The following is a 49,421-nucleotide window of genomic DNA, read 5'->3' as shown; positions in this document are numbered from 1 at the left end:
GTTGCACTTCGAGCAGAGCATCTGTATGATGCGGCGATTCCATCGTTTGATCGGTATCCGCGGGAGAGCAGACGCGCTTTAAAGGCAGCTGCCTTCTTATACCGTGGTATTCTCGATGCGGCACGGGATAATCATTACGACGTCTTTACGAAGCGGGCGTACGTCAGCCGTTGGCAAAAGATGAAGTTGCTCGCAACGATTTAATACAAGACCATAGAAAAAAGACCTTGGCGGGGACCAAGGTCTTTTTTCTATGGTCTGAGACCGGGGAGTCTCAGATTACTTCTACACCAGAGCGAACATCTGGACTACGAGATAGGTCTGTTTCGACCACGGGGATGGTCTTTTCTTTATCGAGCTATCTGTGGACCATTCGGATGAGACGATCTAAGGGGGAACGTCGTAAGTCATGCGAATGGACACACGATGAGTCACGTGATGAAATGGGTGGGTCCCATTTGATTTCGCTGGTTAGAAAAAGTAAGTTCTTCAACGCTCTTGACTCGGGGAAGTCACCTTGCGCTTGATTGAGGATGTGGGGTCAATCACTACCTCTTGAACTCGAAGTAATCGTATCAAATCTTAGTTGTCCGTACAAGTGATTGATATGCAATTCACATAACGTTCACAGGGTAGCGGCGACAGCAGAGACGATTCGTTCACTTGCTAGTTTTCCTGAAAGCGTAACCATTGGACTACCACCACCAGGATGCGTTGATCCACCGGCAAAAAACAAATTGTGAACATTCTTTGAACGGTTGCTCGGACGGAGGAAAGACGACCGGATGCCATTGGATGACAAGCCATACAACGAGCCGTGATAAGCAAAGAAGGTTTGTTCGATATCCTGTGGTGTGACCCGTTGTTCGTAGACGACATCTGATGAAATATCAATTCCAAACGACTGCAACCGTTGATTGATCAGTTGATCATACGTATCAAAATCAATCGCATGTCCAGTATCTGTCGCAGGCGCGTTGACGAGTACAAACAGATTGTCACCCGCTTGTCCCATTTCTGGGGCTGTGACGGAAGAATTGGAGATATAGATCGTCGGTTCCTCCGCATAACGTTTTTCATCAAAAAGTGCTTTGAACTCTGCTTCGTAATCTGAAGAGAAGAAGACGTTATGATGAGCCAGTCCTTCGATTCGCCGTGAGAGACCGATGCAACGGACATAGGCAGAAATGGACGGTTCGACTTGAGCAGGCGTCGGATTTTTAAAATCAGGTCGTGCGGTTTCTGAGATCAGACGTGGATATTGTGTCAATAAATCACCGTTCATGACGACGAAGTCGACGGGTAGATACTCTAAATGATTCAATTCGATTTCCGTTGCTTGTCCGTCGACGACTTCGATCTGGGTCACCTCATCTCCAAGCCGGAAGACGACACCGAGTTCTTTTGCACGTCGAGCGAATCCTTCTGCGATTGCTGTATTGCCGCCATTCGTGAAGTAGACGCCGTCATTTAGTTCTAAATGAGCGATTAAACTGAAGGTAGCAGGTGTTTGATACGGACTGCTCCCGATATATGTTGCATAACGATCAAGTGCCTGAATTAACTCTTTATCCTTAAAGTAGTGTTTATGCAGTCCATGGAGACTTTGAAAGGGATGCACTTTTAGCATGTCACGCCAAAGGGAAGGGCGGACATATGAATCGATATTTGTGAAAAATTGTCGTTTGGCGATCGTATGCAACTTCGCGACTTCCTCTTGGTAACCGGTAATATCGTTTTTCGCCAACTGACCGTTCGTGAAACGATCTACTTCTGTTCGCATCGCTTCTCGCCCAGACGAAAAGGTTAACGTGCGTCCGTCTGAAAAGTGATTGATCGTATGGCGCTCGAGTTTCGTAAATGTAAAGTATTCATCGGGATCTGCTCCGGACTCGAGAATGACAGACTGAAAGACTTCCGGCATTGTGATCGTATTCGGTCCGAAGTCGAAGCGATGTCCTTCTGTGACGATCGGCATCATCTTGCCGCCAATATGTGCATTACGCTCGACGACAGTGACACGAAACCCTTTTGCCGCTAATGAAATGGCGGCGCTGAGTCCACCAAGACCGGCTCCGATGACAGCTATATGTTTCATACTATTGATTCCTCCTTATGAATAGGTTCGACCCTTCCATGTGATTTCCCGTTTCCTAAAGCTTCGAATCATCGCACTGGCTAGCAAGATGACATAAAGGAGTACCGCCAGTGGATGAAGCCACCAAACATGTCGGATTTGTGCCGCACGATCGATTCGGAATCTTGCTGAGTAAAGAAGAATCAGTGCGCCACCCATCTGCCAGGATGGGTGAAGGATGAGATAAGGTAGGACACTTGCTTGAATCAAGTAAAAGAGTAGAAAGTATGATCCGACGACGTAGGAATCGTTCATCCCACGAAAGACATTCTTTAGAAAACCTTGCCAGACCTCTTCATTCGTGGCGTACATGTCGCAAGAAACAACTGGGGCGACTTCGACAAGTGTCGTTGTCCATCCATGTCGTTTAAATGTACGACAAAGCTCTAGGTCGTCTACAAGGGCCGTTCGAATGCTGTCATGTCCACCGACTTGTTCGTAAGCATGTCGTTCGACGAGGACGACCATTCCGTTCGCAGCGGCAAAAGCCGGATGTTTCACCTTGCGAAACGGAATCGGAAGATGCTGTGCGATAAGAACATGTTGTATCGGAATCAAACATTTCCCGAGAAACGTCGGTACAGGAAATGACGGAAAACCAGAAAGGAAAACGGCTCGTTCTGTTCGTAACGTTCCGTATAAGCGACAAATTGCATCAGGTGTCAGTGTCACATCAGCATCGAGAAATAATAGATAGTCCTCTGTCGTTCGTCTCGCGAGTTGATGACACGCATGGACCTTTCCTGCCCAGCCTACTGGTAAGGGAAGACCATCAATCACCGTAAAACGATTGTCTTGACCAATCCGATCGAGCAATAACTCACGCGTCCGATCGGTCGAACGATCTTCATATAAGTAGACGTGCATACCTGATGTCAAAGCGGGTTCCAGTGCGTCTAATAATTTTCGTACATTGCGCTCCTCGTTACGTAACGGGATGCAGATTGCTAGACTATCTGGTTGAACGGCATCCGTTAATCGAGGTAAAAAAGCTAAATTGACCCATGTGTAGAGACAGACAGCTAGAGCGAGGAAAAAAAAGAACCAACTCATGACCGAAGTGCCCGTAACCAGCGCTCCGTTCGCGCAGGGAGTGGTTCCCTTCGTTTTGAGATACAGCGATACAAATCAACACGCTCTGCCATCGCATCTGCTCGTATGTCGTCATATAATGCTGTTAGCTCTACTGTCAGACGTTTTACTTGGAAACTGGATCGTTCGTCAGACAATGGATAAAAGCGACGCGTCCTTACATAGACATCCGGTTGCTGTTCATGTCCGTACGAATAGTAGAAGGCGACGAGAGACACGGTATTCGCATGACGCATTAATTGCGTTGCTCCACTTGCTAAGTGCATCGGTCGTTCTTCTTGATGCCGTTCCTCCCCTTGAGGAAACATCCAGACGCTGCTGCCGTTTTGGAGTCGTGCTTTTGCATATTGAAGGCTTGTCTTGATATCAGAGAACGATGTCCGGTCGACAGAGAAAGCTCCGAGACGGGAGAAGAATGGAAAACGGGCGAGTCCTGCCTGGTCAATCATGACATAGGGATCATGACGGAAACAGGTTTGATCTAAATGAAAGAGAATCATGCCATCCCACCAAGAACTATGCGTAGCAAGCATGAGTCCTGGGACGGGTAAATCGTCTGCGCGGTATAAAACACGGTGAAAATGACGCTGAATCAAAGCATGATCGACATACGTATGAAATACGGATTCAGCTAATTTGCTTTTGTTTGCTTCTTTCAACGATAACCCCTCGTTTCACAATGAAATAGACGATGAACGCACTTAAGCTGACCAAAGTGACGCCATAGAGACCAGCAACTCCTGCTGTTACACCGAATAAAGTGTGCAACATCAAAAAGAGATACTGATTGTTTTGTTCGAGTGCGGCATCCGTCGCTTTGACTTGATAGCGATTGATGAAAAAGGAAAAGACGAGCGCCGTTCCATACCACCCGAAGAAATTCTGTGTCGGAATATCGTAATACCAGCCACCGTCTTGCCAAAGCCAATACGATTTCACGTTAGCAGCAACAGGATCGATCGCTAAATCGAGCCAAACGGCAAACAATGGAACGAGAATCAGTGTACTATAGCGAAATGAGAACAAACGGGAGAAAGCGAGACTCGCACCCATGACCGACAACCATGCAGCCCCAATCGTAATCGGCACACCTAATAACTGGACACCGAAATCCGACTCGTAACGATATGTTCCGAACGGCCAACCGGTATGGACCCCAATCGACTCAATGATGATCGAACCAAAAAAGATGAAGGGGATGACAAGACGTCCCTTCGGTAAGACATGCCAAAAATAGAGAGCTGCGTATAAGCCGGAAGCGAATAAAAAGACGGCATTGGCCCACTCGAGCCAAGGGGGAAGTAACGAAAAACCGACTAAGATCAAGCCAATGGCGAACCAAATCGAAAAGAAAATCCAAAGACGTTTATGAAACTGCTCCATGCGTGACATTCCTCCATTTCCAAAATAGCTTCTGTCATAAGTATACCCATATATCTTGAAAACGAGCGAGGGAGAAGCGGTCTTATAAAAAAAGTGGTCCGGCTTCTCGCAAGAGAAACCGAACCACTTCCTATCATCATCCGTTTGAATGTTGTTTTTGCTTCTTCTTTTTGATAAATGAGAAAAGGAGAAACGCGATATACAACGGAACAGCAACGAACCAAAACGTCGACCACTCATTGCTACGCGCAATCATGACATACGTCACGTACAGCAACGTAAAGGTGATGACGAACGTATGGCGCGGAACGGGAATGTCTTTAAAGCTTGGAATCTTGACACGACTGACCATCAAGAAGGCAAGACCTGTGAAGACAAGTGGGACCATCAAGTCGTTCATTCGTCCGCTAAACAACGTGACGACAGCCAAAATACCACCTGCCGCTGTAATCGGTACACCTGAAAAATAAGCAGATGCTACATTCGTTGCCGATAAATTAAACCGGGCAAGACGGAATGCGCCGAACAACGGGAACAGAGCAGAGATTAGTAAACCAACTTCTCCGAATTCATAGAAATACGTATAGTAGGCCATCATTGCAGGTGCGACACCGAATGTCACGATATCTGCTAATGAGTCCAGTTCTTTTCCGAAGTCGCCTGCTACACCAAGCATCCGAGCAAGACGTCCGTCCAGACTATCAAGCATCATCGCGATGACGATTAGTAAGGTGGCATTTTGAAAATCACCTTTTGCTGCCATGACGATGGCTAAAAAACCACAATACAGATTTCCGAACGTAAATAGGTTGGGTATTGAATTACGAACACGATCTTTCCACAAAATGATTCCTCCTGCCACTTCATCGATACTACTCATCATACCATAATTAGGAGATGGAATTCAGCCGTTCGTAAAGAGAATCCCCTGAGTGAAAGATAAAAAATCATGAGGATTCAATCGAACTTGATGTCCACGTTTTCCAGCGGATATGATGATGAATGGTTCATGGATAGCACGATCCGATAAAAGAACCGGAAAATTCTTCTTAGCACCGATGGCAGAGACACCACCTCGAATATAGCCAGTCAGGAATTCTAACTCCTTCATCGGAACAAGCGCGACTTTTTTCGAATGCAATGCTTTAGCCGCTGCCTTTAGAGAGAGTTCTTCTTCCCCCGAAATGACGACGAAGACATATTTATTTTCGACCATTTTCAAAACAAGGGTTTTAAAAATGGTCGAAAGGGGGTAATTAATCTTTCTAGCGACGGCTTCAGCAGATAAATCATCAAGATCAACAGGATAAGTGAGGGATTCAAAGTCAATCTTAGACTGCTTCAGAAGCCTCTCGACGTTCGTTTTGCTCATGTGTTTCTCCTTTGACGAGTGAGTATTGGACCCATTTCCGTCCGTGCCAACGTTTCATGGCGAAAATGCCACGGAACCATTCGTCAGCAGAGAAGGCAATCCAGATTCCAAGTAAACCGAGACCGAAACCAAGACCAAGCGTATAACTTAGGACGACCGCGATTCCCCACATCGATAGAATACCGATGGCGACAGGGAAACGAACATCTCCTGCCGATTTAAGAGTTCCCATGAGCACGATGTTCATCGCGCGACCTGGTTCAAGAATGACGCTTGCCCAGAGTAGTGGGATACCGATTGCAATGATTTCGGGACTCGATGTGAACGCTGATAGAATCGATGAACCGAATGAAGCAAGAGCGACAGCTGAGATGAAGCTTGCGAAAACAGCGATCTTCAATGTTTTCACAGCACGTCCGTATGCTTGTTCAAATTGTTGAGCACCAACTTGGCGTGCGACGAGTAATTGAGTTCCTTGAGCGATGGCAAGCGTAAATAGGAAACAAAGCATCGTGATGTTTGATACATAAACACGAGCAGACAACGCTGCTTCACCAATCGTTGCGATGAATCCTGTGATGATGAGTTGTGAGAATTGATACGAGATCCCTTCACCAGCAGATGGGATTCCGATGTTCATGATTCGTTTCACATCCTCACGATTGAAATGAATCAAGTCTTTTACTGTAAAACGTAAAGAAAGTTTGCGGTAAACGACAAAGAACAACACAAGGACAGCGATTGTCCGGGCGATGACGATCGACCAAGCGACACCAGCAACACCGAGAACGGGAATGCCGAAGAGTCCAAGAACAGCGATGACGTTACCAAAAGCACTAACGAAATTCATGAGTAGCGTGACGTACATAGCATTTTTAGTGAATCCATGACTCCGAAGAATCGCACCCAGTGTCAGTGAGATGGCTTCTAAGAAAAGGAACAAACCAACGATCTTAATGAACGTTTCGCCATAAACGAGGGTCTCTCCTTCTAATGAGAAAAATCCAAGAAGTTGTCTTCCGAACAAGACGACGGTCAGAGAAACGATGAGACCGGTATACAAGTTAATTGCAAAAGCGGATCGAGCAGTTTGGCGAGCATTTTGTGTCTTTCTTGCACCAAGATACTGACCAATGATGATCGTTGCACCAACCGATGTGATATTGAATAAAATGATGAAGATATTCAAAATTTGATTGGATACGCCGACTGCCGCAGCAGCGCTATCCGAGTAATAACTTAAAATCAACGTTGCAATGATTCCGAGACTCATATGCAGTGCGATTTCAATGAATAATGGCCACGTAATGTGGAATAAGCTTGGTTGCTTGACTGTTTTCATAAAATAAATCCCCTTTGTTTCATAAAACGAATAGTGTTTCTTTATCTTTTTGAAACTATACGCCTTCAATTTTCATAATGAAAGAGGGTTTTTTGTCTTTCATCGAAAAAATAGAGATTTAAAAGGATTTTCATAAAATATCACGAATACATCATAATGAACAATCATTCATTTTTAAAAGGTAGGGGAATCCGATGAAACGAGAACTGAATTATGTCGTCAAGGATCAGATTGCGACGTTAACGCTCGCTCGACCGAAACAATTGAATGCATTAACCTCGAATTTATTAGAAGAACTCGCAGACGCTTTAGAAGAAGCAAATCAAGATGAAGAAGTACGAGTCATCGTCTTGACTGGTGAAGGACGCGGTTTTTGCGCAGGACAAGATTTAAAAACTGTCTCTCCTGAGCTCGACCATGGTGAATATCTAAAGCAGTATTACCATCCTGTCGTTCGGGCAATCGCTAAATCGAAAAAACCGACGATTGCTGCTATCAATGGTGTAGCAGCAGGTGCCGGTTTATCAATGACACTCGCCTGCGATTTTCGGCTTGTCCACGCGGAAGCGAAATTGTCACTCGGATTCATTAATATCGGTCTTGTTCCGGATGCGGGTGCCCCGTATTTCTTACCTCGACTGATCGGTGCAGCAAAAGCAACGGAGCTTGCGTTACTCGGTGATACGATTTCAGCAGACGAAGCCGTTACGCTCAACCTTGCGACGCGAAGCATTGAATCAGAGAAATTTGGAGAAGAGGTCACAGCTTTTGCTCGTCAGCTAGCGAATCGTCCGACGAAAGTGATCGGGTACATTAAGCAGCTGCAAGCAGCGAGTTATGAAAATAATTTGGAGGAAATGCTCGCTCAAGAAATCATCTACCAGTCATGTGCTGGAAAAACAGAAGATCACCGTCACGCGGTTGAGTCCTTCATCGAAAAAAAACGCCCTGTTTTTGTCGGACGATGAATCGAGGTTATCTATAGAAGAAAGACGTCGGAAACGCACTATGCGCCGACGTCTTTTTTATTTCAATTTCTTTTTGATTTTTCGTGCAGTCGCATGTGTACGGTTCGTCAATCCTGTAGAGATACGGAATAGTAAAATTCCAAGAAAAGCAGAAACAAAAATGTATATCCCAGTCAATGTCACGAATGCACCACTAGCGAGCGTGATGAAAAGTATCGAAAATTCACCACGTGGACCAAGACAGAAGCCAGATTCGATCGCATGATAATTCGATAAACCAAAGGACCTTCCGCCGAGGTAACCGACTAAGAATTTAGAGACGACTCCCCAAATGACAAGAGCGAAGAAAAATAGATCAATCGGTAATCCGTCAGTCAACTCGAATGACATTCCGAACGTGATAAAGAACAATGGTAATAATAAGTCTTGAAACGGAGTGACTAGTCGTCTAAGATAACGCGTCTCATCCAGTTCGGTTAACAGAATACCGATGATAAAGGCGCCAAGTACTTCTGACAATCCGAATAAAATACCGATACCGGAAAATAACAAGATTAACCCGATGATTCCGATGCCGGCATCAGGATGACGGTAGAGTGAATCGACGAGACGTTTCCGTCTTCGGATGAATAACGTCATGATGATTAAAGCAATGAAGAAGAAGGCGAACCCTAAAAAGATGATGCTGATTTTGGCAACCGAGAACGTCTCAGTCCCTAAAACGAACGGGGCCGTCGTCAGTAGGATCGGTGCCATCAAATCTTCGAAGACGAGTAAGGACAGCACGAAGCGATTCACATCCTGATGTTTATCCGGTTCCCGATCGAGCAGTCGAGCTGAAATCGAAGAACTCGTCGCATACAAGACACAGCCGATCAAAAACGATTCGGCGATGGAAAAACCGAACGATAAAGTCAACAGGATTGTTCCACCAAACGAAAGTAGAATATCGATGACTCCTGCTTTCCAAATGGAACGGAGCTGAATCAGCAAGTCCGCCACTGAAAATTTTAGGCCGAGTAAAAAGAACAGGACGATGATGCCCGCTTCTCCTCCGAGTTTCAGTTCTTCAGGAGGATCGTAATAAAATCCAAGGACGATTCCAATCAAGATGAAGGCCAGAATACTCGGGACGTGGAATCGTTCACTCAAGTAACTGATCGTAAACAAGCCAATGAGGATGAGACCGGCGTAAAAGAAAATTTCCATGGAGGATGTTCTCCTTTCTGTACCCTATACCCTAATTCGATGGCATTCATTAACTTGTTTTTATCTTGGAGAACGGATACAGAAAAAAGCCTGTACACAAAACTTCTTTTTAGAAGGTGGGTGTACAGGCTTTTAGGTGGTTATAAGACTTGAACGATCGTTCCAGAATACGCGGGGAGAGAAACATCAAGTGTCTGCTGGTGCGTGTTCGTCAATAAATCAAGTCCTCGACCAGCTTGTGGAGCGGTCAGCGAAACAGGAACATCTGAATTGTTGAAGTAGATATAATACAATCCTTCCGGGCTCATGCGACGCATGATGATCGTATTCGTCTCATCATTCGCATGAACGAAAGAAATGTGACCTTGGTTCGCAAGCGTCTTATGCTGCTTTCGAAGCTGTAACAAGTGTCGCGTATAGGCGAATAACTCCTGATCCTGCTCCTCTGGATCCCATGGCATGCATTTCCGACAGCCTGGATCTTGATCGCCATCGAGACCGATTTCATCACCATAATAGATGACGGGACTACCCGAGAACGTCAACATCGATAACAAGAGAAGACGAAGCTTTTGTTTGTTATTGCCAGCACGCGTCAACGCACGTGGTGTATCGTGTGAACCGATTAAATTAAAGGTCACTTCATTGACATTCATCGTGTTTGAGAACAATACATGCGACATATCGTTCGCATACGAAGTTGCTTTAGTCTTATCTAAAGCAAAGAAATTCAAAGCGGCATTCGTAAATGGATAGTTCATGACGGCGTCAAACTGGTCACCGAGCAACCATTCCTGTGAGTCATGCCAAATTTCACCAAGGATATACGTGTCAGGGTTGACTTCCTTGACGACTTGACGGAAATCACGCCAAAATGCGTGATCGACCTCGTTGGCGACGTCGAGTCGCCAGCCATCGATTCCGAATTCCTCGACCCAATAGCGGGCGACATGGAGTAAGTATGACTTTACTTCATCGTTCTCGGTATTGAATTTCGGCATCTCAGGTACGAAAGCAAATGTATCGTAGTTCGGTAGCGGTTCGGTCACGAGTGGGAAATCGCGCAAGTGGAACCATTCCTTATATGTCGAATGACTACCATGTTCACGGATATCAGCAAAGGCTTTATGGTGGAAGCCAGCGTGATTAAAGACGGCATCTAGCATGATGCGAATACCATGTGCATGTAACAAATCAACCATTTCCTTGAATTTTTCTTTAGTGCCGAACTGTGGATCAATTTCTAAGTAATCAATCGTATCGTATTTATGATTCGATTTCGCCAAGAAGATCGGACAGAAGTAAATGCCAGTAATACCGAGCTCAACAAGGTAGTCGATATGATCGATGACACCCTGGAAATCTCCACCGAAGAGATTCGTCGTCGTTGGTGCCGTGCTGTTCCATGGAAGTGTACCAGCCGGATCGTTCGTCGTATCGCCATTTGCAAAGCGGTCTGGGAAGATTTGATACCAAACCGTATCCTGGACCCAATCTGGTGCAGTGAATACGTCGACTGCATTAAGGAAAGGAACGCAGAAATAATATCCAGTGTCATCAAGTGGTTTTTCATCGAACCATCCACGTTCTGTAAAGACTTGACTTGTCGCACCGTCATGGAGACGGAAACCATATCGTAGACGACGGAAGGGTGGAACGACATCAATGAACCAATAATCATATAGTTCATCAGAGCCACTACGCTTCATCGGCGTTTCGAATGTATTCCAGTAGTTTGATTTCGAGGGATCGAAGTTCCAGTCGGCGGCATCTGGGTTTTCAGTATGCCAATCATACGGATCGCCCCAAATCAAATCGACGCGATCAACGTCATTTTTTTTTGTTTGTAAACGGATGTGGATCGTTCGCTCGTCATACTTATAGACGAAGGGAGACATCGCACGGTGAAACACAGCTTCTTTGAACATGGCAGTCACTCCTTAACGCAATCGCTTGCATCGTATTGATTATGTCTTCGACCTAAGAATAGTAAAGCGCTTTCTTAAAGTCAATTGCAATCCCATGAAATCAAGGATTCCTGATAAAAGTCGAGAGTATAATGCAATCGTTTGCATCATGTTGTGCAAACGCTAAAAATGAAAACGTTTTCTTTTTGTTTGCTTATCCAACCTAGCATTTGATTCAAATAATGAAATCAGAAATAAAAAGTTTTTGAAATGTAAGAAAATAATTGATTAAAAGGTCTTGTCAAAAGGATTTTAGATTGTATAATAAAAATGTAAAGGTGATGCAAACGTTTTCATAAAACGCTTACAACCATTTGGTTGTTATCATGGAAAAATGGTTGTGCCTTTATGCAAACGTTGTGCATTAAAACGTATCATTCATAAGTTAACTTGGGGAGGAAATTTCAATCATGGAAATGAAAAAATTCGTAGCAGGTCTTTCTGTATCTGTCATGGCAATGGGTGCACTTGCAGCATGTGGCGGTGGATCAGATTCTGATTCTTCATCTTCAGAATCAGGCAGTAAAAAACCATCTAAAATCGTCGTCTGGGAAGATACAGACAAAGCTGAAACGACAAAAGCGGCAGCTAAAGCGTTCGAAGAAAAAGAAGGCGTGAAAGTCGAAGTCAAAGAAGTCAAAATGACGGATCAGCAAAAGAAAGTAGCACTTGATGGACCAGCAGGTAAAGGACCAGACATCATGCTTCTTCCTCACGATCAAATTGGTACAGTCGTTGATCAAGGGTTGATTGCTGAACTTAAAGACGGAGAAAAAGCACTTGAGCCGTTCCTCGATACTGCAAAATCAGCAGTAACGTTTGACGGGAAAGTCTACGGATATCCGAAAGCCATTGAAACACCAATCCTCCTTTTCAATAAAGATGAACTAAAAGAAGCACCAACTTCGATGGATGACTTATACAAACTGTCTACTGAAAAGAAAAAAGATGGTAAGTACGGATTCCTTGCTCTGTGGGACAACTTCTACTTCGCATACGGTCCAATCGGTGGATACGGTGGTTATGTCTTTAAAGACAATGGTGGCAAATTGGATCCAGCAGATATCGGCTTGAACAATAAAGGTGCCGTCGAAGGAATGGATTACATCGGTAAATGGTATAAAGAGGGTCTCTTCCCGAAAGGTCTCATCGGTGGTGGCGGTGGTCAAGCCATGGACCAACTCTTCGGTGATAAAAAAGCTGCAGCTGTCATGAACGGACCATGGGCTGTTGCAAGTTATAAGGAAAAAGGTATCAACCTTGGAGCTTCGGAACTTCCAAAACTTCCAAACGGTGAACCGATCAAAACTTTCGTTGGTGTAAAAACATACGCAATTTCAGCATACTCAGAAAATGCTGAGTGGGCTGAAAAGTTCTTGGCTTCTCTCACTGGTAAAGATAACGCGAAAGCAATGTTCGAGAAATACAACGAGATCCCACCAGTCACTGAACTTCAAGAAGATGCAACAATCAAGGACAATGAAGTCGCAGCAGCAGTCTTCGCGCAAGCGAAAAACGGTGTACCTATGCCGAACATCGCTGAAATGGGTCAAGTTTGGGAGCCGATGGCAGCAGCACTTCAACTTGTTGCAACGAACAAACAAGACGCACAAAAATCAGCAGATGATGCTGTCAAACAAATCAAGCAACAAATCGAAGCAAACAATCAATAAGCGTAAGTGGAACGCATGAATCCATGACAAAGAGATAAAGAGAGGGGGATCTTGGATTCCCCCTCATCTTTATGGTTGGAAGAGAAGCCTGAGGTCAGACATGACCTTTGGAAAGGAGAACGGACGATGGCTGCGATTGCAACACCACACCCGACGAATCCAACGCCTGAAAAAAAGACGAACCACCGCAAGATTGCGGCGCTGATGTCGATCATTCCAGGAGTAGGACAACTATACAATAAACAATTCCTTAAAGGCGCGACATTTTTTATTGTCGTACTTTCATATTTCCTCGTTAACTTTGAACTGTTCTTCAAAGGAGCCGGAAATGGTCCTGGCGATCGCGGAGCGATCTGGGGCTTGATTACACTCGGTGAGGTACCAGGCGTAAGGGGGGATCACTCGATCTTTCTAATGGTCGAGGGCATCATTGCCTTGATTTTACTTGTCTTTGGTATCGCCATTTACGTCTGGAACTTTATCGATGCGTATCGAATCGGTAAGTTACGTGACATGAACCTCGAAGTACCTTCTTTGAAGATGCAACTACGGAACTTCCGCGATAACGGGTTCCCGTACGCGATGTTGATTCCTTCACTAGTACTTTTAGTGTTCACGGTCGTCTTACCGTTGATCTTTACATTCTTGATTGCGTTTACGAACTACAAATTCAACAACTCACCACCAGCAAAGCTGGTCGACTGGATCGGCATCCAAAACTTCCTGAACATTTTCACCGTCGATATTTTCCGTGATACGTTCGTGAGCGTTCTTGGTTGGACGCTTGTCTGGACCGTCGCTTCGACGACAGGGGTCATCGCAATTGGAATTGGCCTTGCAGTCTTGCTGAATCAAAAAGGACTCAAAGGAAAACGTTTCTTCCGTTCGATCTTGATTCTTTCATGGGCAGTACCAGCGTTCATCACGATTTTGATCTTCCGCTCGATGTTCAATGAAACTTTCGGTGTCTTCAATACGACATTGTTACCAGCGATCGGTCTTGAGAATGGTCTCGACTGGATGACGGATCCGACGTATACGAAGCTTGCCTTGATTGGTATTCAGTGGTGGTTAGGATTCCCATACATCATGACGCTGACGACAGGAATCTTACAGTCGATTCCTGAAGATCTTTATGAAGCGGCGACGATTGATGGAGCAACAGCAGGCGAGAAATTCCGCCTAATCACGTTACCGATGATTCTATTTGCAACGGCACCAATCTTAATCACGCAGTATACGTTCAACTTCAATAACTTCAATATCATTTATCTCTTCAACAATGGTGGACCGGCAGTACCGGGACAATCAGCAGGTGGAACGGATATCTTGATTTCATGGATTTACAAATTATCGCTCGGCTCAAATCCGCAGTACGGATTCGCAGCAGCCATCACGCTTGTGTTGTCGTTCTTCATCATGACGATTGCCGTCATTCAGTTCAAGCGTTCAAAATCATTCAAAGATGAGGATATGATCTAATATGAGAAAACAAAACCGAATTAATATGGCGTTGTCATATCTCATTTTGACGATCGCCTCCATCATTATCGTCTATCCACTTCTTTGGGTCGTGGGTACCTCACTGAACCCAGGGAAAAGCATTACATCGGATATTTTCCCAAGTAATCCGACATTGATTCACTATTTCGATTTGTTTGATCCAGCAAAAACGGATTACGGCATGTGGTACTTGAATACGATTAAGATCGCCGTCATCACGATGGTCGTCTCTGTCGCTTTGATTACGTTAACAGGATATATTTTTTCACGTTATCGCTTTGTCGGTCGGAAAAATTCACTAATCCTATTCCTCGTGTTGCAGATGGTACCGCAATTCGTTGCAATCATTGCGATTTATGTCCTGCTTAATATGTTAGAATTATTTGATACGCATCTGGCGCTTATCTTACTCTATTCAGGTGGCGCGATTCCAATGAATACGTATCTTGCCAAAGGATATTTTGATACGATTCCAAAAGAACTTGATGAGGCGGCACGGATGGATGGTGCCGGTCACTTACGAATCTTCTGGCAAATCATCTTACCGCTCGCAAAGCCGATGGTCGCCGTCATCGCGTTGTTCAACTTCATGGCTCCATTTAACGATTTCATCTTAGCATCGCTTGTGCTGCGTTCTCCTGAGAAACAGACGCTTGCGGTCGGGTTGTATAACATGGTGTCAGAGCAGTTCGACAACAACTTTACGTTATTCGCGGCAGGTGCCGTATTATCAGCAGTTCCAATCGTTCTTCTTTTCTTCGCATTCCAGCGTTTCTTCGTTTCTGGTTTGACAGCTGGTGGAACGAAAGGATAATCATAAGGGGGAAATCAGCGGCATGAGACGAGGCATAATGCTTCTCCTCTTGCCGCTTCTCTTGTCTATCGGACTTCAACCGATGATCGGGGAAGCAGCAAGTTGGGAAAAAGAACGGATGTATTTCATCATGGTTGATCGGTTCGAGAACGGAGACCCGAGTAATGACCGAGAGGCGGATCCTGAGAATCCAAAAGCCTTCCAAGGTGGAGATTTAGCAGGGGTGACGAAACGTCTTGATTACATCAAGAAAAAAGGCTTCACATCAATTTGGTTAACACCAATCTTTAAGAACCGTCCAAATGGGTATCATGGATACTGGACGGATGATTATTACGAGATTGATCCGCATTTTGGAACAAAAGAAGAGTTCAAGCGTCTCGTCAAGGAAGCGCATGACCGAGATATCAAGGTCGTTCTCGATCTTGTCGTCAATCACTTAGGACCGAATCACCCAATGGTCAAAGAAAAACCGGACTGGTTCCATAAAAATCAACCCATCATGAACTGGAATAACCCATCGGAAGTCGAAAATAATTGGTTATTTGATTTACCAGACTTCAATACTGAAAATCCTGAAGTTGTGAATTACTTAATTGATGTTGCGAACTACTGGGTCGATGAAACGGGTATAGACGGTTATCGACTGGATACGGTTCGCCATGTGCCAGCCGCATTTTGGAAAACATTCATTCCTGCAGTAAAGGAAAAGCATCCAAACTTATTCTTACTGGCTGAAGTGTTTGACGGAGATCCGCGAAAAATTGCCTCCTATTCAAAATTAGGCTTTGATTCCGTCACGAATTTCCCGTTTTATTATGGGGTTAAGGACCAGTTTGCCCGCAAAAATGGTTCAGCGGAAGAACTCGATTCAGTTTATAATCGAGATACTACGTTTAATCCGAATGCTAAAGGACTTGCAACTTTCATTGACAATCATGATGTCAAACGTTTCATCACGGAAGCGAAGATTAGTGGCGCAAAAGAAGAGGAGCGTCAACTTCGATTAGCGCTGTTTGCACTCTATGCTGCTCCAGGTATGCCAATCGTCTACCAAGGAACAGAGGTAGCGATGCCAGGCGGTGAGGATCCCGGAAACCGGATGATGATGACATTTGATCAAAACAAGAAGATGCAACAGTACGTAAAAACGTTGAATGAGATGCGCGAGGACTACCCAGCGTTTGCCACAGGGAAGCAACGCTTGATCGCAAAAACGGATCATATGGCGGTCTACTCACGGGAAACCAAACAACAACAAGTCGTTTATGCGATTAATCTTGGGGAGAAAAAAACGAGCTTACGTGTATCTGCGAAGGAAATCGGTAATGATCAGCGTTTGAGAGGTCTTTTATTCTCAGACTTGGTGCGTCAAGATGGTGACGCGTATGAAATCACGCTCGATGCAAGTAGCGCAAATAGCTACGTCATCGAAAAATCACAAGTCAATTGGTGGTCGATCGTCGCAATCGGTGCAATCGCTCCAATTTTAGCGCTCATACTTCTTCTCGTTCACCGTAAACGGATGCAACGTCAAACGAAATAAAATACTTAAGTAGGGGAAATGTGAGGTGAAGGGGATGCAGGTAACAATCAAGGATGTAGCACGGGAGGCAAATGTCGCACCCTCGACGGTGTCACGCGTCATCGCGAACAGTTCGCGTATCAGTCAAAAGACGAAAGAACGGGTACGACAGGCGATGGATGAACTCGGATACTATCCGAACGTTCATGCGCGCAGTCTAGCGAATCGGACGACACAAGCGATTGGTCTCGTCATGCCGAGTGCCGCAACAAAAACGCTTCAAAATCCATTCTTTTCGGAAGTCATTCGAGGGATTAGTACAAAAGCGCATCAAAATGGATATTCGCTTTATATGACGACAGGTGTCTCGGAAGAAGAGGTGTACGAAGGTGTCGTCTCGATGGTTCAGGGTCGCCGCGTCGATGGTGTCGTCGTTCTTTATTCCCGAACGGATGATAAAGTCGTTCAATTTTTGCAAGACTCGAAGTTCCCGTTCGTTGTCGTCGGGAAACCATTCAGTGATTCGTCGCACGTCACGTATGTCGATACGGATAATTATCTGGCAGGTCGAGAGGTAACGAAGTATTTACATCAACTCGGACACGAGTGCATCGCATTCGTAGGTGGCGCACAGGACTTAGCCGTGACGCAAGAGCGTGTCGGCGGATACAAGACGGCTCTCATGGAAGAGGGCATTCCAATTCAAGAGTCTTATATTGTCAGCGCACCATTTATGACGACAGGAGGGGCTGAAGCAGTCAAACGACTAATGTCACTTGAACACCCACCGACCGCTGTCGTTGTCAGTGACGACATGATGGCACTTGGTGTCATGAGTACGCTCAATGAGATGGGCATCAGTGTACCAGATCAAATGGCTGTCGTCAGTTTCAATAACTTGTTCATCGCAGAATTCTCAAGTCCACCGTTGACTTCTGTCGAAATCAATATCTTTGGACTTGGCTTTGAAGCAACGAATTGTCTGATTGAACAAATCAATGAAGATGCGACGCCTTATGGGAAACGCGTCATTGTCCCACACTATCTTGTCGTCCGTCAGTCTTGTGGCGGAAAATCCGAAGCATGAAACGAAAGTCTATGTTTAAACCGACGGGTTTAATCATAGACTTTTTTTGATGCAAGAGACATCTATTCCTAGTAAAAGGAAGCGGTTGCAGAAAAAGAAATTTATTTTCGTGCAAACGATTGCATTGAAGCTTTTTATGTGTACAATAAAGAATGTAGAGTACAGATGAAACGCTTACATGATCAGGCTAGCTGACATGTTTAGCATAAAAGGAGCGACTTGACGATGAAACGACTTTTTGAGGTCAATGAGTGGAAAATTACAGAGCTTGGTTTTCATCCAGAAGATAATCGACTAGCAGAATCGATGACATCGATCGGAAACGGTCATATGGGAATGCGCGGTACATTTGAAGAAGAGTACACAGGTGACACACATCAAGGCATGTATGTCGCAGGTGTTTATTATCCAGATAAGACACGTGTTGGTTGGTGGAAAAATGGTTATCCGGAATACTTCGCGAAAGTACTCAATGCTGTCAATATCATGGGCTTAAAAGTATCCGTTAATGGAAAAGCAGTTGATTTGAACACGTGGGAAGTCGTCGACTTCAAACGCGAACTCGATATGCAACACGGTGTGTTGTCACGGACGATGCTGTTGAAACATGGGGAAGAGGAAATAAAAGTTGAATCCAAACGTTTCTTCTCGATTGTCGATAAAGAAATCGCAGCCTTGCAATATACGGTAACACCTGTCAATTTCGAAGCAGAGATCATCATTGAATCGTATCTCGATGCGGATGTTGAGAATGAAGACTCAAACTATGATGAGAAGTTCTGGCTTCCCGTTGAACACGGAATCGAAGAGCGTTTTGGTTACGTCACGTCGAAGACGAAAAAGCTTGATTGGCATGTGACAGCAGCTATGATCACGGATGTCGAAGGCGCACGTTGTGAAGTCGTTGACGGCAATACGCAGTATGTCGCGAATCGTTTTACGAAACAAGCAGTAGTCGGAGAAGGTGTCACTGTCGAGAAATTCGTTGCGCTCGTAACGAATCGTGACTATGACATCGACGCATTACTGGAACAAGCGATGAAACGGGTTCATACCGCTTTCGAATCCGGATTTGATACATTACTTGCGACACATGAAGCAGCGTGGTTGCATCACTGGGAAGAAGCAGACGTGAAGATTGAAGGAGATGTCGAAGCACAACAAGGGATTCGATTTAATATCTTCCATATGTTCCAGACATACACAGGCGAAGATTCACGCCTTAACATTGGACCGAAAGGATTCACGGGCGAAAAGTATGGCGGTGCGACGTATTGGGATACAGAAGCGTACTGCTTGAACTTCTACCTCGCGACGTCGAAGCCGGAAGTGGCTTGGAACCTACTCAAATATCGGCATAATCAATTACCGCAAGCAAAAGAAAACGCGGATAAGAATGTCGGGATGAAGGGTGCGCTTTATCCAATGGTGACGATGAATGGAGAAGAGTGCCACAACGAGTGGGAAATTACGCATGAGGAGATTCACAGGAACGGCGCGATCGCGCATGCGATTTATAATTACACGAACTACACGGGTGACACGTCGTATCTCGGACAATACGGATTTGAAGTGTTAGTCGAGATTGCTCGTTATTGGGCAAGCCGTGTCAATTATGTGGCGCATAAGGATGTCTACATGATTCTTGGGGTGACGGGACCAAATGAATACGAGAACAACGTGAACAACAACTGGTATACGAATCTGATCGCAGCATGGTGTCTCGAATATACACAGACCGTTCACCGTCATCTAGCACAAGAAAAACCAGAACGTTTGCAAGAACTCATGCATCAATTAGCGTTGACGGATGAGGAACTGGCGAAGTGGGCAGATATCGACGCGAAGATGTATTATCCAAAAGATGAAGCAGCTCCTGGTATCTTCATGCAACAGGATGGCTTCATGGATAAGGAACAAATTTTGGTCGCTGAACTCGATCCAAAACATCTTCCGCTGAACCAGAATTGGTCTTGGGACCGGATCCTTCGCTCTGTATTCATTAAACAGGCAGATGTCCTGCAAGGTCTCTACTTCTTGACGGATCGCTTCAGTCTAGAAGAGAAGAAAGCGAACTTCGATTTCTATGAACCACGTACGGTTCACGAATCATCATTATCTCCATGTATCTACTCGATCATTGCAGCGGAAGTCGGCTATGAGGAAAAGGCAGTTGAATTGTACCAACGTTCGGCACGACTTGATCTCGATAACTACAACAATGATACAGAAGACGGATTACACATCACGTCGATGGTTGGATCTTGGATGTCGATCGTCCATGGATTCGCTGGATTACGGGTAGCGAACGATACGTTGTCCTTTAAGCCGATGTTGCCAAAAGGCTGGACGAGCTATGCGTTCCGGATGCAGTGGCGCGGTCATCATATCCATGTCCATGTTCAGCCAAACGCCGTCGAAATCACTCAGACGGAAGGCGAAGCATTCAGCTTAAACGTTCATGGAACGACTGTAGAAGTTCCGGCAGGAGGAAATATTACGGTGCCTGCTTCGATGACAGTATAAATACGATGAAAAAGAACTGATGCCAAGTCGGTTCTTTTTTTGTGTAACACGAATTAGAGGACACCTTTGTCACAAATGAAAACGCCATCATGAAAAAGAACATCAATCTTTGGAAATCTTGACTATCCGACGACATTTGAATGTGCTAAAGTGTTTCAAGATAGTTATGAATGAGAGGAGAACGGCATGTGACAGCAGTAGTAAAGGAAAGTATGTTAAAAGTGATCGTGGCTACGATCGGAGGATTCGTCATTGCCGTTGCCATGAACTGGTTTTTGATTCCAAGTGGTGTTTATTCGACTGGATTTACTGGACTTGCCCAAATCTTGACGCAAGTCCTTCAAAATACAGCGTTTGCGTTTGGTGAAAACGTTTGGTTCTTAGCGCTGAACTTACCTTTGATCGTGCTTGCATGGATCATGTTAGGTCGGAGTTTTACAATCGTCACGTTGATTTCGGTTCTGGCAACGACAATTTTTATTGGTCTTATTCCTCAATATGCTGTCATACCAGGTGATCAGACACTGAATGCAGTGTTTGGAGGGGTCTTGCTTGCGATTGGTACCGGTATCACGATTAAATTCGGTGCTTCAACGGGTGGGTTTGATATCGTCGCCCTCATCTTTGCCCGTTTCTCCGATCGCAGTGTCGGCTTATATCTGTTCGTGTTGAACTTTTTGATCGCATTATTGGCAGGTGCGTTGTTCGGCTGGTCGACTGCCTTATATACGATCGTCTTCATCTACGTGACTTCTAAGGTCGTCGATGAGATTCATACAAGTAACCAACGCTTGACGATTTTTATTGTCACGAATCATGCGGATGACATCACGACGGCTCTGCATCAGCACATCATTCGTGGAATCACGCAGATTCCTTCGATCGGTACGTATTCACGAGCTGAGAAAGCGACGTTGATGATGGTCATTGAGCGTCACGAATTGCGGGATATCGAACGGATTTGTCGGGAAGCGGACGAGACAGTATTCATCAACGTCGTCGCGACGGACTCGGTCGTTGGATACTTCCGAAAAGGATAATGAAAAGGCACTTGCTCTGCGATATGCAGCAAGTGCCTTTTCGTATCTCTTCATGCGAGTCCTAAGACATGTTTTAAATAGTACGCGATACCATCGTCCTCGTTTCGCTTCGTCGTGCCATTTGCCAGGTGTTTTAAGGCAGGGATGGCGTTTCCCATTGCAACACCATGACCAGCATACTCGATCATTTCCAAATCATTTTCCTCATCACCAAACGCGACGATCTGTCGGGAATCAATCCCGAGATGATGCGCGATGTGAGCAAGACCGATCGCCTTACTTGTACCTTTTCGCATCACTTCGACCATGAATTCAGGTTTCACCCATTGACGATTAAGTACTGTCTCAGCATGGACATCGGATAGTTCGGAACGAATCTCATCGACATGTTCTCCTTTCGCATGAATCAAAAGTGACGTTGGTTCATGCATAAGCACCTTTCGTAAATCTCCCGTTGTGACCGACAAGGCGTGATCGGTATAAAATTCATAGATACCGACAGGATCATATTGAAAATAGACATGATCCGTGACTTCACAAACGATATTTTGTGTTTTTGTTTCAGCGACGGATTCCAAAATATGTTGGACGGTCTTGAGTGGAATCGGATGGTGCTGGACTTCAAAATGAACATTCTGCGGGTGATGGACGAGACCACCGTTAAAATTAACGATCGGTGTCGTTAATCCAAGCTGTTCGTAATATTTTCGAGCGTGACGGAAGGGTCGTCCTGTCGCAATGACGACTTCGTGACCGTTTGCACGTGCACGTTGAAGCGCAGCGATGTTCGCCACACTGATCGTTTTATCATCCTTTAAAAGGGTGCCGTCGAGATCGACAGCAATTAAGTGACGAGTCATGATGAAATCCTCCGCTTTCTTTTCGTTAGTTCTACTGTAGCATACGAAGTGACAGTCGCCTGTATGAATTGATGAAGTTTTTCAAGGAAAAGAAAGCGTTTGAAAAAAACGGAGAAAGGCTGTTGCTTAGATTAAAAAATGGTATACTACAAATCGTAGGACAACACTATAGTACGTTATGGAAACGGAGGGGAAATCATGCGTTTTCTCGTTACATTCTTTTGGTCATTCTTACTCGTGAACACAGCCGTGTTCATCGTATCAGCGGTTGATGCAGTATCGTATAGCTTTGGATTCGCGACAGCGATGTCTGTCGTCACTTCACTTGTCGTCTTCGCACTCGATGCCGTCAATGAAGATTTAGGTCTTGGTCAAGGGACTAAGGCAGAATAAGGAAAAGCGAGATATCGTCACTTGGACGATAGGCTCGCTTTTTGTCTTAAGGAGGAATGAGCGATGATCGTTATCGAACAGGTCATGTGGCAACAGATGCCGCAAAATGTCTACATAGCAGGAAATCAGATCATCGGAATCGGTTCCTACACCATAGATGAAGCACTGATTACACACCGGATTGATGGTCGCGGCAAACGGCTAGTTCCTGGTTTCATCGATGGACACTTACATCCAATTGGTGGAGGAGGGGAAGGCGGATTTGCGACACGAACGGCTCCGTTGACTGTTCGTGACATATTCGAAGGCGGTGTCACGACAGTCGTCGGATTGCTCGGAACAGATGGCTGGACGCGAACCGGAATTGATCTACTGGCACACATACGAGGATATGCCGCATCCGGTATTCGTCCCTTTCTCTTGAGCGGAAGTTACATGGTGCCACCCGTCTTCCTGACACATTCGACAGGGCATGATATCGTCCTCATCAATGAAGTGATTGGCATCGGAGAGATTGCCATCAATGATCACCGATCGACACAGCCGACTGCCCATGAACTCGCGCGGTTAGCATCAGAGGCTCGAATCGCCGGCATGGTCAAAGGCGTGTCGGGAACGATGAACGTCCACATCGGAGACGGGAAACAAGGGCTTGATTTATTACATGAAGTGATTGAAACGACTGATATTCCAATAGGGCAATTTCTCCCGACGCATATCAATCGGAGTGAACGGATTTTTGAGGCGGGACTCGCTTGGGCGAAACAGGGCGGACGAATCGATTTCACGACGTGTACGACAGAAAGCTTCGTTGATGAAGGAGAGATTCCGGCAGGGCAGGCTGTTGCCCGTGCTCTAGCAGCGGGAATCCCACCCGAGCAGATCACGATGTCGAGCGACGCTGGTGCAAGTCTTCCGGCGTTTGATGATGCAGGTCGATTAGTGCGAATCGATACAGGAAAACCATCTTCCTTGATGCAAGCCGTGCGCGATGCAGTAGAGCATGGTGTTGATTTTGATCAGGCAATTTCGACGATCACGCGACATGTCGCGGATGCATATGGCGTTCCGGGTGGGCAGGTAGCGACCGGAGAACGTGCTGATCTGTTACTGATTGATGACGCTTTGCAAATCGATACGATTCTTGCGAATGGTCATGCTATAATGATTCAGAAAAAATGGCTTATACCAGAATGACGGAGGGATAGACGTGTCAAAGAAGTCGAAACGAAAAAACACGAAAAAACCGCAATCCAAAGCGAACTGGATTACAGCGGGAGTCATTGCCTTGATCGTATTGGTTGGGGGATTACTGCTCGTCTTCACGGATCGTGATGATTCCGCATCGAAGAATGGCAATCTAACAGCTACACAAGTCTCGGATAAAGTAAAATCCGGTGACGAATTCTATACGTATTTCTATCAAACGGGATGCGTGCACTGCGAAAAAGTAAAACCATATCTTGTTCCGCTTGGTGAAAAACAAGACATTCCGTTCGAACAAATCGATCTTGCTTTCGAACAGTCAGCTTGGGACACGTTTGGCATCGAGGGTACACCGACGGTCGTTCATTTTAAGGACGGTAAGGAAGTCGGACGGGTAGCTGGTGAACAAACAGAAGACAGCTACAAAGAGTTCTTTGCTGGAAAAGAAGTAAAGGATTCAAAAGAAGAATCGTCCGGTGATCTCAATGATTAAAAAATGGTTCTACTCTCGCGTGTTCGAGTTAAATGGACACCCGCTTGTTGCCAAACAGCTGAAACGGTTTGCGATGAGCCGGATCAGTCGTCCGTTCATCGGTCCGTTCGTTCGGGCATATGATTTGAATATGGCAGAAGCGACTCGGAATTTAGAAGCGTATTCGAGTTTACATGAGGTTTTCATTCGTCATGTCAAACCGGAAATGCGACCAATTGATCAATCAGAAGGCGCATTCGTCAGTCCGTGTGACGGTATGTTGTCTGTCGTTGACGACTTGACGGCTGATAGCCGCTTTACCGTCAAAGGACAATCGTATACGGTATCAGAGTTACTCGGTTCCCATCACGAGGCGCAACAATATGTCGGGGGACGTGTGATGATCTTTTACTTGAGTCCGCAAAACTACCACCGTGTCCATGTACCGATGGACGGAACGATCCGGACCAGTTATACGCTCGGTCGGGATTCGGCACCGGTGAATGAGATCGGTCTCACACATGCGCTTCGTCCATTGACACGGAACTATCGTCGCGTGACACGTATCGTCCAAGGAAAACATGCACTTGAACATGTCATGGTCGGTGCACTCAACGTCAACTCAATCGTTCGGACAAACGAAGCAAAGGAACTTCGTCGAGGAGATGAGTTCGGATACTTTTCTTTCGGTTCAACGGTCGTCCTGATCTGTCCGAAAGATGCATTGACATTAGATACACAAGCGATTGGACCAGTTTTAATGGGGCAACGCCTCGGACAATGGCATTCATGAGAGCGAGGCGCCCGTTCAGGGCGTCTCCTTACGTTTAGGAGGAATGAATCATGCCGGCAATGGCATTAGCAGAAATCGGAAGTACACAGGTCCAGACATATATCGCACTTATCATTTTTTTAGTGACCTATGGCTTCATCATCAGTGAAAAAGTAAGCCGGGCGATCGTCGCTCTACTCGGAGCGCTCGCGATGGTCATCGTCGGCATTGTGGATCTCGAGACTGCATTATTTGAATACATCGAGTGGGGAACAATCGTCTTATTAATTGGGATGATGATTCTCGTTACGATTGCCAATCAATCTGGATTGTTTGAATATATTGCGATTCGTGCAGCGAAGACAACAAAAGGCGACCCAATCAAAGTGTTGATTCTATTATCCGCATTGACGGCACTTGGATCTGCCTTTTTGGATAACGTCACGACAGTCTTATTGATTGTCCCAATCACTTTCTCGATTACAAAGATACTTAAAATCGCGCCGTTTCCGTTCTTGCTCGCCGAAGTATTATTTGCGAACATCGGTGGGACGGCGACCTTGATTGGCGATCCACCGAACATCATGATCGGTGCCGCGAATCCACACTTAACGTTCAATGCCTTTTTGATGAATCTTGCACCGATCATCCTGATCATTACGGTCGTGACGATCGGCATTCTGTACTTCGTCTTCCGGAAGCAACTGCATGTCGAGGCAGAAGATCGACAAAAATTGATGGAAATCGATGAAAAGAGTTATATTGTCAGTCGAAAACTCGTCACGCGGAGTAGTGTCGTACTCGTTAGTACGATTGCACTCTTCGTATTGCATCCGATGCTTGATCGAATCGGACTCCATCTCGAAGCACCAGCGATCGCAATTCTTGGAGCGACCGTCCTGATGTTGCTAACGATTGAAAACGATCATCAGCTAGAAGGAATCTTTGCACGTGTTGAATGGACTACGATTTTTTTCTTCGCCGGACTATTTGTACTTGTTGGTGGAATTCAGGAAGCCGGTATCATTCGATATCTTGCGGAGAAGACGATTGATTTGACAGGCGGTGACATTCAGACGACAGCAACTGCTGTTCTTTGGTTGTCCGGTATCGCGAGTGCGACGATTGACAACATTCCGTTTGTCGCGACAATGATCCCGCTCATCAATGATGTCGCTGCTGGGATCGGACTTACACCAGCAGATGCGAAAGTGGATGTTTTATGGTGGTCCCTCGCACTCGGTGCATGTCTCGGTGGTAACGGGACATTGATCGGTGCATCGGCAAACGTCATTGTCGCGGGTCTTGCGACACGACAAGGTGAAAAATTCACCTATATGCGCTTTTTGATTTACGGAGCACCGATCACGATTGTGACGTTGATCCTATCCCAACTCTATTTGTGGATTCGGTATTATTAAGAAAACGGGAGGTTCGCCTCCCGTTTTCTTTTGTGCGTCGCTCTTGCTACCTGATTGTGCTATAATCGAACGATAAGAGCATAACTGTTTCTTAAACTTAACTATAGAGCTAGACCATTATCTGGAGGTTTTATTCTTGTTCAAACGACTTTATCCGAAACATTTCGTGGCTTCGATCTACGATATCGACCTTGAAATGCTCAAACGAAACGGTGTCAAAGCTATTTTGACCGATCTTGATAATACGCTCGTCGCATGGAATATCGCAGATGCTCCAGACGAATTGGTTGCTTGGCTGGATATGGTGAATAATCAATATGGTTTTGACGTCATCATCGTATCGAACAATAACGGAGACCGCGTTAAGAAGTTCGCGGATCCACTCGGACTGCATTATATTGCGCCTGCTCGAAAACCGCTTCCTATCGGGTTTAAACGGGCATTGACGGAATTCGGCTATCACGCGAAAGAAGTCGTCTTCTTAGGAGACCAACTCTTCACGGATGTACTCGGTGCAAACTCCGTTGGAATCGAAGTCATCCACGTTCAACCCGTCGTTAAGACGGACGGTGTCGTCACGAAATTCAATCGCCTGATGGAACGTGTCATTTTCCACCGGATGAAACGCAAAGGAATCTATAAATTGACACAACGCGTCAAGGAAGATCCTTCTGCACTGAAGCATCCGATCGAAACACTTCGTCAGGATAAGCAACAATAACCCTGTCAGATCGGTAGATGAAAGGGAAGGCAGTAGTCGCAACATGTACGGCGAGAGGTCGGAAGTTACGCTCTTGGAGTAGCGAGCAGGGCGCTACGGTGAAAAGAGAAGGGAAATCATTCCCGCATGCGGCTCAACATAATATGATCGAAGAAATCCACTGCGCTGGTTGTGGTGTCGCCATTCAAACGGAAGACACAAAAGCACCAGGATACGCACCTAAATCTGCACTTGATCGTGAAATGGTCATTTGCCAACGTTGTTTTAAATTAAAGCACTACAATCAAATTCAAGATGTATCTTTATCGGACGATGATTTCGTTAAAATCTTAGACGGAATTGGTCAAAAAGATGCACTTGTCGTTAAAATCGTTGATATCTTCGATTTTAATGGAAGCTGGTTACCGGGATTACATCGGTTTGTCGGAAAAAATGATGTCTTACTCGTCGGGAACAAAGCCGATTTATTACCGAAGTCACTGAATCCGAACCGTCTCATGAACTGGATGCGTCAAGCATCGAAAGAACTTGGATTACGTCCAGTTGACGTTCATCTGATCAGTGCGAAAAAAGGTCACGGGGTCGATGAACTTGCTGAGAAAATCGATTATTATCGAAAAGGACGCGACGTCTATGTCGTTGGTTGTACAAATGTCGGGAAATCGACCCTGATCAACCAAGTCATCAAACGTTTCGGTGAAGAGGATGAGGCCGTCATCACGGTCAGTCACTTCCCAGGAACGACACTAGATTTAATCGACATCCCACTTGACGATAACTGTAACCTGTATGATACACCGGGGATCATTAATCATCACCAAATGGCTCACTACGTTGATGCGAAGGACTTAAAGCTGATCACACCGAAAAAAGAGATCAAGCCGCAAGTCTTCCAAATCCATCCGCAACAGACGCTCTTCTTTGGAGGTCTTGCGCGATTGGACTATATGGAAGGGAACAAGCGTTCATTCGTCATCTATATGTCGAACGAATTGAAAGTTCACCGGACGAAGCTTGAAAAAGCAGACGATCTATATGCGAACCATAACGGTGAGCTGTTGTCTCCGCCGAACGAAAAGACGCGTGAGATGCTACCTCCGCTCGTCCGTCATGAATTCAGTCTTCGCGACAACATGAAGACGGATATCGTCTTCAGTGGACTCGGGTGGGTTGCGGTTCATGGAAAAGGTGGACGTGTCGCTGCTTATGCCCCGAAAGGTGTCGCTGTATCTTTACGTGAGGCGCTCGTCTGATGCGCTTTGCCGTCATCGGTCATCCGATTGCCCATTCACTTTCACCTGAGCTGCATACAGCTTGGCTGGAAGCGGCTGGGCTTTTCGGCTGTTATGACCTTATCGATGTAACGGAGCATGAATTGCCACGAATCATTACGAAATTACGTACGCATCAGCTAGATGGAATCAATGTGACGATTCCCCATAAGACAGCAATCATTCCGTACCTGGATCGGCTGGAGCCGGCAGCTCAAAAAGCGGGTGCCGTCAACACGGTATACTGGAAGAATGGGCAGTTGATTGGTGCGAATACAGATGGAATCGGATTCGTCCGTGCGTTGACAGAACGTCGTCCGTCATTTCAAAAGACACTTGTCCTTGGTGCGGGCGGTGCAGCACGAGGAATCATTGCTGCGCTACCGGGAGATGTGACGCTCACGAACCGCACAGAAGAACGCTCTAGGGTGGTTGCCGATGAATTCGGAACACACGTTTTGCCATGGCACGAAACATTTGATTTAACGAGTTACGACGTCATCATCAATACGACCTCTGTCGGGATGGCGCCACATGTCGAAGCACGTCCGATTGAATTGACAGAGACGAACGCTTTGATTTGTGATATTATTTATCGACCGACGCCGACCCGTCTATTACGTGAAGCGACTGAAAAAGGTCTCGACACACTCGACGGCGTCCCGATGTTCGTCTTACAAGCGGCTGAAGCATTTGAACGTTTCACCGGACAAGCACCTGATCTCGCACTTGGCGAGCAGGTGATACGAAAGCAATTGGAGGAATTTTAATCATGTTAACAGGTAAACAAAAACGTTTTTTACGCGCGACAGCTCACGATTTAAACCCGATTTTCCAAGTCGGTAAAAATGGAGTCGGTGAAGCGATGTGCGCTGATTTGATGGATGCGCTCGAAAAGCGGGAGCTCTTGAAAGTACAAGTACTACAAAATTGTGCGGACGCACCAAAGGATGTCGCACAAGAACTCGTCGCAGGAACGAATGCTGAACTCGTTCAAGTCATCGGAAAAGTCATCGTTCTCTATAAAGAATCAAAAGAGAACAAGACGCTCGAATTGCCACGATGAAAATCGGACTGATGGGCGGAACGTTCGACCCTCCGCATATCGGTCATCTCCTGATTGCCGAACAAGCGCAGGAACAACTCGAACTTGATGCGGTCTGGTTTTTACCAGCAAATGTACCACCGCATAAACAACGTACTGTCACAGACGCAACTAAGCGTCTCCGTCTTGTAGAAGAAGCAATTGCATTGAACCCTGCCTTCTCTGTCTCTGCGATTGAATTTGAGCGAAAAGAACCTTCCTATACGTATGATACGATTCGTGCACTCAAGCACCGATACCCAGAGCATGAGTTTCTGTTTCTAATCGGCGCAGATTCACTCGTTAGTCTCGATACGTGGTATCAAGCTGAACGGTTATACGAGGAAGTCGTCTTTGGTGCCGTCGCTCGACCGGGAAGTCGGTATTTGATTCCGCGTGGTGCCCGTGTGAAAGCGGTCGATATGCCATTATTAGAAATTTCTTCGACGGATATCCGGCAACGGGTCGCGCGCGGACGGAGCATTCGCTACCTTGTACCGGAAGCCGTTCGACAACGGATTGAGGAGTGGAATCTATATGCGCCTTGAAGAAGCACGTCAAATCATTGAAAACACATTGCCTGAGCGACGCTATGTGCATACGTTAGGTGTCGTCGAGACGGCACGACACTTGGCTCTTAAATATGGTGTTGACGAAGAAGAAGCAACACTTGCTGCCATGCTCCATGATTATGCAAAATACCGCGATACGAATGAGATGCGTTCGATTGCCGTTGAATTGAATCAACGGATCTTACTTGACTATGATGACGAACTACTTCATGCGCCAGTGGGTGCGGAGCTTGTGCGTCGAGAACTTGGTCTTGATTCAGACGTGATTTATCAGGCCATCGCGAATCATACAACAGGGGCACCTGGTATGCCGTTNNCAGGATTTGACGGACGCCGTCATCGCAACACTCAGTCAGACGATTCATTTTTTATGTACAAAACAAGCTATCATCTTTCCGCGAACGATTGAGACCTATAATGCCTTCGTCGCGGCCAAACGAAAGGGGACCGTCCTATGACAGTCGAACAAGAATTACAATTAATCGTAAATGCCATCGACGATAAACGTGCTGAAGATATCGTCGTCCTGAATATGTCGAGCATCTCACCAGTTGCCGACTATTTCGTCATCTGTGAAGGAAATTCAGAAAAACAAGTACAGGCGATCGCGCGTGAACTCAAAGAAGTCGCGCACGAACATAACCTGCCGATTAAACGCCTCGAAGGATTCGATGCGGCACGTTGGGTGTTGGCGGATCTTGAAAACGTCGTTGTTCATGTCTTCCACCGTGACGATCGTGATTACTATAACCTCGAAAAACTATGGGCAGATGCTCCAAAGGTTGAAGTCGAGGTCAACTAATGGCATACGAACAGTTCGCCTACATCTATGATGAATTGATGCAAGACGTCCCTTACGATCAATGGGTTGACTGGGTCAAAGCATACGTTCCGATTGGAAGTACAATTGCTGATATCGGATGTGGAACGGGTACGGCGACGCTTGCATTAGCAGCCCACTATGAGATGCTCGGGATCGATTTATCTGAAGAGATGCTCGAAGTCGCGCAGGAAAAAGCGATGGAAGAAGGATTGACTATTCAATTCTGGGCGCAAGACATGCGCGAAATCGAATTGCCGACACCTGTCGATGCCGTGACGATCCTATGCGACTCCTTGAATTATCTCCAGACGGAAGAGGATGTCAAACAGACGTTTACACATGTAGCAGCGATTCTAAAGGAGGGTGGACGTCTCTTATTTGATACACACTCCCCTTACAAAATGGAGACGCTGTTCAATGGGAAGACGTACGCGACACATGCGGAACAAAGCTCGTATATCTGGTTCGCGGATCCTGGTGAAGCGCCGCTTTCTGTCGTCCATGAACTGACATTCTTCATCGAGGAGGAGGATGGTCGCTATGAGCGTGTCGATGAAACGCATCATCAGCGGACGTATCCTCCGGCACAATACGTAACATGGTTACGCGAAGCCGGATTCCGGGTTCTCGCGGTCACAGGCGATTTTGGACCGGACGCTCCTTCTGAGACAGTCGAGCGGATCTTCTTCGTTGCCGAAAAAATGTAAAAGTGATTTCATCCGTCTTCTTTTAGCGATACACGTTCGTGTTGCTTGAAGGAGACGGATTTTTTTGTTCGTGAAACAGATGCTAATTCAAAGTAACGGTATGGATGGTAGGACTTTCATCCGACGAAACACTGCAGGATCGTGCTGTAAAGAATGGTTAGTGCGTATTCCTTCGTTTCCTGAAGTCTGTAGTGACCTGTTAGAGTCGTGGGAAAAGGAGGGATTCGTCTTGACCGTTCCACGTTTGCAACAGATAGCAGGTCTCGTCGTCGTCCTGCTGCTCATCATTTTATTGTTCGTACCATTACCCTCTTGTTCAAATGAAGCGATGGTCGATCAACCGTCCTTAACGGATAAACAACAAGAGGCAAAAGCAGAGCCAGCAGAAAAGGACACCTCGATTCGTGACAAACTCATCATGGTCGACGTAAAAGGAGCAGTAGAAGCGCCTGGACCTTATCAATTCCATTTGGGTGATCGAGTGAAGGATGCAATCGAAAAAGCAAAGACGACTGAAAAAGCCGATATTCGACAAATGAATCTCGCGGCACGTCTCATTGATGGACAGGAAGTCATCGTGCCGGTGAAAAAAGGGAAAGGTCAGCCAAAACCAACGAAACGCTCAAAAGCAGAGATACCGAAAGGATTGATTGACCTCAATGCGGCAACGGCGGAACAGTTGATGGAGGTTCCGGGAATTGGTCCCGCCAAAGCAGAAGCGATCTTAGCCTATCGTGAGGAGAAGGGGGGATTTGCGACATATGAATCACTCGGAGATGTGAAGGGCTTTGGGGAAAAGACGTTAGAATCGCTTAAATCCTACCTGATCGTCTACTGATGCCACTTCATGTGCTGTTCGTCCTCTTACTCATCGTTGCCATCAAAGAATCGATTTGGTGGTTAGTGCTCCTCATGCTCTTCGCTGTCTTGAAATCATGGTCTTTTTCAATCGGTCGTCTCTTTTTTCTGTTCATTCTGAGTGGCCTATTCATCGGAATGGGTCATCTGTCACCTGAACCGCATGACGTCTCGTCTGTTGACATCTTGTCAGGGAAGCGTAATGGGGATCGAATTCGTTATGAGGCAGAGAGTAACGGTCAATCGGTTCTATTGACGGCAACGATTACGGAAGAAGAAACAGGATACGAACGAATCGGGCACTCCTGTCGCGTAAATACGGAACCGCTCGATGTCCGCCAACAATCGAATGCTGGAGGGTTTGATGAACAGCAATTCATGCATACACATCGTTACGCTGGAAAGTGGGAAGTCCGTTCATTTGATTCCTGTCATCGGACACCTGGGTATGCGGCAGAAGGAAGACGGGTACGTGAAGTATGGCTAAAGCGGATCGAAGAATTGTTACCACAAAAGCAAGCATTCTACGTCGAAGCGCTTGTGTTTGGTGAGGATCGACTAATAGATCAAGTGACGCTCGAACGGTTTAAGAAATTCGGCTTATTACATGCAATCGTCATCTCAGGATCACATATCGCTTTTTTAGTATTTAGTTTGCTGTATGTCTTACGAAAAATCAGAATGACAAAAGAAAAACGACTCGATATCGTTCTTATCTTACTGCCGATTTACGGATGGTTGACGGAGTGGAACCCTCCAGTCACACGAGCTGTTCTTGTCGCGATCATTCTGTTACTCGGTCGTCGTTTCCACAAACCGTTAGATCCGGTGGAGGTCATTGCAGGGGTCGCGGCTTTTCAATTGGCGATTCAACCGACTGTCATTTACGATATCGGATTTCAATTGACGGTCGGACTGACGCTGTTTCTTGTGCTGTCGAGACGACTAATGGGTTCGGTTCGTCGTCCTTGGAACTGGCTGCTGATCAGTGCTTGGGCACAGTTTGGAACACTCCTCTTTTTGCAGGGGATTGAACAGACGACTGTTTCAATTTGGTCGCCATTGTTGAACCTATTGATTGGTAGCTGGATTGAATGGGTGATTCTGCCGGGATCGTTCATTCTCGCGACACTTCCGTTCTTACCGATTCGTTCAACGTTTCAGATCGCGCATCAGTATGCGATTCAATGGATGGATCAAGTGTTACGACTGGCGGAGGATTTACCGTTGGCGATGGTTGCCGTTCCGGCATTTTCTCCGATCGTCTTGACGATCGTCGTTGTCGGAATCGGAATTGCTTGGTTCATTGCTGAGCGGAGATGGTGGGGGCATGTTCTCCCGTTGATCCTTTTACTTGCGGCATGGGGCTACACCGAGTGGCGCGCACCTGAGCAAGTCACGTTTTTAGATGTTGGGCAAGGCGATAGTATCGTGCTTGAGAAAGCAGGAGAGACATTCGTCGTGGATACCGGTGGCGTTTATCAACAAACGACGCATCCACTGCTCCGTCCGTTTGATCCAGGTAGTCATATCGTCGCTCCCTTTTTATTCACACGAGGAGAAGCCGAAATTGACGGTCTGATCGTGACACATGCTGATCACGATCACGTCGGTGGACTTCTAGGTGTACTGCGCCAAGTTCGCGTGAAAACCATTTATTTAGGTGCATATGACAACATGGATGAGAAGCGAAATGATTTGATTCGTTCTATCGAAGCCACTGGAACGCGTGTTGAGTTCGTTCAAAAGGGGCAAACGATTCGTCCTTGGTTACAGGTACTTGCACCAACTGGACGAAAAGAAGAAGAAAACGATCGGTCTATCATATTACTCGCACAGATTGCCAAGCAACGTGTTTTACTGACGGGCGACGCTGGACTAGCAATCGAAGACGAGTTAAAGATTGGTCCGATCGATATTCTAAAAGCAGGTCATCATGGTTCGAACACGTCGACCGGTGAAGAACTCTTACGAAAGACGAATCCGAAGATTGTCATCTTGTCAGTCGGACGAAAAAATCGATACGGGCATCCACATCCGGACGTCCTCGAACGAATCGGGACAGATCGGATCGTCTTTCGAACGGATGAGGACGGGAGTGTAACTTGTTCTTCAGCGGGCTGTGAACCTATGATAAAATAAAAAAACAGCAACCCCCCAAGGTTGCTGTTTTACTGATTATAGACTTAAGAACTTAATTGCGACACCGATGATGAACAAGACTGCGAAGAAGCCGAATGATGCACCAAAACCAACGGCAGAGTCGAGCGCATCGTTGCGTTTTGATTGAATATCGTTCTCGAACGCGTTTTCACTTGGTGGGCGTACTGAATGTGCCATGCTGCATTCCCCCTTAATAGATTCCGCTTCTAGTATAGCGGAATAAAAGAGGATTATCTATGATGAAGTTAAGAACAAACTGTGAAATGTGGTGGGAATGATGAAAACTCCTTGGCTCGTCAACGGAAAATTAGCAAATTTATACTTATTATATGGAACGGAACGACATCTGTTAGAAGAATGGGAACGTGAAATCGTGAAAGCGGCTCTTCCGGACGGAGAACGCTTTGATTATATGAAAATCGATTTGAACGACCAACCGCTTGATGCGGTGCTTGATGAAGCAGAGACGGTGCCATTCTTGAGTGACTACCGTGTCGTCGTTGCAAAACCTGCAACGTTTCTGACAGGAGCAAAAGATAAAAAACAACATAACCTCGAACGGTTAGCAGATTATATCCTACAACCGGCAGACTATGCGGTCGTTGTCTTGATTGTCGAAGCAGAAAAGCTCGATGAACGAAAAACCGTCGTTAAACGATTGAAGGAGCGCGCGACGGTGCTGGAGGCGAAAAAACCGACGACCGAAGAGCTGTTCCGCTTCGTCCTGGATGCCGTCAATGACAAAGGGTACCGGATGGAACGTCCGGCGATCGAGCGGCTTATTTTCCTGACTGCTGAGATGTGGGGGACATTAGCGCACGAACTGGAGAAGTTGATGTTGTTCGCAGGAGATCGACCGACGATCGAAATCGAGGATGTCGATTTGTTGGTTCCGCGGACATTAGAGGACAACGTTTTTCAATTAACGGACTACTTGATGAAGCGTCAACTCGAACCAGCAATCCGTTTGATTCGTGACCTTGAAAAACAGGGACAGGAAGTGTTGGCCCTTCTTGGGCTGATGGCACGGCAATATCGGATGATGCTGTTATCGAAACGATTAGCAGAACAAGGATACGGAGAACGACAAATCGCATCGAAAGTCGGAGCCCATCCCTATGCGATCAAATTGGCATTACAATCTGCGAAGAGGTTTACCTTTGCGCAGCTCGAGCAAGCACTCATCGCCATCACGACGACGGATGAAGGCATGAAGACGGGGCGCGGTGATAAGAAGATTCTATTCGATGCGTTGATCGTTCGCTTAGCGACACTATAGAGGAGGAGAATGATGATGGAAGTCCAGCTCATAACAGCAGAAGAAGTCATCCCATTACGGCATGAAGTGTTGCGTCCGCATCAACCACGTGAAGCGTGTGTTTATCCAGACGATGCGCGTGCCTCGACGTTTCATCTCGGCGGGATAAAAGCACAACAAATTGTCGCGATCGGTAGTTTCTCGGAACAATCACATGAACAAGCGCCAGGAGCGACGTACCAACTTCGTGGCATGGCGTCGAGTGAACAAGTGCGTGGTGAAGGATATGGTCGGGCGCTGATCGAAGAAGCCCGTCGTCTCTTGAAAGAACGACAAGTGACAGCTTGGTGGTGTAACGCCCGCGTTACGGCCCTTCCTTTTTATGAGCGTCTTGGACTAGAACGTGTTGGAGAACCGTTCCTCATTGAAGGAATTGGTCTTCACTATGTCATGATCGACCGTCTAGACGACAACTAAGACAACAAATGGCGGACGAAGGAATCGTTTCACACGAGTCCTTCGTCCGCCATTTCACATCATATAAAAAAATCGCCACTGGAGATACCTCCTAGTGGCGACCCATCACCGTATTCTTCGGAAAGAATTAAAGTGCGTTTACGAGTTTAGCGAGACGTGATTTGTCACGACCAGCTTTGTTGCTGTGGATGAGACCTTTAGCAGCAGCTTTGTCGATTTTTTTAGAAGCTGTAGCGAAAGCAAGGACCGCTTGGTCTTTGTTACCTTCAGCTGCGAAAGTTTCGACTGCTTTAATCGCTGAACGCATTGCCGATTTACGTTGTACGTTAGCGACGCGGCGTTTTTCAGCTGTTTTAACGCGTTTGATTGCTGATTTAATGTTAGCCATGGATGATTCACCTCCAATAAAACTCATTCGAGATTTATATTCGCATATCTGCAGTTATCGTTCAACAGAACAAACACAATTGTAGCAAACGTTTTTCTTAAAAGCAATACGACGTCTAGGGAATCTTCACATTTTGTTTTTCGGGTAAAACAAAACGAGATAGTACAGTGAAGCGCTTTTTGGTATAATGAACCGTATGTACGTTTGAAAATAAGGTAAGGTGACTCTAAACATGACGAATGAAGACCGTTTAAAGCGGCAGAAGAGTATTCGTAACTTCTCGATCATTGCCCATATCGATCACGGGAAGTCGACACTCGCTGACCGGATTTTAGAAAAAACTGGCGCGTTGACATCGCGCGAAATGAAAGATCAGACACTTGATGCCATGGATCTCGAACGTGAGCGTGGCATCACGATTAAACTCAACGCTGTTCAATTGAAGTATACAGCAAAAGACGGGGAAGATTACATTCTTCACCTCATTGATACACCTGGACACGTCGACTTCACATATGAAGTCTCGCGTTCACTTGCAGCTTGTGAAGGGGCTGTCCTCGTCGTCGATGCGGCGCAAGGAATCGAAGCGCAGACGCTTGCGAACGTTTACTTAGCACTCGACAACGATCTCGAAATCCTTCCGATCATTAATAAAATCGATTTACCTTCTGCGGATGTCGAACGCGTCCGTCAAGAAATCGAAGATGTCATCGGACTCGATGCGTCTGAAGCTGTTCCGACTTCTGCGAAGGCAGGGATCGGCATTGAAGAAATTCTCGAACAAATCGTCGAGAAAGTACCAGCGCCGACGGGTGATCCGTCTGCACCACTCGAAGCATTGATCTTTGACTCCTATTATGACGCTTACCGTGGTGTCGTAGCATCGATTCGAATCGTCAACGGAACAGTTAAAGTCGGCGATAAGATTCGGATGATGTCGACAGGTAAGGACTTTGAGGTTCTGGAACTTGCCGTTGCGACACCAAAACCATTACGTCAGCAAGAATTGACGGTCGGTGATGTTGGAACGTTGTCTGCTTCGATCAAAACGGTCGGCGACGTACGTGTCGGGGATACGATTACGCTTGCGAAACAGCCAGCTGCTGAAGCGCTGCCGGGATACCGTAAGATGAATCCGATGGTGTACTGTGGACTCTATCCAATCGATGCTGCGAAATACAACGATTTACGAGAAGCGCTTGAAAAACTACAACTTAGTGACGCGGCGCTTGAGTTCGAACCAGAGACATCACAAGCACTCGGATTCGGATTCCGTTGTGGATTCCTCGGGATGCTCCACATGGAAATCATCCAGGAGCGGATCGAACGTGAATTCAACATCGATATGATCACGACGGCACCGTCCGTTATCTATCACGTGACGACGACAGCGGGTGAAGTCTTGCATGTTGATAACCCATCGAAGATGCCGGATCAGCAAAAAGTTGAATTCATTGAAGAGCCGTTCGTTAAGGCTGCTGTCATGACACCGAATGATTACGTTGGTGCAATCATGGAGTTGTGTCAGAAGAAACGCGGAACATTCGTCGATATGCAATACATCGATACGACACGTGTCAAAATCACCTATGAATTGCCGTTATCTGAGATCGTCTACGATTTCTTTGATCAGTTGAAATCGAGTACAAAAGGATATGCGTCACTTGATTATGAATTGATCGGCTATCAACAGTCGCGTCTCGTCAAGATGGATATCCTTCTTAATAACGAAAACGTCGATGCGCTCAGCTTCATCGTTCACCGTGACTTCGCGTACGAACGTGGAAAGGTCATCGTTGATAAGCTGAAGGAATTGATTCCGCGGATGCAGTTCGAAGTGCCGATTCAGGCAGCAGTCGGAACAAAGATTGTCGCGCGTTCGACGATTAAAGCATTACGGAAGAACGTTCTCGCGAAATGTTACGGGGGAGACATCTCTCGGAAACGGAAGTTGCTCGAGAAGCAAAAAGAAGGTAAGAAACGCATGAAGATGGTAGGCTCAGTAGAGGTACCGCAAGAAGCCTTCATGTCCGTTCTATCTATGGACGAAGATTAAACAGGTGGGGGGCGCTTGCGTCCCCTTTTTGGTTTTTATAGAGAAAGGATGAGGCGAAATGGGAATACGCGCCGCATATGTCCACATCCCTTTTTGTGAACATATTTGTTACTACTGTGATTTCAATAAAGTCTTTTTAAAGAATCAGCCCGTCGATGAATACCTCGATGCGCTTGAACGCGAAATCGAACTGACGCTGAAACAATACCCGACAGATCATCTCGAGACGATCTTCATTGGTGGTGGCACACCAACTGCTTTGAATGAACCACAGATGCAACGTTTAATGGAAATCATTCAAAAGCATTTGTTGCCACTAACAGGTGACGATTTAGAGTATACGGTCGAGTCGAATCCGGACGGTGTATCGGAAGAGAAACTTGATATCATGAAGACAGGTGGTGTCAATCGTGTCAGTTTCGGTGTCCAATCGTTTGACGATGGTTTGCTCGAACGCATCGGTCGAACGCACCGGGAAGCGAAAGTCGCGCAGACGCTCGATGCAGCAGCGAAACGATTTAATAACATCTCCGTCGACTTGATGTTCGGATTACCGAATCAGACGCTCGATCAGGTCCGCTACGACGTTACACGGGCGCTACAATTACCGATTACGCATATTTCATCCTATTCATTGATTTTAGAACCACACACGGTTTTTGCGATTCAAGAGCGAAAAGGAAAACTACCGCTACCGACGCAAGATCTCGAGGCAGAGATGTATCAAGTGATGATCGAAACGATTGAAGCAGGTGGTTATGCACAGTATGAGATCTCGAACTTCGCAGAAGTTGGAAAAGAGAGTCGTCATAATCGCGTCTACTGGGAAAACGATGAGTACTACGGATTTGGTGCAGGCTCACATAGCTATATCAATCAGACGCGTCGTGCGAACATCGCACCGATTCCGCACTATATCAAGGCGGAAGGGTTACCGGTTCGAAAAGAGACGCCGTTGACGAACGTTGAGCGGATGGAAGAAGAGATGTTCCTCGGTCTTCGAATGAAGGACGGCGTATCGCTCGAGCGTTTCCAGGAGAAGTATGGAGTAGCGTTTAAAGATGTATTTGGTGAAGTCATGAAACGGTTGTTGCCAAACGGTCTCGTCGAGCAGACGGAGACACATATCCGTTTGACGCCAGCCGGAATTCCGCTAGCGAACGAAGTCTTTGCAGAGTTCATTGGTGAAGCGCAAGTACAATGACATAAGAGTAGCTGAAATCAATGAAAATGAGAGAAGCGGTGTTTCCCAAATGTGGAACACCGCTTCTCTCATTTTTTCGACTTCCTTAAAAAATACGCAGTCGTTCCGATGACCGCGATGAACAGCCAGACAAAGACTCCCGCCATTGCCAATAATTCAATCATCCGATTCATCCTTTCCGTTCTTTGTTTCACTGTATCGCAGAATGGGAAACTGTTCAAAGGGTCACGCAATTCGGTTGACATCGGGCGGACAATTCCTTATAGTAAAAGATGTAATTAGCACTCGTTAAAAGTGAGTGCTAACAAAATAAGGTGGTGAAGAAGGTGCTGACGGATCGTCAATTGTTGATTTTACGTGCAATCGTCGATGATTATATCAAGACTGCTCAACCCGTCGGCTCACGGACGCTCTCAAAACGAGACGACGTGACGTTCAGTTCCGCGACCATTCGTAACGAGATGGCGGACCTCGAAGAGATGGGTCTGATTGAAAAGCCACACACTTCCGCAGGACGGATTCCTTCCGAACTCGGATATCGTTTTTATGTCGACCATCTGATTCGTCCGGAAAACATCACACCAAAAGAAGCACAGGCATTGAAGTCACTCTTTGCCCATTCCGTGAATGAGAATGATCGGTTGATTCGGCACACAGCAGACCTGTTGAGTGATTTAACCCATTACACGACACTTGTACTTGGACCGAAAGAAGACGGACAACGACTGCATCATCTAGAATTGATTCCTCTTGCCGAGGGTCGTGTCGTCATCGTTCTCGTCACAGAGACGGGACATGTTGAACACAAGACATTGCAATTGAATCAAGCGTTGTCCCAGGAAGCAGCGAGCCGACTGATGGAACGTCTGAACCAGACGTTGCGCGGTACGCCGCTCTCAGCCTTACGCAGTCGTCTGCTTGAGGAAATCCGTCGCTTCCGTTCAGAGCATTCTGAGCAGACGGTATTGCTCTCGAAAGCACTTGATCTCGTCTTGACGGATCAAGAGGAGCGACCGTTCATTTATTTGGGCGGGAAAGCCAACATGTTCGATCAGCCTGAATTTCAGGACGTCGCAAAACTACGACCTGTTCTCGAACTGATCGAACAGCAAGAAGCTGTTCTCGATTTCCTACGACCGAATCTCGATAATCAAATCTTGATTACGATCGGGAGTGAGAACAATATGGATGCATTAAAAGATTGTAGCGTCATCCGGGCCCATTATTCGGTCGACGGTGTCTCAATTGGGACACTCGCATTGATCGGACCGAAACGGATGGATTACAACCGGGGAATCAACTCGATCATCCATCTACTTCAAGCATTCCAAACCGAATTGCATAAGAACAATTTGGATTGAATATAGAAAGGGGCTCGATTCAGAGTGGAAGAAAAAGAACAGAATCAAAACCTCCAACAAGAAGAAAACGTGACAGAGCCGACTGAAACCGTCGAAGTCACAGAAGAAGAAGTCATCCAAGCGGATCTCGTCGAAGACGAGAAGCCGGACTTCGAAGCACAACTCGCAGAAGCAAAAGCTTCAGAATTACGCCTCCGTGCGGATTTTGAGAACTTCAAGCGTCGTAACCGTGTCGAAGCAGAGAACCGCGCGAAGTATTCTTCACAAGCGATCGTCGAAAAGCTGTTGCCACTCGTCGATAACTTGGACCGGGCGCTCCAAATCGAGACGGAAAACGAGGAGACGAAATCTGTCTTGACGGGTGTCGAGATGGTAAAACGTCAACTCGTCGAAACGCTTCAAAATGAAGGCGTCGTCGAGATTCCAGCTGTCGGTGAAGCGTTCGATCCGAACTTACACCAAGCGGTCGTTCAAGAAGCGAGCGAAGAACACGCATCAGGTGTCGTCATCGCTGAATTCCAAAAAGGGTACAAATTGCACGATCGTGTGATTCGTCCGAGTATGGTTAAAGTAGCTGAGTAATCAGCCTGTACTTCATTATTCCAATCATTGAAAGCGAGGAAATAGATCATGGCAAAAATCATCGGTATTGACTTAGGTACAACGAACTCATGTGTTGCAGTAATGGAAGGTGGCGAACCCGTCGTCATCGCTAACGCAGAAGGAAACCGTACGACACCATCTGTCGTCGCATTCAAAAACGGTGAGCGTCAAGTAGGGGAAGTTGCAAAACGTCAAGCAATCACGAACCCGAACACGATCATGTCGATCAAACGTCATATGGGTACAGACTATAAAGTAGAAGTTGAAGGCAAAGACTACACACCACAAGAAGTCTCTGCGATCATCCTTCAAAAATTAAAAGCGCAAGCAGAAGACTACCTCGGTGAAAAAGTCACAGAAGCTGTCATCACAGTACCGGCTTACTTCAACGATGCAGAACGCCAAGCGACAAAAGACGCTGGTACAATTGCTGGTCTTGATGTAAAACGGATTATCAACGAGCCTACAGCAGCAGCGCTCGCTTACGGTCTCGAAAAAGGCGAAGATCACACGATCCTCATCTATGACCTTGGTGGCGGTACGTTCGACGTGTCGATCCTTGAGCTCGGTGATGGCGTCTTTGAAGTAGTTTCAACTGCAGGTGACAGCCGTCTTGGTGGAGATGATTTCGACCAAAAAATCATCGATCATCTCGTAGCAGAATTCAAAAAAGAAAACGGCATCGATCTTGCTCAAGATAAGATGGCGCTTCAACGTTTGAAAGATGCAGCTGAAAAAGCGAAAAAAGACCTTTCAGGTGTTTCTTCAACACAAATCAGCCTTCCGTTCATCACAGCTGGCGCATCAGGTCCACTTCACTTGGAAATGACGCTCTCACGCGCGAAATTCGACGATCTCACAGCAGATCTCGTTGAACGTACGATGGAACCAACACGCCGTGCTATGAACGATGCAGGTCTGACACCAGACAAAATCGACAAAATCATCCTCGTTGGTGGTTCGACTCGTATTCCTGCAGTTCAAAAAGCAATCCAAGACTTCACTGGTAAAGAGTCGTTCAAAGGGGTTAACCCGGATGAAGTCGTTGCCCTCGGTGCAGCGGTTCAAGGTGGCGTATTGACAGGAGACGTCAAAGACGTCGTTCTTCTCGACGTAACTCCACTCTCACTCGGTATCGAGACAATGGGTGGCGTGATGACGAAATTGATCGATCGTAACACAACGATCCCAACTTCGAAATCACAAGTCTTCTCGACTGCAGCAGACAGCCAACCAGCTGTTGACATCCACGTCCTCCAAGGGGAACGTCCAATGGCAGCAGATAACAAAACACTTGGTCGCTTCCAATTGACGGACATTCCGCCAGCACCACGTGGTGTGCCACAAATCGAAGTTAAATTCGACATCGACGCGAACGGTATCGTTAACGTTTCTGCGAAAGATCTCGGAACAAACAAAGAACAGTCGATCACGATTCAATCATCAAGCGGTTTGACTGAAGCGGACATCGAGCAAATGGTCAAAGATGCAGAAGCAAACGCGGACGCAGACAACAAGCGTAAAGAAGAAGTCGAATTACGCAACGAAGCAGACCAACTCGTCTTCGCAACAGATAAAGCAATCAAAGACCTCGGTGAGCAAGTCGCTGACGCTGATAAAGAAAAAGCAGAAGCTGCAAAAGAAAAAGTAACAAAAGCTCTCGAAGGAACAGACATCGAAGCAATCCGTTCTGCAAAAGACGAATTGTCGACAGTCGTCCAAGAGTTGACACAAAAAGTCTACGAGAACATGGCACAGCAACAAGCGGGCGCTGAAGGCGCACAAGCTGGTGGTCAAGACGACAACGTCATGGACGCTGAGTTCGAAGAAGTCGACGAGAAAGACAACAAGTAATTCATCCGACCGATTTTTCGGGCGCTAGAGAGAGCCAAAGCGTATCCGCGCTTTGGCTCTTTCCATGTCGCACGAAGTTCGGTAAAATCAAACAGTATGAAATGAATCGGAATAGAGAGAGGAAGACTGCACGTGGAAAAACGCGATTATTATGAAGTACTAGGCGTCGCGCGCGATGCCTCATCAGCGGAAATCAAACGCGCGTACCGTAAGCTTGCCCGGACGTACCACCCGGACGTCAACAAGGAAGCGGATGCGGATGCGAAATTCAAGGAATTATCGGAAGCGTATGAAGTGTTGTCCGATGACAATAAACGAGCACGTTACGACCAATTCGGTCACCAAGATCCATCACAAGGTGGCGGTGGATTCAGTGGAGCTGAAGGATTTGGCGACATCTTCGACATGTTCTTCGGTGGCGGACGTCGTCAAGATCCAAATGCCCCACGTAAAGGACAGGACTTACAATACGTCGAGGAAATCGACTTCATGGAATCGGTCACAGGCGTCGAGAAGACGATCACGATCCCAGTCGAAGAAGATTGCGGTACATGTCATGGTTCGGGTGCTAAACCAGGAACACATCCAGAAACATGTAAACGATGCGGTGGTTCGGGGCACATCAACGTCGAACAAAACACGATGTTCGGTCGTGTCGTCAACCAAACGACGTGTTCGACGTGTCATGGGCGTGGACAAATCGTCAAGGAGCCATGTGAAACATGTCGTGGAGCCGGTCGTGTCCGTAAAAACAAAGATGTCCGTGTCAAAATTCCAGCAGGGATCGACAATGGGCAACAAATCCGCTTAGCAGGCAAAGGGGAAGCCGGTGTCAACGGTGGACCAGCAGGTGACTTGTATGTCGTCGTCCGTGTCGCAGCACACGAACTGTTCGAACGTGTCGATGATCATATCGTCATGGATATGCCACTTACATTCGCACAAGCAACACTCGGTGATGAGATCGAAGTACCGACCGTTCATGGCAAGGTCAGTCTGAAGATTCCAGCGGGCACACAGACAGGATCACGTTTCCGTCTCCGCGGAAAAGGGATGCCGAACGTCCGTTCCGGTCATCATGGTGATCAATACGTCAACGTCGTCGTCATCACACCGAAGAATCTGACGGAACGTCAAAAAGAACTATTACGGGAATTCAATGAAATCAGCGATGAAAAAGGTGTCGAAGAGCAACACGAAGGTGTCTTCAGCCGGATCAAGACATTCTTTACAGGGTGATCACTACAGAGGAGCGTGACAAGAAATGAAATGGTCAGAGATCTGTGTCCATACGACACAAGAAGCCATCGAAGCAGTTTCAAACATCTTACATGAAGCGGGAGCAAGCGGAGTCGTCATCGAGGACGTCGAAGATTTCGAGATGATGTCCCACCGCGAAGATAACTTCGGTGAAATTTGGGATGAGACGAAACGGGACGAGTACCCGACTCAAGGTGTACTCGTGAAGGCGTATCTTGCAGAAAGCAGCGATTTGACGGACACGATCAAAGGCATCGAACAGGACATCCAACAGTTGACGAACTTCGGTCTGTCGATTGGTACGGGTGCTGTCACGCTGACTCAAGTAGATGAAGAAGACTGGGCACATTCATGGAAACAATTCTATAAGCCGGTCAAAATCAGTCGTCATCTGACGGTCGTCCCAATGTGGGAAGATTATACACCACAACCGGATGAAAAGATCATCGAGCTCGATCCAGGTATGGCGTTCGGAACAGGAACACACCCGACGACGGTCCTCTGCATTCAAGCGATTGAGAACTACTTGCAAGAGCAAGACCGTGTCGTCGATGTCGGAACGGGATCCGGTGTCTTAGCGATTGCAGCAGCGAAGCTTGGGGCAAAAGATGTCTTTGCACTCGATTTAGACGAAGTCGCTGTCAAATCAGCGACGGAAAACGTCGCTTTGAACAACGTCAGTGAGCAGATCACGGTCCGTCAAGGCGATTTGATGAAGGAATTGAGTGAGCCGGTCGAGTTGATCGTCGCGAATATCTTAGCGGAAGTCATCCTCCTCTTCGTCAAGGATGCCTATACGCTGACGTTACCAGGCGGGCATTTCATCGCTTCCGGTATCATTAGTCAGAAGAAAGATATGGTCGTACAAGCGATGCAAGAAGCAGGATTTACGATCGTCGAGACGACGAAGCTTGAGGACTGGGTCGCAATCATCGCGAAACGGGAGGGGTAAACGCATGCAACGGTATTTCGTCGAGCCTTCGATGCGTCAGGGAGATGTTTTTCATTTCCCGAAAGATGATGCACACCATATGAAAAACGTCATGCGGATGGAAGTCGGCGGAGAGATTCTCGTGCTCGATGGGACAGGTCTTTACCGGTGTCGCCTTGAAGCACTCGAGAAACAGGCAGCTTCTGCCCGTATCGAAGAGACGCTACCGATCGAGACGGAGTTACCGATTCGTGTGACGATCGCCCATGGATTGCCAAAAGGCGATAAGATCGAACTCGTTGCCCAAAAAGCAACGGAACTCGGGATCCATCATCTACGGATTTTCGAAGCCGACCGTTCCGTCTCGAAATGGGATCAGAAGAAGGTTCCGAAAAAGATTGAACGACTCGAAAAAATCGTCAAGGAAGCAGCGGAACAATCGTACCGTGCCCACTTGCCGACGGTCGACTTCGTGGCGTATGATGAAGTCTTACAGGATGCATCGAACTATACGGCTTGTCTGGTTGCCTATGAAGAATCAGCGAAACAAGGGGAGGCTTCCGTCCTCGCTACGACGCTTGCTGGACTGCAAGAGGGAGATTCCCTTCTTGTCGTCATCGGACCTGAAGGTGGGTTCGCTGAAGCAGAAATCGCACGTTTGACGGATGCCGGTTTTAAACAAGCCGCTCTAGGGCGCCGCATCTTACGGACGGAAACGGCACCATTTTATGTCCTTTCCGCCGTCTCGTATCATTTTGAATTGAAAGGGTGAACGAAATGGCAACTGTTGCCTTTCAAACGCTTGGCTGTAAAGTCAACCATTACGAAACAGAAGCTGTCTGGCAACTGTTCAAGGACGCTGGTTACGCACGCGTTGATTTTGCTGATCATGCGGACGTTTATGTCGTCAATACATGTACGGTCACGAATACCGGAGATAAGAAAAGTCGCCAAGTCATCCGACGGGCGATTCGCCAAAATCCGGATAGTGTCATCTGCGTAACGGGCTGTTATGCCCAAACATCTCCTGCTGAAATCATGGCGATTCCTGGCGTCGATGTCGTCGTCGGAACACAAGATCGGCATAAAATGATTGGATACATCGAACAATTCCGTGAAGAACGCATGCCAATCAATGCGGTCGGAAACATCATGAAAGCAAAAGTCTATGAAGAACTGGATGTACCGGCCTTTACGGACCGGACACGGGCTTCTCTGAAAATTCAGGAAGGCTGTAACAATTTCTGTACGTTCTGTATCATCCCATGGGCGCGTGGTCTCATGCGGTCTCGTCAACCAGAAGATGTCTTGAAGCAAGCACAACAGCTCGTTGATGCGGGTTATAAAGAAATCGTCTTGACGGGCATTCATACAGGTGGCTACGGAGAAGACTTAAAAGACTACAACTTAGCGAAATTACTTAAAGCACTCGAATCCGTCAATGGACTTGAACGCTTACGCATTTCGTCGATCGAAGCTAGTCAAATCACGGACGAGGTACTTGATGTCCTGAAGGATTCGCCGATCGTCGTTCGTCACTTGCACGTTCCGATCCAGTCGGCTTCCGATACGGTCCTTCGCCGGATGCGCCGGAAGTATACGATGGCAGAATTCGGAGAACGGATCACGCGTCTGAAGGAAGTCCTGCCTGACTGTGCGATCACATCGGATGTCATCGTTGGTTTCCCAGGTGAGACGGAAGAAGAGTTCATGGAAACGTTCAACTTCATCAATGACCATAAGTTCAGTGAGTTGCATGTCTTCCCGTACTCAAAACGGACAGGAACACCCGCTGCGATGATGGATGATCAAGTCGAGGAATCGATCAAAGAAGAACGCGTCGCGCGTTTGATCGCCTTATCGGATCAACTCGCAAAGGAATATGCTTCGAAATACGAAGGGGAACTGCTTGAGATCATTCCGGAAGAATTCTCGGAAGAAGCAGGCGGTCGTCTCGTCGGTTATACGGATAACTATTTGCGTGTTGCAATCGAAGGCGATGAGTCGATGATCGGACAACTCGTTCGTGTCAAAATCACGAAAGCCGGTTATCCGATGAACGATGGTCAATTCGTTCGCATCATGCAGACATTAAAAGACGCTGCGGTCTAATGATTCGTAAAAGCGGTCTTGGTATACGTATATAAGAAAACAGCCTCGAAATAGGGGCTGTTTTCTTACGTTACTATAGAGGGTGCTTTAGATTTTTAAAACAACTTGTAATCGATTCATTTTAGAAAATGATTTTATGTTATGGTTTCTATAAGTAGATGATTACCAGAAATAAAGCCTTGTAACAGTGGCATATTACTTCACATACAAAGGAATTTTCCAAAATGAAAACAAACGGATTATCAGTTCTATCAGTCACCTTAACAGTATTGATGTTCATCGTTTTATTTAATCAAGATGCAGTTGCGCATAGTTCAATCATTTTGGTCGTGCTAATAATAAGTATTACTTGTTTGACGTTTTTAAACATAGATAAGAAAAAACAATGAATCAATCATTGCTTTGAAGACTAAGGACGACATGCATTGCTTTTCTTACTTAGAGAAGCATCGCATGTTATTTTGTTTTCATTTCAGGAATGCGCTACACTGAATACAGTTCAATTAAGGAAAGAGGATATCATTCATGCGAATCAACAAATTCATTAGTGAAACGGGCTTTTGCTCAAGGCGTGCTGCCGATAAATTAGTCGACGCAGGTCGTGTGACGATCAACGGTCTGACGGCAGAACTCGGCTCGCAAGCTGAAGAGACGGACGTCGTCGAAATCGACGGTCAACCACTTCAAACGAAACCAAAACCTGTCTACATCGTCTTAAATAAACCAGTCGGCATCACATGTACGACGGAGCTTGATATCGAAGGAAACATCATCGATTTCGTCAACCATCCGAAGCGGATTTTCCCGATTGGTCGTCTCGATAAGGATTCAGACGGTTTGATTCTGTTAACGAATGACGGTGATGTCGTCAACCGGATCTTACGAGCGGAAAACAATCACGACAAGGAATATATCGTGACCGTCGACGCACCGATTACGGATACGTTCATTCAAGG

At 46.4% G+C, this 49,421-nt stretch carries 48 protein-coding genes; 36 read left to right on the top strand and 12 right to left on the bottom strand.

From position 1 onward, the window contains the following. A partial coding sequence (locus B2751_RS06035) for a squalene/phytoene synthase family protein (RefSeq protein ID WP_290773519.1) occupies window positions 1-204 on the top strand: 204 nt, incomplete at its 5' end. Window positions 205-625: 421 nt separating this feature from the next. Here the strand turns inward: B2751_RS06035 and B2751_RS06030 are convergent. The 7 genes from B2751_RS06030 to B2751_RS06000 form a co-directional block, all read right to left on the bottom strand. Then, complete coding sequence (locus tag B2751_RS06030; RefSeq protein ID WP_035409346.1) at window positions 626-2,098, bottom strand: phytoene desaturase family protein; 1,473 nt, start codon at window positions 2,096-2,098, stop codon at window positions 626-628. A 15-nt stretch (window positions 2,099-2,113) separates the two neighbouring features. Further along, the gene (locus B2751_RS06025; protein WP_290773516.1) at window positions 2,114-3,190 is read right to left on the bottom strand and encodes a glycosyltransferase; all 1,077 of its coding nucleotides are present in this window, start codon (window positions 3,188-3,190) and stop codon (window positions 2,114-2,116) included. Then, window positions 3,187-3,888, bottom strand: coding sequence for a lysophospholipid acyltransferase family protein (locus B2751_RS06020; protein WP_290773513.1), 702 nt, complete (start codon window positions 3,886-3,888; stop codon window positions 3,187-3,189). The genes B2751_RS06025 and B2751_RS06020 overlap by 4 nt, the downstream gene beginning before the upstream one ends. Continuing rightward, window positions 3,857-4,612, bottom strand: a complete 756-nt coding sequence (locus B2751_RS06015; protein WP_035409339.1) for a carotenoid biosynthesis protein — start codon at window positions 4,610-4,612, stop codon at window positions 3,857-3,859. The genes B2751_RS06020 and B2751_RS06015 overlap by 32 nt, the downstream gene beginning before the upstream one ends. A gap of 136 nt (window positions 4,613-4,748) precedes the next feature. Further along, complete coding sequence (gene pssA, locus B2751_RS06010; RefSeq protein ID WP_174316042.1) at window positions 4,749-5,495, bottom strand: CDP-diacylglycerol--serine O-phosphatidyltransferase; 747 nt, start codon at window positions 5,493-5,495, stop codon at window positions 4,749-4,751. 21 nt (window positions 5,496-5,516) lie between these two features. After that, the gene (locus tag B2751_RS06005) at window positions 5,517-5,984 is read right to left on the bottom strand and encodes an aminoacyl-tRNA deacylase (RefSeq protein WP_035409337.1); all 468 of its coding nucleotides are present in this window, start codon (window positions 5,982-5,984) and stop codon (window positions 5,517-5,519) included. Beyond that, window positions 5,944-7,326 carry an MATE family efflux transporter gene (locus tag B2751_RS06000; RefSeq protein ID WP_035398439.1) on the bottom strand — a complete coding sequence of 461 codons (1,383 nt, stop codon included), beginning with the start codon at window positions 7,324-7,326 and terminating at the stop codon, window positions 5,944-5,946. The genes B2751_RS06005 and B2751_RS06000 overlap by 41 nt, the downstream gene beginning before the upstream one ends. Before the next feature lie 194 nt (window positions 7,327-7,520). Between B2751_RS06000 and B2751_RS05995 the strand changes: the two genes are divergently transcribed. After that, the gene (locus B2751_RS05995; protein WP_290773510.1) at window positions 7,521-8,294 is read left to right on the top strand and encodes an enoyl-CoA hydratase/isomerase family protein; all 774 of its coding nucleotides are present in this window, start codon (window positions 7,521-7,523) and stop codon (window positions 8,292-8,294) included. 57 nt (window positions 8,295-8,351) lie between these two features. On the opposite strand, the gene B2751_RS05990 is transcribed toward B2751_RS05995, so the two are convergent. Beyond that, a complete protein-coding gene (locus B2751_RS05990) occupies window positions 8,352-9,503 on the bottom strand; it encodes a cation:proton antiporter (RefSeq protein ID WP_290748694.1) in 1,152 nt (383 codons plus the stop codon). Between the two features lie 140 nt (window positions 9,504-9,643). Further along, window positions 9,644-11,431 carry a glycoside hydrolase family 13 protein gene (locus tag B2751_RS05985; protein ID WP_290773507.1) on the bottom strand — a complete coding sequence of 596 codons (1,788 nt, stop codon included), beginning with the start codon at window positions 11,429-11,431 and terminating at the stop codon, window positions 9,644-9,646. A 455-nt stretch (window positions 11,432-11,886) separates the two neighbouring features. Between B2751_RS05985 and B2751_RS05980 the strand changes: the two genes are divergently transcribed. The 7 genes from B2751_RS05980 (at window position 11,887) to B2751_RS05950 (ending at window position 21,638) form a co-directional block, all read left to right on the top strand. After that, window positions 11,887-13,143, top strand: a complete 1,257-nt coding sequence (locus B2751_RS05980; RefSeq protein WP_035409778.1) for an extracellular solute-binding protein — start codon at window positions 11,887-11,889, stop codon at window positions 13,141-13,143. 126 nt (window positions 13,144-13,269) lie between these two features. Beyond that, window positions 13,270-14,625, top strand: coding sequence for a carbohydrate ABC transporter permease (locus B2751_RS05975; RefSeq protein ID WP_035409329.1), 1,356 nt, complete (start codon window positions 13,270-13,272; stop codon window positions 14,623-14,625). Between the two features lies 1 nt (window position 14,626). Then, complete coding sequence (locus B2751_RS05970; protein ID WP_035409327.1) at window positions 14,627-15,460, top strand: sugar ABC transporter permease; 834 nt, start codon at window positions 14,627-14,629, stop codon at window positions 15,458-15,460. Window positions 15,461-15,482: 22 nt separating this feature from the next. Beyond that, on the top strand, window positions 15,483-17,006 hold the full coding sequence (locus B2751_RS05965; protein WP_035409325.1) for an alpha-amylase family glycosyl hydrolase: 1,524 nt from the start codon (window positions 15,483-15,485) through the stop codon (window positions 17,004-17,006). Window positions 17,007-17,040: 34 nt separating this feature from the next. Then, window positions 17,041-18,072: a LacI family DNA-binding transcriptional regulator gene (locus B2751_RS05960; RefSeq protein ID WP_056061891.1), complete on the top strand. Its 1,032-nt coding sequence runs from the start codon at window positions 17,041-17,043 to the stop codon at window positions 18,070-18,072. Window positions 18,073-18,297: 225 nt separating this feature from the next. Further along, on the top strand, window positions 18,298-20,598 hold the full coding sequence (locus B2751_RS05955) for a glycoside hydrolase family 65 protein (RefSeq protein ID WP_290773502.1): 2,301 nt from the start codon (window positions 18,298-18,300) through the stop codon (window positions 20,596-20,598). Between the two features lie 188 nt (window positions 20,599-20,786). After that, window positions 20,787-21,638, top strand: coding sequence for a YitT family protein (locus B2751_RS05950; RefSeq protein ID WP_035409321.1), 852 nt, complete (start codon window positions 20,787-20,789; stop codon window positions 21,636-21,638). 50 nt (window positions 21,639-21,688) lie between these two features. Here B2751_RS05950 and B2751_RS05945 read toward each other — a convergent pair whose 3' ends face one another. After that, window positions 21,689-22,498 carry a Cof-type HAD-IIB family hydrolase gene (locus tag B2751_RS05945; RefSeq protein WP_035409319.1) on the bottom strand — a complete coding sequence of 270 codons (810 nt, stop codon included), beginning with the start codon at window positions 22,496-22,498 and terminating at the stop codon, window positions 21,689-21,691. Between the two features lie 198 nt (window positions 22,499-22,696). Here B2751_RS05945 and B2751_RS05940 point away from each other — a divergent pair, with 198 nt between their 5' ends. From B2751_RS05940 to B2751_RS05870, 15 genes are all read left to right on the top strand, one after another. Continuing rightward, window positions 22,697-22,891, top strand: a complete 195-nt coding sequence (locus B2751_RS05940; protein ID WP_035409317.1) for a YjzD family protein — start codon at window positions 22,697-22,699, stop codon at window positions 22,889-22,891. Window positions 22,892-22,954: 63 nt separating this feature from the next. Further along, window positions 22,955-24,088 (top strand): beta-aspartyl-peptidase, encoded by a 1,134-nt coding sequence (iadA, locus tag B2751_RS05935; protein ID WP_290748714.1) that lies wholly within the window; start codon window positions 22,955-22,957, stop codon window positions 24,086-24,088. 13 nt (window positions 24,089-24,101) lie between these two features. Next, the gene (locus B2751_RS05930) at window positions 24,102-24,590 is read left to right on the top strand and encodes a thioredoxin family protein (protein ID WP_035409313.1); all 489 of its coding nucleotides are present in this window, start codon (window positions 24,102-24,104) and stop codon (window positions 24,588-24,590) included. Further along, a complete protein-coding gene (locus tag B2751_RS05925) occupies window positions 24,583-25,362 on the top strand; it encodes a phosphatidylserine decarboxylase (protein ID WP_290773633.1) in 780 nt (259 codons plus the stop codon). The genes B2751_RS05930 and B2751_RS05925 overlap by 8 nt, the downstream gene beginning before the upstream one ends. Before the next feature lie 59 nt (window positions 25,363-25,421). Continuing rightward, the gene (locus tag B2751_RS05920) at window positions 25,422-26,762 is read left to right on the top strand and encodes an ArsB/NhaD family transporter (protein WP_290773630.1); all 1,341 of its coding nucleotides are present in this window, start codon (window positions 25,422-25,424) and stop codon (window positions 26,760-26,762) included. Between the two features lie 136 nt (window positions 26,763-26,898). Then, window positions 26,899-27,483: a YqeG family HAD IIIA-type phosphatase gene (locus B2751_RS05915; protein WP_035409311.1), complete on the top strand. Its 585-nt coding sequence runs from the start codon at window positions 26,899-26,901 to the stop codon at window positions 27,481-27,483. 143 nt (window positions 27,484-27,626) lie between these two features. Continuing rightward, on the top strand, window positions 27,627-28,736 hold the full coding sequence (gene yqeH, locus B2751_RS05910; RefSeq protein ID WP_023467421.1) for a ribosome biogenesis GTPase YqeH: 1,110 nt from the start codon (window positions 27,627-27,629) through the stop codon (window positions 28,734-28,736). Next, window positions 28,736-29,524, top strand: coding sequence for a shikimate dehydrogenase (gene aroE, locus B2751_RS05905; protein ID WP_035409309.1), 789 nt, complete (start codon window positions 28,736-28,738; stop codon window positions 29,522-29,524). Before yqeH ends, aroE begins: the two co-directional genes overlap by 1 nt. A gap of 2 nt (window positions 29,525-29,526) precedes the next feature. Continuing rightward, window positions 29,527-29,820 carry a ribosome assembly RNA-binding protein YhbY gene (gene yhbY / locus B2751_RS05900; RefSeq protein ID WP_023467424.1) on the top strand — a complete coding sequence of 98 codons (294 nt, stop codon included), beginning with the start codon at window positions 29,527-29,529 and terminating at the stop codon, window positions 29,818-29,820. Next, on the top strand, window positions 29,817-30,386 hold the full coding sequence (nadD, locus tag B2751_RS05895) for a nicotinate-nucleotide adenylyltransferase (RefSeq protein WP_035409307.1): 570 nt from the start codon (window positions 29,817-29,819) through the stop codon (window positions 30,384-30,386). The genes yhbY and nadD overlap by 4 nt, the downstream gene beginning before the upstream one ends. After that, a complete protein-coding gene (yqeK, locus tag B2751_RS05890) occupies window positions 30,376-30,819 on the top strand; it encodes a bis(5'-nucleosyl)-tetraphosphatase (symmetrical) YqeK (protein WP_290773497.1) in 444 nt (147 codons plus the stop codon). The genes nadD and yqeK overlap by 11 nt, the downstream gene beginning before the upstream one ends. A gap of 45 nt (window positions 30,820-30,864) precedes the next feature. Continuing rightward, window positions 30,865-31,212 carry a ribosome silencing factor gene (rsfS, locus tag B2751_RS05885; protein WP_023467427.1) on the top strand — a complete coding sequence of 116 codons (348 nt, stop codon included), beginning with the start codon at window positions 30,865-30,867 and terminating at the stop codon, window positions 31,210-31,212. Then, window positions 31,212-31,940, top strand: coding sequence for a class I SAM-dependent DNA methyltransferase (locus B2751_RS05880; protein WP_035409303.1), 729 nt, complete (start codon window positions 31,212-31,214; stop codon window positions 31,938-31,940). Before rsfS ends, B2751_RS05880 begins: the two co-directional genes overlap by 1 nt. A gap of 229 nt (window positions 31,941-32,169) precedes the next feature. Further along, window positions 32,170-32,778 (top strand): helix-hairpin-helix domain-containing protein, encoded by a 609-nt coding sequence (locus B2751_RS05875; protein WP_035409301.1) that lies wholly within the window; start codon window positions 32,170-32,172, stop codon window positions 32,776-32,778. After that, the gene (locus B2751_RS05870) at window positions 32,778-34,940 is read left to right on the top strand and encodes a DNA internalization-related competence protein ComEC/Rec2 (protein ID WP_290773494.1); all 2,163 of its coding nucleotides are present in this window, start codon (window positions 32,778-32,780) and stop codon (window positions 34,938-34,940) included. Before B2751_RS05875 ends, B2751_RS05870 begins: the two co-directional genes overlap by 1 nt. A 36-nt stretch (window positions 34,941-34,976) precedes the next feature. On the opposite strand, the gene B2751_RS05865 is transcribed toward B2751_RS05870, so the two are convergent. Beyond that, window positions 34,977-35,138, bottom strand: a complete 162-nt coding sequence (locus B2751_RS05865; RefSeq protein ID WP_023467431.1) for a YqzM family protein — start codon at window positions 35,136-35,138, stop codon at window positions 34,977-34,979. 100 nt (window positions 35,139-35,238) lie between these two features. Here B2751_RS05865 and holA point away from each other — a divergent pair, with 100 nt between their 5' ends. Next, window positions 35,239-36,240 (top strand): DNA polymerase III subunit delta, encoded by a 1,002-nt coding sequence (holA, locus tag B2751_RS05860; protein WP_023467432.1) that lies wholly within the window; start codon window positions 35,239-35,241, stop codon window positions 36,238-36,240. A 12-nt stretch (window positions 36,241-36,252) separates the two neighbouring features. Beyond that, window positions 36,253-36,696: a GNAT family N-acetyltransferase gene (locus tag B2751_RS05855; protein WP_035409297.1), complete on the top strand. Its 444-nt coding sequence runs from the start codon at window positions 36,253-36,255 to the stop codon at window positions 36,694-36,696. A 127-nt stretch (window positions 36,697-36,823) separates the two neighbouring features. On the opposite strand, the gene rpsT is transcribed toward B2751_RS05855, so the two are convergent. After that, window positions 36,824-37,084: a 30S ribosomal protein S20 gene (gene rpsT / locus B2751_RS05850; protein ID WP_023467434.1), complete on the bottom strand. Its 261-nt coding sequence runs from the start codon at window positions 37,082-37,084 to the stop codon at window positions 36,824-36,826. 232 nt (window positions 37,085-37,316) lie between these two features. Here rpsT and lepA point away from each other — a divergent pair, with 232 nt between their 5' ends. From lepA to B2751_RS05800, 10 genes are all read left to right on the top strand, one after another. Beyond that, complete coding sequence (gene lepA, locus B2751_RS05845) at window positions 37,317-39,140, top strand: translation elongation factor 4 (RefSeq protein ID WP_035409294.1); 1,824 nt, start codon at window positions 37,317-37,319, stop codon at window positions 39,138-39,140. Between the two features lie 64 nt (window positions 39,141-39,204). Continuing rightward, window positions 39,205-40,344 carry a radical SAM family heme chaperone HemW gene (gene hemW / locus B2751_RS05840; protein ID WP_290773627.1) on the top strand — a complete coding sequence of 380 codons (1,140 nt, stop codon included), beginning with the start codon at window positions 39,205-39,207 and terminating at the stop codon, window positions 40,342-40,344. 326 nt (window positions 40,345-40,670) lie between these two features. Further along, window positions 40,671-41,705, top strand: a complete 1,035-nt coding sequence (hrcA, locus tag B2751_RS05835) for a heat-inducible transcriptional repressor HrcA (RefSeq protein ID WP_035409289.1) — start codon at window positions 40,671-40,673, stop codon at window positions 41,703-41,705. A gap of 24 nt (window positions 41,706-41,729) precedes the next feature. Further along, entirely contained in the window at window positions 41,730-42,287 is a 558-nt protein-coding gene (gene grpE, locus B2751_RS05830; protein ID WP_290748740.1) for a nucleotide exchange factor GrpE, read from the top strand. Window positions 42,288-42,335: 48 nt separating this feature from the next. Beyond that, window positions 42,336-44,162: a molecular chaperone DnaK gene (gene dnaK / locus B2751_RS05825; RefSeq protein ID WP_035398411.1), complete on the top strand. Its 1,827-nt coding sequence runs from the start codon at window positions 42,336-42,338 to the stop codon at window positions 44,160-44,162. A gap of 132 nt (window positions 44,163-44,294) precedes the next feature. Further along, window positions 44,295-45,401: a molecular chaperone DnaJ gene (dnaJ, locus tag B2751_RS05820; RefSeq protein ID WP_023467442.1), complete on the top strand. Its 1,107-nt coding sequence runs from the start codon at window positions 44,295-44,297 to the stop codon at window positions 45,399-45,401. 25 nt (window positions 45,402-45,426) lie between these two features. Further along, window positions 45,427-46,374, top strand: coding sequence for a 50S ribosomal protein L11 methyltransferase (prmA, locus tag B2751_RS05815; RefSeq protein WP_290773487.1), 948 nt, complete (start codon window positions 45,427-45,429; stop codon window positions 46,372-46,374). A 4-nt stretch (window positions 46,375-46,378) separates the two neighbouring features. Then, entirely contained in the window at window positions 46,379-47,125 is a 747-nt protein-coding gene (locus B2751_RS05810) for a 16S rRNA (uracil(1498)-N(3))-methyltransferase (protein ID WP_290773484.1), read from the top strand. 5 nt (window positions 47,126-47,130) lie between these two features. Further along, entirely contained in the window at window positions 47,131-48,465 is a 1,335-nt protein-coding gene (gene mtaB, locus B2751_RS05805) for a tRNA (N(6)-L-threonylcarbamoyladenosine(37)-C(2))-methylthiotransferase MtaB (protein ID WP_023467445.1), read from the top strand. Between the two features lie 525 nt (window positions 48,466-48,990). Further along, window positions 48,991-49,421, top strand: a 431-nt coding sequence (locus B2751_RS05800; RefSeq protein ID WP_290773624.1) for a pseudouridine synthase, incomplete at its 3' end; no start/stop codon positions are given.

Origin of the sequence: Exiguobacterium sp. UBA6282, from assembly GCF_002440475.1 — a bacterium.
In the GTDB taxonomy this organism is placed as follows: domain Bacteria; phylum Bacillota; class Bacilli; order Exiguobacteriales; family Exiguobacteriaceae; genus Exiguobacterium_A.
This window is presented reverse-complemented; position numbering and strand designations above follow the sequence as displayed.

What these genes read in the sequence shown, in the direction of transcription:
- B2751_RS06000 (WP_035398439.1), bottom strand. Translation starts at nt 7,326, where the DNA reads ATGAAAACAGTCAAGCAACCAAGCTTATTCCACATTACGTGGCCATTA.
- B2751_RS06025 (WP_290773516.1), bottom strand. Translation starts at nt 3,190, where the DNA reads ATGAGTTGGTTCTTTTTTTTCCTCGCTCTAGCTGTCTGTCTCTACACA.
- B2751_RS05810 (WP_290773484.1), top strand. Translation starts at nt 46,379, where the DNA reads ATGCAACGGTATTTCGTCGAGCCTTCGATGCGTCAGGGAGATGTTTTT.
- B2751_RS05940 (WP_035409317.1), top strand. Translation starts at nt 22,697, where the DNA reads ATGCGTTTTCTCGTTACATTCTTTTGGTCATTCTTACTCGTGAACACA.
- B2751_RS05990 (WP_290748694.1), bottom strand. Translation starts at nt 9,503, where the DNA reads ATGGAAATTTTCTTTTACGCCGGTCTCATCCTCATTGGCTTGTTTACG.
- B2751_RS06015 (WP_035409339.1), bottom strand. Translation starts at nt 4,612, where the DNA reads ATGGAGCAGTTTCATAAACGTCTTTGGATTTTCTTTTCGATTTGGTTC.
- B2751_RS05855 (WP_035409297.1), top strand. Translation starts at nt 36,253, where the DNA reads ATGATGGAAGTCCAGCTCATAACAGCAGAAGAAGTCATCCCATTACGG.
- yqeH (WP_023467421.1), top strand. Translation starts at nt 27,627, where the DNA reads ATGATCGAAGAAATCCACTGCGCTGGTTGTGGTGTCGCCATTCAAACG.
- B2751_RS05880 (WP_035409303.1), top strand. Translation starts at nt 31,212, where the DNA reads ATGGCATACGAACAGTTCGCCTACATCTATGATGAATTGATGCAAGAC.
- rsfS (WP_023467427.1), top strand. Translation starts at nt 30,865, where the DNA reads ATGACAGTCGAACAAGAATTACAATTAATCGTAAATGCCATCGACGAT.
- B2751_RS05995 (WP_290773510.1), top strand. Translation starts at nt 7,521, where the DNA reads ATGAAACGAGAACTGAATTATGTCGTCAAGGATCAGATTGCGACGTTA.
- B2751_RS06005 (WP_035409337.1), bottom strand. Translation starts at nt 5,984, where the DNA reads ATGAGCAAAACGAACGTCGAGAGGCTTCTGAAGCAGTCTAAGATTGAC.
- B2751_RS05925 (WP_290773633.1), top strand. Translation starts at nt 24,583, where the DNA reads ATGATTAAAAAATGGTTCTACTCTCGCGTGTTCGAGTTAAATGGACAC.
- B2751_RS05975 (WP_035409329.1), top strand. Translation starts at nt 13,270, where the DNA reads ATGGCTGCGATTGCAACACCACACCCGACGAATCCAACGCCTGAAAAA.
- iadA (WP_290748714.1), top strand. Translation starts at nt 22,955, where the DNA reads ATGATCGTTATCGAACAGGTCATGTGGCAACAGATGCCGCAAAATGTC.
- rpsT (WP_023467434.1), bottom strand. Translation starts at nt 37,084, where the DNA reads ATGGCTAACATTAAATCAGCAATCAAACGCGTTAAAACAGCTGAAAAA.
- yhbY (WP_023467424.1), top strand. Translation starts at nt 29,527, where the DNA reads ATGTTAACAGGTAAACAAAAACGTTTTTTACGCGCGACAGCTCACGAT.
- B2751_RS05985 (WP_290773507.1), bottom strand. Translation starts at nt 11,431, where the DNA reads ATGTTCAAAGAAGCTGTGTTTCACCGTGCGATGTCTCCCTTCGTCTAT.
- B2751_RS05960 (WP_056061891.1), top strand. Translation starts at nt 17,041, where the DNA reads ATGCAGGTAACAATCAAGGATGTAGCACGGGAGGCAAATGTCGCACCC.
- B2751_RS06030 (WP_035409346.1), bottom strand. Translation starts at nt 2,098, where the DNA reads ATGAAACATATAGCTGTCATCGGAGCCGGTCTTGGTGGACTCAGCGCC.
- B2751_RS05965 (WP_035409325.1), top strand. Translation starts at nt 15,483, where the DNA reads ATGAGACGAGGCATAATGCTTCTCCTCTTGCCGCTTCTCTTGTCTATC.
- pssA (WP_174316042.1), bottom strand. Translation starts at nt 5,495, where the DNA reads ATGATGAGTAGTATCGATGAAGTGGCAGGAGGAATCATTTTGTGGAAA.
- mtaB (WP_023467445.1), top strand. Translation starts at nt 47,131, where the DNA reads ATGGCAACTGTTGCCTTTCAAACGCTTGGCTGTAAAGTCAACCATTAC.
- B2751_RS05980 (WP_035409778.1), top strand. Translation starts at nt 11,887, where the DNA reads ATGAAAAAATTCGTAGCAGGTCTTTCTGTATCTGTCATGGCAATGGGT.
- lepA (WP_035409294.1), top strand. Translation starts at nt 37,317, where the DNA reads ATGACGAATGAAGACCGTTTAAAGCGGCAGAAGAGTATTCGTAACTTC.
- B2751_RS05970 (WP_035409327.1), top strand. Translation starts at nt 14,627, where the DNA reads ATGAGAAAACAAAACCGAATTAATATGGCGTTGTCATATCTCATTTTG.
- nadD (WP_035409307.1), top strand. Translation starts at nt 29,817, where the DNA reads ATGAAAATCGGACTGATGGGCGGAACGTTCGACCCTCCGCATATCGGT.
- B2751_RS05920 (WP_290773630.1), top strand. Translation starts at nt 25,422, where the DNA reads ATGGCATTAGCAGAAATCGGAAGTACACAGGTCCAGACATATATCGCA.
- B2751_RS05870 (WP_290773494.1), top strand. Translation starts at nt 32,778, where the DNA reads ATGCCACTTCATGTGCTGTTCGTCCTCTTACTCATCGTTGCCATCAAA.
- holA (WP_023467432.1), top strand. Translation starts at nt 35,239, where the DNA reads ATGAAAACTCCTTGGCTCGTCAACGGAAAATTAGCAAATTTATACTTA.
- aroE (WP_035409309.1), top strand. Translation starts at nt 28,736, where the DNA reads ATGCGCTTTGCCGTCATCGGTCATCCGATTGCCCATTCACTTTCACCT.
- B2751_RS05955 (WP_290773502.1), top strand. Translation starts at nt 18,298, where the DNA reads ATGAAACGACTTTTTGAGGTCAATGAGTGGAAAATTACAGAGCTTGGT.
- dnaK (WP_035398411.1), top strand. Translation starts at nt 42,336, where the DNA reads ATGGCAAAAATCATCGGTATTGACTTAGGTACAACGAACTCATGTGTT.
- prmA (WP_290773487.1), top strand. Translation starts at nt 45,427, where the DNA reads ATGAAATGGTCAGAGATCTGTGTCCATACGACACAAGAAGCCATCGAA.
- B2751_RS05865 (WP_023467431.1), bottom strand. Translation starts at nt 35,138, where the DNA reads ATGGCACATTCAGTACGCCCACCAAGTGAAAACGCGTTCGAGAACGAT.
- B2751_RS05945 (WP_035409319.1), bottom strand. Translation starts at nt 22,498, where the DNA reads ATGACTCGTCACTTAATTGCTGTCGATCTCGACGGCACCCTTTTAAAG.